The following is a 56,569-nucleotide window of genomic DNA, read 5'->3' on the forward strand; positions in this document are numbered from 1 at the left end:
GGCGGCACGAGCATGAGTCACGGCAAACGCCACCCGACCGTCGGCGACCGTGTGGTCGTGGGTGCAGGGGCAAAGATCCTTGGGCCCGTGTATGTCGGTTGCGATGCGCGGATCGGCGCGAACGCCGTCGTGGTCAAGGACGTGCCGAACGGCGCGACGGCCGTGGGCATCCCCGCCGTGATCCGCGAGCACCCCAACTACTTGGAGGCGCACACGGCGGCCTCGAGCGTCGACGATGGCGATGCTCATGTGCGCGTCGAAGAGGACGAGCAGCGCGAACCGGCGATGTACTACATCTAGTTCGTTGCGGGGAAGCCCTGGAACGGGTCTTCCAGCGGGGTCGATTGGCGTCACATGACACGGGCCCCACCTCTCGACGGGGCCCCTTCCTCATGGGGAACGAAAAACCTCAGGGAAACTAGGAGATCATCGCGCCCGCCTTCATCCTACGAACGTCCGTCACCGCCCGTTCCAAGGGGAACGCCGCGAGGAATGGTCTTCTGCTCGGTGAGGTTAACTACTGGTATGAGCTCTGATGAAGCAATCGGCGGTGGAGGCGAAGCCTGTGCGTTGCCGCGTGTCGACCAGGCCCCCGCCGACGACGTCCTCGCCGCGATCCTGGCGCGCTCGCAAGCTGTCGCGGTCGTGGGAGCATCGCCTGACCCCATGCGCACGTCGCACGCAATCGCCACGTGGCTGATGAACAACACCCCCTACGAGGTGTACCTGGTCAATCCCTTCGGCGGCGATGCGGATATCGAGGGCCATGGCTTCTACTCCGCGCTGTCGGAACTCCCTGTCGCGCCGGACATCGTGGTGGTTTTCCGCCGTTCGGCCGACGTGCCACCTGTCGCCGACGCTGCCGTTGAGGCCGACGCGAGCGTGCTGTGGTTGCAGTTGGGGATCGAGAATGCCGAGGCCGCCGCCAGCGCCGGCGCCGCGGGCCTCGGGGTCGTGCAGAACCGCTGCATCAAGATCGAGTACGCGCGACTGAGGGATCAGATCGAGGCAATCCAGGCCACCTGACGCCACCGCATCGAGGTTAGCTTGCGCGTTTCGAAAGACGTGCGCGTAGCAGAAGTGGGCGCCTGATGGCAGTATCGATCCATGACCCTGCCCTCGGGATACCGCCTCGTAGACCTGCCCTTCTCCCGCCGCGACGAGATGCTCGCGGTCGACCAGTGGGCCTTCGCCATGTCTCACCCAGAAAGCGTCAACACCGGCATTCACTCCCAACTCGAGTGGGACCGTTGCCGAGGCATTGAGAATGACAAGGCGGAAGTGGCAGCGGTCCACTCCTCGTACGGGTACACCATGCGTGTGCCAGGTGGCACCGTCGCGGCATCGGGATTGACGTGGGTGGGGGTACACCCCGGCGAGCGCCGCCGCGGTTTGCTACGCGGAATGATCGATGATCACTTCAAGCGTTCGCTTGGCCGAGGGGAACCTGTCAGCACATTGACTGCCTCTGAGCCGAAGATCTACCAGCGCTTCGGCTATGGGCTCGCCTGCCCTAGCCTCACCATGACGATGCCGCGAGGCGCAACGTTCCGACCCGTACCCGACTCGGAAGATCTCAAGGTCGTCTTCGACGATGCGGACCTGACACGTCACGCCTCTGTGGTGAGGTCGGTGATAGCCAGGGATCAGCGCCCTGGAACGATGCTCGAGGTGAGCGAGGCCCTTATGGCAGCACAGTTCGCCGATCCTGAGGTGATGCGTGAGGGCCAAGAGCGCAAGCGCATCATGATCGTCGAGGATGACCAAGGGCCCGCCGCGTTTGCCATTTTCCAGCGCAAGCTCGCATGGGGCGATACGGGAGCCGACGGCACCGGCTCAACCTCTCAATGGGCTGCCGCGACCCCTGCTGCGGCACGGCGCTTGTGGTCGGTACTCGCTGACCTTGACCTGCTGTCGTCTTTCACGACGAGCAATCTGACGATTGACGAACCTGCAATCCTCCTCGCCGACGACGTGCGCGCCCTCGCGTTGAAGGCAAAGGACCACGTGTGGTTGCGGATTCTCGATGTGCCCGCAGCACTGATGGCACGCACATACCGCTTGGACCTCGACCTTGTGGTCGAGATCGAGGACACCGTCATCCCCGCGAACGCCGGGCGCTGGCGCTTGTCCGTCACCTCGGGGCAGGCGACCGTCACTCAAGCCGAGCCCGGCGCGACGAGCGACGTCGGCATCGGCATCCAGGACCTCTCGGCGGCCTACCTTGGCGGGCCGACGATCGACTCGTTCCACCATGCGGGGCTTGTACGCGAGGTGACCGTTGGAGCGGCTAGCCTCTTGAGCGATGCCATGCGGTCAGTGACGGCGCCGCGCACCTCTTTCTCGTTCTAGTCGGCTGCGCTGACGCGGGTGATCACGCGCTGCGCCTACGACCGGTCGCGGCTCGCCTCGTACGCGGCAAGCTGATCGATGCGTCGCTGGTGGCGCTCGTCACCCGAGAACGGTTCCGCTAGGAAGGCCTCGACGAGTTCCACCGATTCGGCAAGCGAGTGCTGGCGCCAGCCGATGGCGAGCACGTTCGCATTGTTGTGCTGCCTGCCAAGCTTCGCCGTGTCGACGTTCCACGCGAGGGCTGCTCGCACCCCAGGCACCTTGTTCGCGGCAATCTGCTCACCATTGCCTGACCCTCCCAGCACGATGCCAAGGGACCCAGGCTCTGCCACGACGGCCTCGCCCGCCGAGAAGCAAAACGAGGGGTAGTCGTCGAGCGGGTCGTACTCGAAAGCACCGTGGTCGACAACGTCGTGTCCCTGGTCTGCGAGGTGGGTGAGCAAGTGCTCCTTGAACTCGTAGCCCGCGTGGTCAGCGGCAAGGTGGATGCGCATGCCCACATCATGCCAGCCGACGAAGGCGCGCCGCGACCCCATGATCGGTCGGAATCACGCGTGTCCGTCCGCTGGATTCAGCTGCTTGAGCATCTTGATCGCGGTCGTCGCGTAGCCCAGCGATTCGTAGAGCGCCTTGGCGTGCGTATTGAAGCCGAAGACGCTCAAGCCGACGCTGGTGGCGCCGTGCTGAGCGGCGAGTTTCTCGCCCAACAAGAGGGCTGCGCGTGCGTAGCCCTTGCCGCGGTGAGCCTCATCGACGAACACGTCCCACAGCCACCACTGTTCGGCAGCACCAGTGGTCGACGGGCCGATCCACAGATAACCGACCCGCTGGTCCTCCTCATCGTGAATCTCCATGAGGTGGTGCCCCGGCAGCGGTCTGCCACCTGGAAAGTATGTCTCGATGTCGCGTTGGGCCTCAATCTTGGCCTCGGCGGCGTCATGTCCGAGCCTCGCAAGATCAGCTGCGTACTCCTTGGCCGCGTGAAGCAACCACGCGTCGTACCGCTCGGCGGGCATTGCGGCCAGGGTGACTGCCATAGCGCCACGATAGTCCTCGCCATCAGCGAAACCTCAGCGTGGCGAGTGGCGACGACACCTAGGGTGGGCTCATGACTCAGCGCGGCATCGACCCCTCGACCCTTTCCCCCACCGTCCGACCCCAGGACGACTTCTTCCGTTACGTCAACGGGCCGTGGCTTGACAAGCACAAGATTCCCGACGATCGCGCGGCCGATGGCGCGTTCTACGCGTTGCACGACCAGGCGGAAAAGCAAGTGCGCGCGATCATCGAGGAATCGCCGCGCGACCAACTCACTGGTGCGCTGTATGCGAGTTTCATGAACACCGACAAAGTCGATCCCGATGGCGCCCAGCCCATCCAGCCGGATCTGGCCGAGGTGGACGCGGCGACAAGCCACGAGCAACTGGCGGCCACGATGGGCGCGCTCCAGATGTCCGGTGTCGGCGGAGTCGTCGGCTACGAAGTGTTCGCCGACAAATCCGAGCCCGACCGCAACGTCGTCTATCTCTTCCAGTCGGGGATTGGCCTTCCCGATGAGGCCTTCTACCGCGAGGACGCCCACGCAGAGGTGCGCGAGAAGTACGTGGCCCACCTCAAGCGGATGGCGGATCTGACCGCCGTTGACTTCGATGCGGACACCGTCATGGCCGTCGAGACCGCGATCGCCGCCCACCACTGGGATGTGGTGAAGTCGCGAGAGGCCGACCTCACACACAACCCGACGACGCTCGCGTCACTCGAGGAGACCGCCGGAGGCTTTCCGTGGCGCAAGTGGGCAGACGCCATCGGCATGCCTGCCGCCGCTCACGACATCCTGATCGCGTACGAACCCAGCTTCTTCGAGGGCTTGAGCACCGTGTTTCCCGCGACGAGCCTCGAGGACTGGAAGCAGTGGTTGCGCTGGCGCATCGTTGCTTCTCGCGCCGCCTACCTAAGCCAGGAGATCTCGCGAGCGAACTTCGAGTTCTATGGCACCGTCCTGTCAGGCGCGCCCCAGCAGCGCGAACGATGGAAGCGCGGCGTCCAGTTCGTGGAGGGCTGCGTTGGCGAACTGGTTGGCCAGCTGTACGTGGCCAGGCACTTCCCGCCGGAGTACAAGGAAGAGATGGACCTCTTGGTGGCCCACCTCATTGCCGCCTATCGCGAATCCATCACGTCACTCGAGTGGATGACCCCCGAGACGCGCCAACGCGCGCTCGCCAAACTCGACACGTTCACCCCCAAGATCGGCTATCCAGAGAAGTGGCGCGACTACTCGGAGCTCGAAGCGAATGCCGATGACCTCGTCGGCAATGTGAGGGCGTCCTCGCGCTTCGACTCCGCCTGGGAATGGTCGAAGGTCGGCAAGCCAGTGGATCGCACCGAATGGCTCATGACGCCCCAGACCGTCAACGCGTACTACTTGCAGACGGCCAACGAGATCGTCTTCCCTGCCGCCATTTTGCAACCGCCGTTCTTCAACCCCGAGGCCGACGCCGCGGTGAACTTTGGCGGCATCGGCGCCGTCATCGGTCACGAGATCGGTCACGGTTTTGACGATCAGGGTTCCAAGTACGACGGCACCGGCCGCCTGGACAACTGGTGGACAGAGGCCGACCGCGAGGCGTTCACCGCGCGCGCGCAAGTGCTCATCGAGCAGTACAACGGATACTCCCCACTGCAACTAGCCGACGACTACACGGTCAATGGCGCGCTCACGGTTGGCGAGAACATCGGCGACCTCGCAGGCGTCGAAATCGCCCTCAAGGCCCTCAAAATCGCGGTAGGCCAGCCCCTTGACGAGTTGCCGCTCATCGACGGACTGACCGCCGTGCAGCGGTACTTCATCGCGTATGCGCTCACCGAACGCACCAAGCGCAGGGACGAAGCTCTCATGACGCAGATCACGACGGATCCACACTCTCCAGAAGAGTTCAGGATCAACGGCGTCGTGCGCAACATGGACGCCTGGTACGCGGCCTTCGGCGTGAGCGAAGAGGATGCGTTGTGGCTCGACTCAGAGCGTCGGGTGAGGATTTGGTAGTCGCAGCGCTCCGTGAGACGAGCGGCTAACGCAGAGCGCCGAAGTCTGAGGTGAGCGCACGCAATGCGCGCTCTCTGCGGACGAGTTCGCTCGGCCGTCCTCTGCCCTGATCGTTCACGCGGGAGCCTCGGCGCGCACGCGCGCCGTACGAGGCAGTGACCCGCTCGTCCATGGAGACGGAAAGCATCGTCAGCGCGACGAGAGGGTGGTCTCCCGCCTCGACCGCACCATCACCGAGCGCTTCCCCTCGAGCCGCTCCGCCGACCACGCGCAAGGAAGGCTCCTTGGCGTTCGGCACCGCTTGCGACGCGGGGCCAGCCATCAGTCCCGTCTCGGGCCTGCAACCACGCCTGCCGGACTGGCTCTGGCCGACGGCACCTGCGTCTGACGTGACGCACGGCGTAGAGGCGCTGACCGGAGGAGGAGGCATTGCCACCCAAGCGGACGCGACCGAAGTCTCCCCGCTATCTGTGGTCACCCGCACGCTCACCCATCCCGGCTCGACGACGCCTGTGTCGACCGTCAGTCTGGCCTCGGGTGTCTCCACCTCAAAGAACCCATCGCCGTCAAGGTCCCATGCATAGTCGAGGCGTCCGCCGCCGCGCGAGCCCAGAGCGTAAGACCCCTGTGCATTGAGGTGAAGGCGCTCCCCCGCCGCCACGTACACCCCGCCAGCCCATGCGTGCGGCGCCTGCGCCGCGGTGGCGAGAGCTTCTTTCACGCGCGCGCTGACAACGTCCGGCGGTTGGCTCGCATCGACACGCTGAGCGTGGACCGAAGGGACCAGCCCCTGACCTCCGTCCGTCCACCACGCGTCAACCGCCTGCGACTCCATGGCGACGTCGCCCACGTGCACCATCTGCGCCGCGGCGTTCCACCGTGACGGGATCCTGACCGATCCGGCCGCGCGCCACGCCTCAGCCGACGAGTGCTTCATCGCGGCAAGCGCCTCCGCTGGCGCCGATGACTGCGCAAGAACGCGACGCTCGTGCTTGACGCCGTCGTCCGCCACCCGTTCCTCCACCACATGGATGCGAGAACCGAGCCACAACGCCGAATCCCGAAGTGCCGACTCCACGGCCGCGCGGGCGCCTGGTGTCTGGTCGAAGACGATCGCCACGTCCCTTGCGGGCGGGGAGTCGTCGGCGGCGCCAAAATCGCCGTACGTCGCCGCGTAGTCCGCCAGCGCACGATGACCCTCCGGCTTCAGGTGATACCACTCGTCTCGCTCGGTCGTTTCGAGAAACTCGTACATCCACCTGTCGGGGTTGGCGACGCTCGGCCTGGCATCCGGCTCGTGGCCGCTGAAGAGCTCCGGCACGCCTTCCATGAGCGTGACGAAGCCATCACCGAATCTCGCGTTCGCCTGAGCAACGGCCTCCCGTTGAGCCTCAAGGCCCTCTCGGGACAGGGCCGCAAGGTGTTCGGCGACGGGGTAGGAGGCGACTCCGGTGAGACCGACCGATGTGATGCGAAGATCGTCGCTGACCTCGAGGCCTGGATACGCGGCGTAGGCCACCTTTGATTGCCCTTCGGACTTCTCTTCGATGTGCTCAAACACGGAGAGCAGGTCATCAGCGAACTGCTCGCGCACGTAGGAATGTGCCTCGTCAATTGCTGCCTCGCACGTGCCGGGGTTCGCGAGAATGAGGCACTCTCGAGCGATGTTCGGGAAGTGCACGTCGTTTCCCCCTGCGGTCATGAGGACCAGGTCAACATCTCTATTCAGGGCATCGGTTTGGGCAGGCAGCCACCGTTCGCACGCGACCGAGACGCGCATCGAGCCGTCGGGCTGCGGCGCTCTGTTGACCGCGAACGCGAAGTACTCCTCCGTTCCAGGTGAAGGAATGCATCGAGCCTCGGCGGCGGCCCATTCTTGGTAGAACGCGTCGGTCCGCGGGACGTCCGCCAGCTCCGGTTCCGGGTAGCTCACCACCCTGGTGTCGCGCATGGAGCGGTCCGCAATGATCGCGCCCGTTGTCGCCGCAGAGCACGCGCGGTTCAGCAACGTGACTGCGTAACCCTCTTGCGCCATGGTTCGCGCGTACTGCTCGCCCCACGTACCCGTGCTCCGCATGCATCGCTCTGGGCCGTAGTACACCGGCCGACCTGATTCGTCTCGCGCACCGTTTCCCGCCGTGTATGAGTCCCCCAAGAGGAGTACGGTCAATGGTGTAACTTCGGCGGTACGGGCGGCCTCTTCTGGAGCGGAGGCGGCTGCGACCATAGCCGAGACAAGGTTTTCGGGGTCGCTCGAAGACCACGCGGCTGAGCCGCCGAAAATGCCGAGCACCGCCACTACCGCGGCGCCGCCGACAGCGTAGATAGCCCGCAACGCCCAAACCCCCGAGTCAGGGGCCCCGGGGGGCCCACTTTGACGGTAAGAAAATGCCCCCCAAACCGGTAGCCCCATTTATGGGGTATTTCCGAATCGTGTGGCGCATCTCACAACGTGCTGGCAGTCGCCCGTCACCGCAGGTTCGTGGTGCCGGCAAGGTCCATGGGAGGGGTGGGCGCGCCAGGTCATAGGGCGGCGCTGAGCCTGAGTTGCCGAGTCGTGGCACACTGTGGGCCGTGAATCCTGACTCGGCTCTCCCTTCAATCGCGTTCTTCGAGCCTCGCATTCCCGAGAACACCGGGGCGGCCATCCGACTGTCAGCCTGCACAGGAGCGCCCTTGAGGCTCATCGAACCGCTGGGGTTCTCGCTGGAAGAGTCGCGCTTGAGGCGCGCCGGACTCGACTACCACGACCTCGCGACGGTCACCATCCATGCGTCGTTCGCCGCGCTGTGTGAAGAACTGCCAGACGCGAGAGTCTTCGCCTTCACGGGTCAGGCTCAGACCCGCTTCACCGAAGTCGACTACGCACCGGGCGACGTGTTGCTTTTCGGACCGGAACCCACTGGCCTACCTGCAGAGGTGCTGAGCCACCCACGCATCACCCAGTCGGTGCGCATTCCGATGCTCCCGCAGCGCCGTTCGCTCAACCTGTCCAACTCGGCGGCGATCGCGATCTACGAGGCCGCCAGGCAGTTGGGCTTCACCGGCCAGGTGTAGGGGCGCGGCCCGTGGCGAACGGCTCCAGCGTCTGAAGTGCCCTGGTTGAGGTCGTGGACGCTCGGCCCCAGCCCCAGCCGCGGCAACATTGCCCAGCCCCAGCAACGCAGACCCAGCAATGCAGGCCCAGCCCCAGCAACGCAGACCCAGCAACGCAGGCCCACTAGTCGAGTTGTTGCGCCGCCAATCGTGCGTAGAGCCCGCCGGCAGCCACGAGCTCCGAGTGGGTGCCCGTCTCCACGATGCGCCCGCCGTCGACCACGTGGATGACGTCGGCATCGGCGACGGTCGAGAGCCGGTGAGCAACCACCAGCGTGGTGCGCCCCTTGGCGGCCCTGTCGAGCGCGACCTGAACGACCCTCTCACTCACCGTGTCGAGCGCACTCGTCGCCTCGTCAAGGAGCAAGACCGGCGGATCCTTGAGCAGCACCCTCGCGATGGCGATGCGCTGCTTCTCGCCGCCCGACAATCGGTACCCTCGCTCGCCGACCACGGTGTCGTAGCCGTGCTCGAAACCCACGATGGTCTCGTGGATGTTTGCGGCCGCGCAGGCCTGCTCGAGCTCGTCATCCGTGGCATCCGGCTTGGCGTACCGGAGATTCTCGGCGATCGTCGCGTGGAACAGATACGTCTCTTGAGTCACCACGCCCACCTGCTCGACCACAGACTCCGCCACCAAGGCGCGCACGTCCTCGCCCGCGAACCGCACCTCGCCCGACGTCGCTTCGTGCAGTCGCGCCGCGAGGTACACAATCGTGGTCTTGCCAGCGCCAGAGGGCCCCACAAAGGCGTGGGTCTGGCCAGGCTGCGCTGTGAAGGAGACTCCGTCGAGCGTCGGCGTCGAGTCCTCCTTGGCATCGGGGTAGCGAAAGCTGACGTCGCGAAACTCGATCGCACCCAAGGGGCCGGGGGCGTCGGAAACGTCGCGAGCGTCGTCTCTATCCGCGATGGCCGGAGTGAGGTCGAGGTACTCGAAGATGCGCGCAAAGAGTGCCCGCGACGTCTGGATCTCGAGTGCGACCCTCATGAGCGCCATCAGCGGGAAGAGCAGTCTCGCCTGGATCGTCGTGAAGGCGACAACGGTACCTGCGGAGATCGCCTCGCCGCCCGACTGCCCGCTCCTGGCCAACAGCCAGCCTGCGGCCAGGTAGATGACGGCAGGCACCGAAGACATGATGACGGTGACTAAGCCAAAGAACCACTGCCCGCTCATGGCCTGCTGGACTTGGAGCCGGATGAGATTGCGGTTCTCGGCGGCGTAGCGCGCTGACTCGAGGCGCTGGCGGTTGTAGACCTTGCTGAGCAGAATGCCGCTCACGGATAGCGTCTCTTGAGTGATCGAGGTCATCTCCGACAGGGATTCCTGGGTGCGCGCGGCGATCCTTTGCCGCACCAGGCCCACGCGCCTTTGCGCCACCACGAGCGCGGGCATCAGGATCACGGCGAGCAGGGTGAGGCGCCAATCGAGCACGATCATTGCGACGAGCGAGGCCACCACCGTGGCCGTGTTGCCCACGATGCTCGAGACGAAGGTGGTGAGCACGCCCGCGACTCCGCCGACGTCGTTTTGGAGCCGCGACTGGATGACGCCGGTCTTGGTACGGGTGAAGAACGCGAGTTCCATGCGTTGCAGGCGGTCGAAGAGGGTGACGCGCAGGTCCCCGGTCACCTTGTTGCCGACGGTCGACGTCACCCAGGTTTGCCACACCCCCAAACCGGCCGACGCAACAAAGATCGCAATCATCAGGCCAACGAGCTCCGTTAGCAGCCCCAGCCGCGGGCCCGCGATGCCGCCCACACCGTCTGAGGGAAAGAGCGCCTGGTCAAAGATGCGCTGCACGATGAGCGGTGGCACCACCGTGGCCGCAGAGGTCGCCAGCACGAGCACGGCCGTGAGCACGAGTTGTGGCCGGTACGGCACAAACAAGGCGCCGACGCGTCGCCACAAGTGCGGGATTTCTGGTGCGGCGGCGTTCTCGGCGCGCAAAGCGTCGGGGTCGGCCCCAGAGGTCAGCCCTCGACCGCGCATGCCCCCGCCGGTGGCGGCGCGGCGCGAGCCAGCAGGCGGGTGGGACATGAGCACAGCCTAGGCGGGGCGCAATCTGGGGCGCGGCACGATTCGCCGCGGGCGTAGCGGGCACGGCTGGCGTAGCTGACGTCGGGCGCGTTGGCTGAAGTGGGGGGCGGTGGCTGGCGGGGGGGGCGGTGGCTGGCGTGGGGGGGGCGGTGGCTGGCGTGCCTGGCGTAGCTGGCGTTGGGTGCGCGGCAGGCGTAGTGGGCGGTGGCAGGCCGTCGCGCCGTGCTAGGCCTCGAGCGGGTAGTAGCGCCCCTCGCCCCTGGCCGCGGCGTCCCTGGCGGCGGCCGCCGCATCACCGAAGTCGTCCACCCGCCCCGCTAGCGCCACCACAATCGCGAGGTTCAGCGCCACGGCAGCCATCACTGGCAGCGCAATGTCACTGTCCATCGTGTCGTGACGCCAGGGATGAAGCACCCGAAAGTCAGGAGAGCCGCCGGGCACCACGGCAGCGAGCCTGGCATCGATCGCATCGAGGTCAGCGCCGATCTGTACCGGCGCGTACTGGTGCCTGAACAGCCACAGCAAGTCGCCGATGCTGCTGCACGTGCCGCCTTCGATGTAGTAATGCCTGTTGGCGCGCTGCCCTGGGGTGTCGAAGGGTTTGACGATGCGCCCACCGCGTGCGAAGTGCCGGTGGCATGAAGCACGCAGCACCTGCTCGAGGAGCGGAAAGGCGAGGTAGGCCGTGATGGCAGCGTGGTCGTCGGCGAGAGCTCGTGTGTTCCTGTCTACCCCGGCAACCTGACCAGAGACCGGCAACGCGAGCACCGCGTGGGCCGCAGCGGCGAAGAGTCGACCAACAGTCCATTCCTGGTCAGCGGGCACCGTTCCCGATGCCCGCGGGGTGGAGGCTGGCGCGCCGACGCCAGCTCCCACCAAGAGTTCGGCGCACCACGCCCACACGGTGCGATAGTCGCTTCCGTATCCCGTGAACTCGTTGTTGCGCTGAATCAGGCACACCGTGAGCCCCGCTACTACCGCGCCAAGAGTGTCGTGCCCAGCAGTCTCGATGTCGTCGCAAATGCTCGCGAGGGGCGAGGCGTGCTGAGCGCGCGGAGCGGCGCCCTTGACCCGTGCAGTGCGCTGCAGATCCGCCGCCCGCTGGCTCCACGCGCGACAGTGCTCGAGGATCTGTTGCGGGCTGGATTCGGTCACGGGGTCACGCTAGCGCTCGCGGGCCGTCGCGGTCCATGCATGCGGTGGGTGCGAGGCAGGCGAGGCGGTCGGCGCGTCTCGCGCACCCGCGCACCCTCCACACCTGCCGCACCCCACTGTCGCCACTCACTCCACGCGCGCGCTGCCTCCACACCTGGCGCTCCCACTCTCGCCACTCACCCAAGCACACACCCCCCTTCCACACCTGCCGCATCGCGCTCTCCCCACCGCCGCTAGGGTGGGCTGCGGCGAGCGACTCTGTTCGCAGAGCCGGAGGTCCGCGTGAGTGCCAGGTTTGAGGAGCTCGATTGGAGCGCCACTCCCATCGGCGAGGTGAGCCTGCGACGGCGGCGCGACCCCGTCACCGGCGAAGACGTGTACGAGGTCAAGCTCAATGACGAGTGGCTCATGTCGAGTCAGTTCACCGCCGCCGAGATCGCCCTCGCCCGTCTGGGCCTGGCGCGCGTGGCACAGCCGCACCCCACCGTCGTCGTCGGCGGCCTTGGCCTCGGCTATACCGCCGCCGCCGCACTCGAAGACGCCAACGTCGGCGAGCTACTCGTTGTCGAACTCCTGGCACCCGTCATCGACTGGCACGAACGCGGACTCGTGCCCTTGGGGCCTGCACTCACGTCTAGCCAACGATGCCGCTTCGTCCACGGCGACTTCTTCGGGATGTCCTACGGCGACGGCTACGACCCTGCTCACATGGATCGACAAGTCGACGCGATCCTGCTCGACATCGATCACTCCCCCACTCACCTGCTCGACGACGGCAGCGTCGGCTTCTATGGCGTGGAAGGTATGCGCGCAGTCGCGTCGCATCTGCGGCCAGGTGGCGTGTACGCGATGTGGTCAAACGACCCGCCCGACGCCGCCTACCTTGCCGTCCTCCACAAAGTGTTCGCCGACGTCGTGGCCGAGGTCATCACGTTTCCCAATCCGCTGCAGCGGCGCGAAGCCACCGCGACCGTCTACGTGGCGACAAAGCCCTAGCGCGGAACACGACACGACACTGGGCGGTTGCATAGGTCATGAGAGCCATCACTTACTCCGAGTTCGGTACCCCAGACGTCCTCACACTGACCGGCCTTCCCGAGCCGCGGCCGGGACCAGACTCGGTGATAGTCGAGATGCGTGCGGCAGGGATCAACCCCGTTGATTGGAAGGCGCGCCAGGGATACCTCGAAGGCCTGATTGACACCGTGTTTCCCGCGGTTCCCGGCTGGGACATCGCGGGCGTGGTGGTGAGAGTCGGCGCCGATGCCCCTGAGTTTGAGGTGGGAGACGAGGTCTACGGCTACGCGCGCAAGGACGTGCTTGGAGGCGGAACGCTCGCCGAACAGGTCGCGGTGCCTGTACGGGCGCTAGCTCACAAGCCCGCGTCGGTGTCGTTTGAACAGGCGGCCGCAGTGCCCCTCGTGGGCCTCACCGCACTGCGTAGTGTCCGGCGCTCGCACGTCGGCGCTGGCGACAACGTGCTGATCCACAACGGTTCAGGCGGCGTGGGCGGCTTCGCGATCCAACTGGCTCGTCTGGCCGGCGCCACCGTGGTCGCGACCGCCTCTCCCCGCAATCACGAGTACTTGAAGTCGCTGGGCGCCACGCCTATTGAGTACGGCGAGTGCCTCGCTGAACGCGCGCGGGCCGCCTCTCCCGACGGCTTCGATGTGATCCTCGACTTCGCCGGCGACGGCGCGCTCGATTCAACCGCGTCCGTCATGCGTGACGGAGCGAGGGTGGTGTCCGTCGCCGATGGAAAGGCCGCGAGGCGCTTAGGCGGCGTTGTCGTGTGGGTGCGACCCGATGCGGCGGGCCTGACGGAGTTGGCTCGCCTGATCGACGACGGCAGTCTCCGGGTCGAGGTCGCTCGCACCTACCCGCTCGAGGCAGCCGCCGACGCCTATCGCGAACTTGAAGCCGGCCACGTGCGCGGCAAACTGGTGATCACGCCCTAAGGCGGCCGGTTTCACGGCGTCGCCCGAGACTCCCGCCATCGCCCCTGCCCCTGCCCCTGCCCCCGCCAACGGCGTGACACCGGTCCGGTGAAGCCCTCGCGCCGTTCCCATCACCTTTTGGCGTCGCTGCTCACCCACCCCGTGAGTTCCCACCAGCCGGCCGCTTCCTACCTATGCTGGCGCGCCCTTGGCGTGCTTGCGAATCTTCTTCATCGCCCACTCGTCATGACTCGACGTAGCGGAGATGCAATAGGCGCCGAGCGACGTCGTGCCAGTCCACGGGTAGTGCTTCTTGGTGAACAGCTCCTCGTCAGTGCGCTCTCCGATGACGGCCCGCACTGCAGCACGAGAAGTGGCCACCAGTTGGCGCGCCTGGTCAAGAGTCGTCTCTGAATGCCTGTCCCTGAACTCCACGTTGAGCCCCGCATAGTTGCTCCACGTATAGCCGGCTGGGAGGAACGGCGCGGTCTTGCCTGCGAGATTCGAGTGAACCCACGCGAGCAGCAAGAGGTGCCATTCGTGCAGGTGAACCAGCACGTCTCGCACGTTGCGGTCTCGGTCCTCGAAAGCGAACTCGGCGAGCTGCTGCTCGTCGCTGAGCGAGTCAACGAGCGACATCAGTTTTGCAAAGCTCGCCTCACTCGCATCCAGCAACTCGTCTCTTGACTGAGGACGCCCCATGTTCCTCTCCCCTCCCGGCGCCCCTAGGCGTCGTCGTGTTGGCGCCTACTCCTTGGTGGTGCGCGTGAATCGCGCTCGCACTTCAGGCGACTGATCGTTGCGTCCCGATATTGACCGCGAGCGCGACACGATCTTCTTGAGGAACGTGTCATCCTGAGTCATCTTGGTGATGGTGTGCTTGACCACTCGCTCGGGCATGTACCGCGCGCCCTTGTTGCGGTACTTCGCCCTGATCCAGCCCGCAATGAAGACTCCCGTGGCAGGGCCTGCAGCGAACAGAGCGAAGGCGAGCCCTGAGGAGCCTTCCGATGAACTACTCACGAGCGTCTCCTGACTTTCGAGGATGGTGACAAGCTCGCGCACTGCAGTGCTTTGCCCTGCCTCATGGCCCCACGATTGCTCGTCATCATCAGCCCATCACCAAGACTGCCAAGGCAATCGGCCACGTCACGACCGAGATAGCGGCGGCGGTGCCCCATGCCACGAGGGCCGCCTTTTTCCGGTTGATCGGCACGCTTCCCATCGTGGCGCCAGTGCGGCCATTCACGGCGATGTAGTGCGTGATTTGGCGGCTCCCTCGTGTCTCGACGAAGCCATAGAGCCACACCGGCAGCAGCACAGCCGTCCAGCGGCTGCCCTTCACGTTGACCTGCTCCGATGTCCACTCGACGCCGCGGTCGTAGCCGCGCACCGATGGCTGCGCGCCCGCCCTCGCGAGAGTCATGAAGTGGCTCGCCGCGTACGCCTCTGCTGCGTCAACGTCCATGTCGCGCCGCTCCGACGTGTACTCGGCGCCAAGGAAGTTGCTGTTGAAGCGCACCATGTTCTTCACATCAAAAGGCAGCACCGCATTGATGATGTTGTTGGTGCTCACCGTCGAGTGAATATCAGCCCTGTCGGAGGAAGTCTCGACAATGAGGTCGTCGATTTCCATCGACAACTCGCGCATGACGGTGTACCTGTCTGCGTGATACTCGGTCTGCTTGTCGTTGACCCGCACCGTGCGCCTCAAGACTTCGCCCTCGCCGTCCAGGCGCACGTCGACGTTGCCGTCGACGGTCATGTACGGCATGTAGACGCCCATCACGTTCTCGGGCGTGAACGTGCTCGAGAACCCAGGGTGTGCGAACGTCTTGCGTTCGTTGACAAAGGCGCTGATGTTCGCCATCGCCTGCGCCTTCGTGACGGAAAAAGGCAGGATCCCGTCGGGCACCGCGCCGTTGGGGATGCGGTTGTTGAGCGACAATTCGTGCTTGCACCAGTGGCATCGCGCACGCAGATTGTGGTCGGTGTCGATCACCACTTCCGAACCGCAACCCGTGCACTTCATCGTCACTAGGGCGGCGTCGTCGATGATGTCGACTGCGGCGCTCGAGACGGTCGTGCCGCGAAGCTCGCCGATGCCTTCGCTGAGTTTCATCGCCTCGTCGAGGCTCTGCTCTTTCCATGTGAAGCGGCAGTAGGCGCACTGGAACTCGGCGGTATCCGAGCGGAAGTTCACCTCGCTCGCACCACACTGCTGACACCTGACCACGCCATCAGCAGCGCCTCCAGGCGTGGCTAACTCGACGTACTCCGGCTGTTCCGCTTCCGGCATGGGCGGGATCGGCAGGCCCGGTTCTGGCGAAGGCGCTGGCGGCGGTTGCTCAGTCGTCATGGCGTGGCGACCTTAGAGGCCAAGCACCTTCTTCTTGAGCGCCTCAAAGTCGTCCTCGTTGATCAGGCCGTCGTCGAGCATCTTCTTGTACTGCGCGAGCTGGACGGCTGGGTCGGCTGGCGCGGCCGCAGCAGCGGTACCCGTCGTGCCAGGGGCGCCCGTAGGAGCAGCGGGCGTGGGCTGGACGAGGTTTCCGATGGCTCCCATTCCCATGCCCATCATGGCCAGGCCTGTGCCACCACCGCCCGACTCGCCCGCCGCCTCGACGCCACGCGCCACGGATTGCTTCAGGAAGGTGTCTGCGCGCCCACCGCTGAGGGCGTCCGCCTTTCGTACGTCCGAGAGCAACGCCGACGTGTCCTCGTCGTATTCGACGGAGACGATGGTCGCCTTCGTGATGGTGAGGCCCCGCTCGGAGGACCACTGATAGTTGGATTCGACCTCTTCTGCCAGAGAGCGCGCGAATCCCACAGAGTCCGACTGGATGCGCGTGATCCGGTGGTCCTTGTCGTCATCGTTGACGTAGCGCGAGAAGGCGCCTGCGAGTGAGCCGACCACCTCGCTGAACAGCTGCTCCGACACGGCGTTGTCGTTCTCCGTGATGTCGAACACCCTGGCCGCGGCGGTGATGTAGCTCGCAGGAACCAAGGTCTTGACGAACAGGATTGGGTCGACGACCTTGAGCACGTACGTGCCGCGCGTCACCGCACCTGCCTGCGCATTCAGATAGGCGTCGTCCCAGTAGATGGGTCCCTGGGTGCCGAACTTGTTGTTGGGGATCTCTTTGAGGTTCACGTAGAACGCCAACTGCTGGCTTCCAGGGCGTCCGCCAAACTTGAAGCGCTCCCACGACGTCTTCAGGGTCGCGCTGAAGATGTTGTCGCCAGCGAAGACGGACTTGGAGTTCTGGTCCTCGCTGTCCCACTTGTACGCGCCTGCCTCGCCCACCACGGCGGTGATCGCGCCGTCTTGGAACGTGAGCAGCCCGTAGCCCTCAGGCACGATGATGACCGAGCCATTGGTGATGATGTTCTCGCTGGCACGAGTGTTCTCGCCGCGGCCAGCATTGGTGCCTTGGGTGACGGCGGGGAAGACGACGGCGGTGTCACTCAAGCCGCGCGGCGGGACGAGGAAGTCAAGGAACTGGTCTCCGAAGGTCCCCTTGAGGGAATCCCAGCCGGCACCAACGACGATCTGAATGAACCCCACGACATCTCCTGTCTCGCGGCCCCGGTGCTCCCCGGCAGCCGCATCGCTGCACCGCGTGGCTCGTGGCCACTTCATGTCCCGGTGAATCTATCAGGGCAGGTGAGGTGCGGGCCAGGGTCGCCACATCACGCCACACCACTCAAGCCGCCGCCCCGAGGCGCGAGACAAGAGCCCCGAGACCCCCCCTGCCCGGAACCTTTGGAACCTACGCGTCGGCGCCGACGGCGTCGTCCGCGGTGACACCAGCGTCGGCCGTTTGGCGCGTGACGAGCCAACCAGCCAGCGCGAAAGCCACGCCGGGCGCACACAGCGCCAGACCCACCCAGGTGGGCGCGACATATCCCCAGCCGGCAGCGATGACGATTCCGCCGAGGAACGCGCCCAGCGAGTTGCCCATATTGAGCGCAGCGTGGTTGACGGCAGCCGCCATGGTCTGCGCGTCACCGGCGACGTCCATGAGCCTGGTCTGGATGGCGGGCGAGATTGCCGATGCCGCAAGGCCGACCATGAAGAGCCCGAGTAGGAGTCCCGGCACGGTGCGCGCCAGCAACGCGAGGGTGAGCAGCGAGATCGCCAGCGCGCCAAAGAGGACAAACACGGCCCGCAAGGCACCACGATCCGCCATCCTGCCTCCGAGAATGTTGCCCACCGTGGTGCCGATCCCTAGCACGATGAGCGCGGCAGGCACGAACCGTTCAGGGGCGCCCGCGACCTCCGTGGCGAGCGGAGACACGTAGGTGTAGACGGCAAAGAGCCCGCCGAAACCGAGCGCGCCCGTCAGCAGCGCGAACCACACGGCCGGCCGCGTGAACGCGCTCAGTTCGCGCCGGATGGTGGCGTGAGGGTCGCCGTCGTGCGCTGGCACGAAGGCGAGGATGGCGACGGTGCACAGCGCGAAGATCGCCGCGACTGCCAGATAGCCGATCCGCCATGACGTGTGCTGACCCAAGAAGGTGATGGCTGGAACGCCGACGACGTTGGCGATGGTGAGCCCTGTCAAGACGTAGGCGACGGCTCGACCCCGCGCGCCCTTGCCCATGAGGTCTGCCGCCACGAGTGCCGCGACGCCGAAGTACGCGCCGTGCGGCAGGCCCGCGAGGAATCGGAACAAGACAACGGTCTCGAACGTCGGCGCGAGGGCCGACGCAATGGTCCCGACGGTGAAAGCGACGGTCAACCAGGCGAGCAGCCGCTTGCGTGGGAAGCGGGCAGCGAAGGCGGCGATCGTGGGAGCGCCTACCACCACGCCAGCGGCATAAGCAGAGATGACGATCCCCGCCTTGGCGAGCGCCTCCTCTTGATTGGCGGAGTACAGGGCAGGCAAGAGGTCGCGAGCGATGTCAGGTAACAGGCCCATCGCCACGAACTCCGTGGTGCCGATGCCGAAGCCGCCGAGCGCTAGCGAGAGAAGTGCGAGCCTGGCGCGCGCGGGCGTGAGCGTGGGCATGGGAGCCGATCTGTGAGTGGCGTGATGGGTGGGTGCGCTCACCGTCGAGCCGTGTTCCTCTGGTCCCTATGACGTGGAGACGGCGTCCAGTATTCCTCACCATGGGTCACCGCTCGACAGGTGAGGGCATCGTTCTGCGGGTGGCCGGATCATGCCGATGGGCCGGTTGCCCGCCCCCGCAGTTCACCGATCCACGCCGATCATCACCCGGCCGCGGCCCTCACGAGCGCGTCTACCTCGCCCGGCGCCACCTTCAGCGGCGCGCCGTGGCCCGGCAGCACCCAACGTGCCTCAACCCCGGCCAATCGCGCGAGCGAGTCGAGGGCGAGGTCAGGCTCATCGGTGAAGGGTGCGGGCTGCGGGCCCTCCTGACCCGTCAGCACGTGGCGGGTCGTGAGCGCATCGCCCACAAAGACGGCTTCCGCCACCGGGACGTGGACCGCGATGCTGCCGGGAGAATGCCCTGGCATCGAGATCACCTTCGGTGCACCGGGCAGCGGCAGCACATCGCCGTCGGTCACCTCGGTCACCTCGGTGAGATAGCGGGTGCGGGCTCCGCCCTTGCGCAGTGCGTACAGAGCGAACCTGAGCACGGCGCCCCATTTCACGCGGCCGACGCTGGTCTTGGGCTTGTCTCCACCCTTGGCGCGATCGGCATCGGCGGCATGGATATACACGGGAACACCCGTCTCGCGGCGCAGCCGCTCGGCGAAACCGAGATGGTCGCTGTCACCGTGAGTCAGCACGACGCCGCGGATGTCAGCGATGGCGCGGTCAATGCGCACGAGTTCTCTCTTGAGGTCGCGCCAGTGTCCTGGCAGGCCTGCGTCGATCAACGTGATGCCTTCAGGGGTATCGATGAGGTAGGCCGCGACGATGTCGTTGCCGATGCGGTGCAGGTGGGGACCGATCTTCATGGGATTTCCTCTTGGGGATGGTGCCTGGTCGGGTGTGGGTGGGACGTGCGGGACGGGCGTACGGCGGCGGGCTGGTTCGTGCGGGGGCCACGTGCTGGTGCGGAGTGCGGGCAAGGGCTGGTTTCACAAGGCGGGCAACGGCTGGTTCGCAGTGCGACCACTCGCCGCCTCGCATGGCACCGTCCGCGCCCTCGCTGCCCTATGCTTGACCCGGCTAATATACTTAGGCATCATGGCTAGTGTCAATAGCCAAAGTCTCGAACCCGCCACCAAGCCACCCAAGGAGTGCTCGATGCCGACCCCGTCCCGCACGTCCCTCGACGCGATCGTCAACGCGGGGCTCCTGATTCTTGAGAGCAACGGACCGGCTGGCCTCACGATGCACGCAGTGGCGAAGTCCGTTGGGGTCAAGTCCCCGTCCCTGTACAAACATGTCGCGGACCGAGACGCACTCCTCACCTTGGTCGCCGACGCTGCGGCCCGCGACCTTGTTGCTCACTTGCCCCCCGCGCGCCAGGACCACACGGCGGAAGACCTACACAGCAACCTCGCTCAGCTGGCGACGTCGCTCCGCGAGTGGGCCCATCGACGGCCAGAGGCGTTTCGCCTGGCCTTCGCTGGGCGCGGGTCTGAGGAGACCTTGGCTGCCGCCGCGGAGCCCATCCTCGCCACGACGCGGGCTTTGGCGGGCAACGAGCACGCCCTGAACGCCGCGCGTCTCGTGACCGCGTGGGCGATGGGTTTCATCTCGATGGAGCTCGCGGGGGCCTTCCGTCTGGGCGGCAACGTGGAAGAGGCGTTCGAGTTTGGCCTTGAACGCCTCAGCGTCGCCCTCGACGTTCAGTCCCATGACGCAGTCGAGGCGTCGAGCACGCGTGAGGCAGGCATGATGCAGAGATGACGCACAACGTTGAGCAGGAGCAAACATCCCACGACCTCGCAGCAAGTCCCGCATCCCCCGACCTTGTGGTGAGCGCCGTCGTGTTGCGCGACCCACATGGCCGTATCCTCACTGTCCGCAAGCGGGGCACGTCCCGGTTCATGCTGCCTGGCGGTAAGCGCGAGGCGGGAGAGTCTCCCGCCCGGACCGCCATCAGGGAGTGTGCAGAAGAGCTCGGACTATCGCTCCAGCCGGGCGACCTGACGGACCTCGGCACCTATACCGCTGCCGCGGCAAACGAGCCAGGATTCCTTGTCGAGGGCTCCGTGTTCGAGCACCCGCTTCGCGGTGAGCCTCTCGCCAGTGCCGAAATTGCAGAACTTCGGTGGCTCGACCCCCACGGCCCGCTACCCAGCGATCTCGCTCCCCTTCTGGAGCACCACGTGCTGCCAGCGCTCGCGACGGCCCGGTAGCCCTGCAGTTCAACCGCGGTTGGGCCTGGAGCCGCCGACCGTCCGCCCCGATAGGCGCCCAGTGCGGCAGCCTGATACTCGGATAGCGCGATGGCCCGGCAAGTCTGCGGCCCCAGAGTTGCGTAGCCCAATGCCTCTGCTGCCTGGAAGTTCGGCAGCAAGCTCCGCCCAAGACATTGAGCACGAGTGCAACACCGCCGTCACGCTGCAATCTCGTATCGCGCCCGCCCGCCTAGTCTCGGGGTCTGCGCGGGGTCGATCGAGCGCGGCGGAATGAACCACACCACACCGTCGCGAACATCAATCCCCCAACCGTCCCCGTGAATTCGATGGTGACATCGAGCGCACAGCAAGACACCGTTCGCCAAATCTGTTGGACCCCGGTCTCTCTCCCACCATCTGATGTGATGCGCCTCGCACCACGATGGCGGAGCATGGCACCACGAACAGCCGCCGTCTCGCTCGACCAGAGCCAACCGCTGCGCCGGCGTAAATAGCCTGCGAGAGCGCCCCCAGTCGAGCACCTCGCTCTGGCCGCCCAGCACCACGGGGATGACCTCGGCGTCCGCCGCACCCTCGCGGAGTGCAGACACGGAGACTGGCTGCGCCAGACCGTCCACCTCGCCCACGCCGCAATCCGCCTCGAGGTCGGCCTGCGTCATTCTCACCACCACGGTGGTCTTCACGCCGCTGGTCGGCTGATCGCAATCGAGCGCATGCCTGCATAGCCCGACCAAGATGTCGGCGCGCATCTGTCCAGGGCTCCGCACGTCGGAGCCTGGGTCTTCGCGTCGCTGCTGCATGGCCCAGCGCACATTGGCATCGAGCACCGCTCGTACGGGCGCCGCATCAAGCGGGGCAAGTCTGGCGGTCAGGGTCACCATGCCGTCCGCATCGTCCCTCAGGACGGCGAAGCGGTCATCTTGCTGACGCGACTCGCGCGCCTTCCAGGCCTCGGGGTCGGCAGCGGCTTGTGCCCTCCAGAACAGCGCACGCACCTGGTGCAACGCCAAGCCAGGCGCCTTCGCGATCGCCTTGAGAAAGAGCTCGCGGGTCCGGTCCTCGTCAGGAAGCCCCGCCAGAGCGCGTTCGGCGATGCTGACCACTTCCACCGAAATCTCTTGAGCCCGCGCGGCCCGCGCAAGTTCTGCCCTGACCTCTGCGACGGGCGACAGCGGCGTGGCCGCGCGCTCCGACACAACGTCGGCGCACCCATCTACCGCCGTAGAACCGCTGCCCTCCCCGCCCAACCCGGTGTCGGCGTCGGCGTCCGCCAACAACGAACCGGCCGAGATCAACCGCTGAGCCTCCGCAACAGTTCCACCGGTGGCCCGCGCAATCAGTTCACCCGCAGAGCGAAAGCCCTGCCTGGCCGCCAAACCTGCTGAACCGTCTTCCGGTCGGGATAGGCAGTCGACTTCTGCCGCGACCTGGGCAAAAGCGAGATCTGCTGCGCGCCGCAAGCCCGCCAGTTGACCAGACAAAGCCAGCAACTCCTCACGCGACAACTGTTTGAGGTCCACCCCTTCACGCGCACATACAGCGTCGGCCGCTAAGCGAATCGGGGCGGTGGTCAAGGTCATGTAACTAGTCAATCACTACCCACTGACATCTAGTGACATCAAACGACAACACGCCAATTGGCAGCTTGGGAAGGGGCTCCAAGAGTCGGCACGAGAAGCAGCCGACGTCGCGCTCCTCCATACGTCCGGGCACGAGGTCCCCCCAGACGGAAACTACTTCAGCGCTAAAGTACCTCCATGACCGAGGCGAACGAAGCGACGGAGCCCCTCACCGAAGACGAGCAGGCCTTCTTGCGGTCCCTCGCCCGCGCGCTCGTGCTGCTCCCAAGGACGTTCGCCGCCGACATCGGCCGCGCCCATGGCCTGACCATGAGCGAGTACTTCACCATGATGTACCTCTCAGAATCCCCCGGCAGCCGGATGCGCATGGGCGACCTCGCCCAGGCGACCGCCCTCTCGCTACCCGCCGTCACGCGCGTCGTCACGCTCCTCGCCGCAAGAGGCCTCCTCCTGCGCACGCCCAACGCCGACGACGGCCGCGGGCGCGACGTCGTCCTCACCGACGCAGGTCGCGAGCGTCTCGCCGAGGCCCTCCCTGCGCAAGTCGCGAGCGTGCGTCGGCGCATCTTCGATCATCTCGACGGCGTAGACCTGCCCGCGGCGGCCGCAATTCTCGCGCGCGTCGGCGAGGCCAGCACTCAGCCCTCCACCGAAGAACGGAAGCAGCCATGACCCCGGCCACCGCAGGCACCACCGAGTTCGATCGGTTCGGCCCATGGATTGACGAAGTCACCCACCCAGACGACCTCCCCCGCCTGTACCGTGGCCACCCGATCGACTTCGCAGCGGAACGGCTCGTGCTCAAGGTGCCGCGCAACATCTCGCGCCGCAACGCGACGGCCGACATGGACCTCTACGACCACCTCGTCATCCTTGGCCGCGAGCGCCTGACCGTGCTGAGCCGGCGCGCCGGCGACTACGACACCGTCACCATGAACCTCACCGATGTGGTCGCGATGCGCAACACCGTCAACCTCTTGAACGGCCGCCTCGCCGTCGCGAGCTCCACAGGGGAATCCATCACGGTGCCCTACAACGGCTCGGCGGCGCCCATGGTCGACACCCTCGTGAGCGCGCTCAGGGAAGTTCCCTGCTCGCGCCCGGCCAGTAGCATCGGCGCGGCGCTTCGCGAGGCTGGCAAGCGTTTCGCCCGGCCGACGCTGGGGCTGGGGACGACGTGGGAAGCACGGCCGACGCTGGGGCTCGGGACGACGCAGGGGCTGGGGTTGGCGCCGGACAACACCCCCATTGACACCTTCCTCGTGAGCGCGTTCTTGGAAGCCAAGGCCTCCAACCCCGACCTCGCCGCGTGGGCCGCGCACGGGCGCAGACCCCTGTCCCCCGCCACCGCAGGACTACGCGGAGTGCGCGTCCGCCTCCAGCACGCGTTGAAGCCCATGACTCTTCACGGTGCCCTCATCACGGCCGACGACACCACGCTGGAACTGCACGGCCGCCACGACTGGCTGGTACGCGGTCGCGATGCGATCTACTCGACCACGCGACTCGTCATCCCCTTCGCGGCCCCCGACCGCCTGGAACTCGCACCCCACCCGCTGTACCCAGACGCGGTGGTGGCCACCGTCGGCGCTGGTGTGTGGCGCGAAGAAATCCCCGTGCCGCGCGGCTCTGCCGCCGAGACCCTGCTGCGCAAAGCGGCCACTGTGCAGGACTGACGCCACTCCTCCCCCAGCGAGCGCGGCACGCCGAGCGTATGGTGGAAGGCGTGGCCCACGAAGGCGGGTTTCCTGAGCACTTCAGCGACGAAGAGCACGATGTCCTGCGGAGGTTGTTCCGCGCGCTGAGGCGTTCCCCGCGCTGCCCCCAGGCCACTCACTGGCGGGGGACCCGCCGAAACCCGAGCGCATGCCATGTCCCCGCGCCGTCCCACCACCACCACGGGGAGTTGTCATGAAGAGTGCATTCAAGGGAGTCAGCGAATACGACCGCTTTGGCCCATGGATCGACGATGTCACGGAGCCAGAAGAGGTGCCGCGCCTCTATCGCAGCTTCCCGATCGACTTCGAGGTGGAGCGCCAGGTGCTCAAGGTGCCGCGCAACATCACGCGCAGGAACGCGACCCCTGACATGGACCTCTACGACCACCTCATCCTGTTGGGCCCAGAGAGGCTGACGGTGCTGAGCCGGCGCAAGGGCCAGGGCACGGTGGAGGAACACGGCGAGGTGAGGGACGACGGCGGTAAGGGCTTCGACATCGCGGTGGTCCCCTACGTCGACATCGTGGCGATTCGCGACTCGCTCAACCTCTTGGATGGTCGGCTTTACGTGGCCACGGCCGACGGCATTCCGGTCAGGGTGCGGTACAACGGATCAGCGGCCGACGTCGTGGCCGGGTTGGTGGGCACGCTCAAGGATGCTGCTTCTGGCAAGGAGGCGAGCCGCGTGGGCTCGGCGCTCCTGGCGGCTGGCGGTCCGCTCGCGCGGCCAGCCATCACGCGCGGGCCGGGGCGCGTCGACACCTTCCTGGCCAGCGCCTTCCTTGAGGCCCACAGCGACAACCCGCGCCTGTCTGCGTGGGCAGCACACGGGCGTCGGCGTGTGCCGCCCGTCGCTGCTGGCAGCCGAGGCTCGCTCGAGCGCCTCAAGCACGCGTTGTCGCCGATGACCCTTCACGGCGCGCTCTTTGCGGCCGACGAGGAGGCCCTGGAGATCTTTGGGCGACACTCGTGGCTAGTGCGAGGCCGCGGCGCGATCTACTCGACGGCCCACTTGGTGATCCCTTTCGGGGCGCCCGACCGGCTAGAGCTCGCGCGTCACCCGCTGTATCCGGAGGTGACGGTGGCGACCATCGGCGCTGGCGAGTGGAAGACGACGCTGCCAGTGCCGCGTGACTCCGTGGCGGAGCAACTGTTGAGTGAGGCTGCCAGCCGGGTGGGGTGAGGGGGTCGCTCCTACATGTCGGCAAAGTAGAAGGAGTGCGACAGGGGCCGATACGTGAACGCCGGGTGGAGGCCCGTGTCTGCGAGCGCACGCCCGACTTCGTCGAAGAATGCAGGGTCCGGCTCAAAGAAGGTGGTGAAGCGCGTCGAGCGCCCTTCACACGAGATGGTCCATTTGAGCGCGAGCACCACGTAGAACAACGAGTGGCGCAGATTAGGCGCGACGTCGACATTGACCATCGCCCCTGGTACCACCAGCAACTCCTTTGATCGTTTGGGACGGGGCCCTGGCGTCAGCACCACGAAGGAGTCTCTTGCCTCAGCCCACAGGAGTGGTACGCGTCCACGCTCGACGCGATCGAGCATCCTGTAACTGGGAATCCCGGTCGCGAAGCCAATGATCGCCATGGCGGCCATCAAGACGGCGACGAAGACCATCACCGCCCCGACGGCCGATCCGACTGCTACACCTGCGGCCGCGAGGCCCGCCATCATCACCAAGATTGCGGCATCCAGCGCAAAGAGCGCCCGGTAACGCATGCGTGTTGACCGAGGAACGCTGAGGCGTTCGGGCTGGATGACGAGTGGGACGGGTGTTTCAGTGAGCATCACGGGAGTCCTCGGGCAGGATTGGTGCGGATTGGGGCCGCCGTGCCGGGGCCACTCGTGGGGCAGTGCCCGAGCGTCGGCCCGGGAACGAGCCTGGCACCAGCCCCGCCGCGGCGAAACCCACCAGAATCCACAGCGCGATGCTCGCAAGCCCAAGCGTCGCGTACGGCTCGCCAAGAGGTGGGATGTGGCGAACAAAACCCAGCCCCAGCCCGAGCGGCGGGACGGCAACGATCGCGAGCGCGCGCCCTTAGGTGAACGTGTGCGGATCCTGCATGCGTTCCAACTCGGCCGCGGAACCCACAAAGAAGGTCCAGGCCGCCACCGCGATGACGGCCGCGACCGCGGCCAGTCGCAACAGCGTCACCCGCCACCGGCGTTGGAACGCCTCCCCCTCGCTCATGCGACCGATGGTACGGGGCCGGCCTCGTGTCGCGGAAGGGTCGCCGCCCATACCTTCCCTGTGGATAACGCTCAACCATCCCTCCCCGACCGAGATCCTGGACCCCTCATCCCTTGACTCGCATCGGAGGCTGTCACACCATGTCCATACAGGAGGCCTCTGCCATGCCCAAGGATCAGGTGCTCAACACACGCATCTCGACGCGCGATCTCGACGTGCTCAAACGCGCCGCCGAGCTCGAAGGCATGTCCACGTCGGCCTTTGTCACCCGAGCCGCTCTGCGCGACGCCGAGCTGCTACTCGCCCGCTCGGACCGCACGGTCATGCCCGCAGAGACGTTCGCCTCCGTGATGGCGTCACTCGACGTGCCCGACGCGGCGCCCCGCCTGAGCGAGGCCTTCGCGCGCCACGGCTCCTGACCGTGTACCTGCCAGAACGGTTCACCGTTCGCCACGACGTCGCCGAGTTCGACTGTGGCGTGCCATCGCTCAATGACTGGCTGCGACGCACCGCGCTCACGGCGCAGGCCAAGGGTGTGACGGCGACCGGCGTCTGGGCCGACGCTGGGCGCGCCGTCGCCTACTACTCCGTCTCTCCCACTGCCATCGTCTCGAAGGGGTTGCCGCGCGGGGCCTCAACCAGGCTCGACATGATTCCGGGCTACCTGCTGGGCCGCCTCGCACTTGACCGGTCGTTGCAAGGGCAAGGACTGGGCGAGAGGTTGCTCGTACACGCGCTTGAACGGATCGTGCGCGCGGCCGAGGAAGGTGTCGGAAGGCTCGTCCTGGTCGACGCGATCGACGACGCCGCGGTGGCCTTCTACGAGCACTTCGGGTTTCGCGCAGTGCCGGGCTCAATGCGCCTCTTCATCAAGGTGTCGACGATTCGGAGCGCGTGACGGCCGGAGTAGCAGAGTGGGGCGAGGGCGTCGAGTCGATGGCTGCGACATCGCGCGCCACCCGTCGCCCCCTCATGACAGAATCTCTTTCATGCCAGGTACAAACCTCACTCGCGCAGAAGCGGAAGCCCGCGCCGCCATCGTCTCCACAGAGACGTACGCCATCGAACTCGACCTCACCACCTCTGAGGAGACGTTTCGGTCCACGTCCACCGTCACCTTCGCGGCGACAGCAGGCGCCAGCACCTTCATCGACCTGATCGCGCCGACGGTCCACAGCATCACTCTCAACGGGAAGCAGTTGGACCCCGCGGCACATTTCGAGGACAGCCGCATCAGCCTGCCCGACCTTGCCGAGCACAACACGCTCACGGTCGTGGCAGATGGCGCCTACATGAACACGGGCGAGGGCCTGCACCGCTTCATCGACCCCGAGGACGGCGAGGTCTACCTCTACAGCCAGTTCGAGGTAGCCGACACCCGCCGCGTCTACGCCGTGTTCGAGCAGCCTGACCTCAAGGCCGAGTTCACCTTCTCCGTGACCGCACCTGACCACTGGCACGTGCTCTCCAACTCCCCCTCGACCAAGACGGCCGTTGGCGGCACCATCACCATCGGCGGCACCGAGCGCGGAGTCGCACGCTGGGACTTCTCCCCCACGACGCGCATTCCTTGCTACGTCACCGCGATCGTCGCCGGCCCGTACCACGAGGTCGAGGGCAGCGTCGTGAGCCGCAAGGGCACGCTCAGCGCCAACGTGTACTGCCGCAAGGCCCTCGCGCCCTACTTGGACGCTGACGTCATCCTTGACGACACCCAGAAGGGCTTCACGTTCTACGAAGAGAAGTTCGGGATGGACTACCCCTTCGAGAAGTACGACCAGATCTTCGTCCCAGAGTTCAACGCAGGGGCCATGGAGAACGCCGGCTGCGTGACGTTCCTCGAGGACTACGTGTTCCGTTCCAAGCCTGCACAGGCACGCGTGGAGCGCCGCACCGTCACCGTGCTGCACGAACTCGCGCACATGTGGTTTGGCGACCTGGTCACCATGAAGTGGTGGAACGACCTGTGGCTCAACGAGTCCTTCGCCGAGTTCACCTCGACGCTCGCGACCGTGAAGACCACCAAGTGGGTCAACAACTGGGTGACCTTCAACAGCCTGGAGAAGTCCTGGGCCTACCGGCAGGACCAACTGCCGTCCACGCACCCGATCATGGCCGAGATCCGCGATCTCGAAGACGTCGAGGTCAACTTCGACGGCATCACGTATGCCAAGGGCGCCTCCGTGCTCAAGCAGCTCGTGTACTGGGTGGGCGAGGACGAGTTCTTCGCGGGTGTGGCCGAGTACATGCGCAAGCACCACCACGCCAATGCCACCCTCAACGACCTGCTGGTCGAACTCGAGAAGGCCTCCGGCCGCGACCTGGCTGCCTGGTCGGACGTCTGGCTTCAGAAGGCGGGCGTCACGACTCTTCGCCCCATCATCGAGACCGCTGAAGACGGCGTCATCACCCGCTTCGCCGTCGCGCAAGAGGCTCCAGACGAGTGGCCAACGCTGCGCCCGCACCGCCTCGTGATCGGCTGCTACGACGAGGTCAACGCGCTCCTTGCGCGCACCGAGGCGATCGAGCTCGACATCGACGGCGCTGTCACCGAGGTGCCCGCCCTCGTCGGCAAGAAACTCCCGGCGCTGATCCTCGTCAACGACGATGACCTCGCCTACGCCAAGGTGCGCCTGGACCCCCACTCGCTCGCCACGGCCGTCGACCGACTCAGCGAGTTGGACGCCCTGCCGCGCTCGATGGTGCTGAGCGCTGCGTGGGACATGACGCGCGACGCCGAGATGCCCGCACGCCAGTTCATCGACCTGGTGCTCAACAACCTTGGTGCCGAGACAGAGTCCACGACCGTCCTCGTGCTCCTGCGCCAACTCGCCTCCGCGCTCAGCCTGTTCACCACGCCGAGTTCCGCTGACACTGCCCAAGAGAACGCGGCCGACGCCTTGTGGCACCTCGCGCTCGAAGCCGAGCCTGGCAGCGACAACCAGTTGCAGCTGGTGAGGGCCTTCGCTTCCCTCGCCGTCACCGACCCGCAGTTGGACAACGTGCAAGCGCTCGTTGACGACAAGCTCCACTTCGACGGACTGACAGTCGACGCCGACCTCGCTTGGGATCTGCTGATCTCCCTGGTCGCTGGCAACCGCGCGGGAGAGGTCGCGATCGAGTTGCAACTCACCAAGGATGCGACTGCCTCGGGTGCTCGCCGTGCCGCTCACGCACGAGCGGCGCTTCCTGGTGCCGAATTCAAGCGTGCGGCGTGGGACGCGCTCATCAACGCGCCCGCTGGCAAGGACCTGCCCAACGCGATCCAGTCAGAAACCACCGCAGGCTTCAACCACGTGCACGACGTCTCCATCCTGGAGCCCTACGTGGACGAGTACTTCGCCATGCTGCGCCGCATCTACAAAGAGAAGACCAACGAGATGGCGGCCAACCTGATCGAGGGCCTCTACCCCGTGCAGCAGGCTGGTCGCGTGCCCGACCTCCAAGACAAGGCCGACGCCTGGCTCGCCGACAACGCCGACGCTCACGACGCCCTCAAGCGACTCGTGATCGAGGGCAGGGACAGTGTGCGCAGGGCTCTCGAAGCGCAGGCGGCCGACGCAGGCGCAGCCTGGGAGGACGTCGTCGAGTAGGCGACTGGCTCGGGGTAAACGCGGGCGCACTTGCAACTGCACGTGCGCTCGCCGCACCCCCACCCCCACCCCCCCTCGGGAAATGGCTTGATTCGTACCGGATTCGGGGGCACTAGTGCCGAATGTGGCTTGATTCGTACCGGGCCCGGTACGAATCAAGCCACCACGGGCGAAATCCGGCCGCGAAGCGGTACGGATTGAGCCACGTGGCGTCGCGCACCGCGTTGCACACCGCGCATGGCGTCGTGCACGGCGTCGCGCCCCACCACCGGACCGTGGTCTCACGGTCGCGCGCCGTGAAGGTGGCAGACTCTGAACCATGCCAGGTACCAACCTCACCAAGAGCGAAGCCACCGACCGCGCCGCGCTGATCCCATCCGCCGCCTACGACATCACGTGGGACTTCACCGGACCGGGCGACACCTTCCGCACCGCCACCACCATCGCGTTCGAGGCACCCGCTGGCGCGAGCACCTTCCTCGATTGCATGGGTGCGACAGTCGGGAGCATCAGCCTCAACGGCACTGTGCTCGACCCGGCGACGGCCGTCAACGACGGCCGAGTCGAGTTGACCCATCTGGCCGAGCACAACTCAGTCACCATCGAGGCCGACTTCGCGTACCGCACGGATGGCCAGGGCATCCACCGCTTCGTGGACCCAGAGGACGGCGAGGTCTACCTCTACAGCCAGTTCGCGGCGGCCGACGCCCGCGCCGCCTTCCCGTGCTTCGACCAGCCCGACGTCAAGGGCACCTTCGCGATCGAGGTGTTCGCGCCGGCGCATTGGGTGGTCGTCTCGAACTCCCCCACACCCGAACCCGCTCTGGCGGAAGGCGCCACCACGAGCATCGGCGAAGGCGCTGTGAATCGCTGGTCCTTTGCGCCCACCGTTGCCCTTCCCACCTACGTGGCCGCCGTCGTCGCTGGACCCTATGCGTGGGCCGAGGGCGAACTTCGCAGCAGGAAGGGAACGCTCAAGGCACGGGTGTACGGGCGCAAGAACCTCGCGGCACACCTCGACGCCGAGGAGATGATCGGCACGGTCCAGGCCGGCATGACGCTGTACGAGCGCGTCTTCGACACCGAGTACCCGTACGACAAGTACGACCAGGTGTTTGTGCCCGAATACAACCTGGGCGCCATGGAGAACGTCGGCTGCGTGACCTTCTCCGAGGACAGTCTGTTGTTCCGCTCGCGGGCCTCCGACGCCGAGCGCGAGCGACGCCTCAACATCGTGCTGCACGAACTCAGCCACATGTGGTTCGGAAACCTCGTGACGATGAGGTGGTGGGACGATCTGTGGCTCAACGAGTCCTTCGCTGAGTTTGTGGGCACGTGGGCGACGGAGCAGGTCACGCCGTGGAAGGACGCCTGGGTCACGTTCGGCGCGAGCCGCAAGTCCATCGCCTACGTGCAGGACCAATTGCCGACAACTCACGCGATCGTCACCGAGGTCCCCGATATCGAGGCGACCGTCAGCGCCTTCGACATGATCACGTACGCCAAGGGTGCCTCGGCGCTCAAGCAACTCGCCGCACACGTGGGCGAGGACGCCTTCTTCGCCGGAGTGGCGGCCTACTTGAAGCGCTACGCATTCGGCAACGCGACCCTCGCCGAGTTCTTGGCCGAAGTCGAGGCCGCCGCCGGCCGTCCGCTCGACGCCTGGGCCGAGGTGTGGCTCAAGACGCCAGGCGTCACCACATTGCGCCCCGTCGTAGACACAGACGACGCCGGGGTCATCACGTCTCTTCGCGTCGCCGAGGATGTTCCTGCGGCGCATCCCGTTCAGCGTCCTCACCGAGTCACGATCGCCGGCTACCAACACGAGGACGGGCACTTCGAGCGCACCTGGAGCCTCGTGGCGACTCTCGACGGGCCGCTCTCTGACGTGACCGAGGCGGTCGGCAAGCCTCGCCCCGACCTGCTGCTGGTCAACGACGCCGACCGCACCTACGCGAAGGCGCAATTGGATGACGCATCGTTGGCCACGATCGCGGCGCACGTTGGCGATCTGACTCACCCCATGGCTCAAGCCTCCGTTCTCGACGCGTTGTGGCACATGTGCCGCGACGCCGTACTGCCCGCCCAGCACTACATCGATGCCGTGCTCACGGTGCTGCCGGCGATGGCCAACTCCGAAGCCGCGGAGGCTCACGCTCGCACCATGGTCGTCGCCCTGACGCGCTACGTGCCGCCAGCACAGGTACCAGCCGTGGCCGCAGCGTCGGCAGAGAGCCTGTGGACGACGGTGACCGGCGCCGCACCGGGAAGCGACCTTCAACTTCAAGCCCTGAAGGCCTACGCGAGGGTTGCCTCAACCCCTGCGCAGGCCGCACGCCTTGGCGCGCTCCTCGACGGCTCCGACGCCCTCCAAGGCTTGGAGATCGACACGGATCTCTCTTGGGACCTGCTCGCGGGGATGGCCGCCTGCGGCATGGCTGGCGAGCGTGAGATAGCGGCGCGACTCGAAAGCGACCCAGGGGCGATTGGGCGCCGGAGAGCCGCAGGAACCATGGCGGTGATCGCGACGTCTGAGGCGAAGCGTGCCGCATGGGACGCCCTCGCCCACCCGGCTGACGGGCCCGCTCCCAACGCCGTGCAGTACGAGATTGCGTTGGGACTCGTGCGCGCCACCGACCCAGTTCAGTTGACCTTCCTGGTGCCGACGCTTCTGGAGGAACTGCGCGAGTACTACGACGCGAATGAGGGCTGGGTGGGGGCCAGAGTGGCACGCTACGTGTTCCCCACCTGGGCTGCTGGCCGGGTAGACGGGCTGGAGAGCCTCATCGAGGACTGGCTGGCAACCAACGCCGACGCTCCATCCGTGCTGCGCAAGATCGTCACCGAGGGACTCGACGAAGTGCGACGCTCCACCAAGGCGCAAGAGGCTAGCGCGGCACAAGCAGGGTTGTGACCCTTCGCGAGACCTCGGTTGCCTGGGCTCCAGCCGCCGTCTGTGGATAACTCACGCGGCTGCATGCGCTGGTGTTACGTTCGACCTGCATCGCAACGCCAATGAGGGGGGAACCCATGTCCGACCACCACGAGACGCCCACACAGTCCACTGCCGGACCACAAAGTGAGCCCTTGGCCCACCCTGTCCAGTTCACGCGCGGCATGCTCGGCAAGGCAGCACAAGGCACGCTGGCTTTCGACGGCAAGGATCGAGTGACGCTCACAGACGCCGACGGCGTGGTGGTCATGGATAGGAGCCTCGCGGCGCTCGGGAAGGTCAAGCGGGCGGAGTACGGCCTGTACTTCTATCCCGATGGCAAGCTCGTGTTCGTCGCCTTCGGGAACGCCAAGGCCTATGGTGCGGCCTCGCTCGCGAGCAACATCTCCGCGCCGGCGCTCGCGGCGGGCAGCGTCGTCCAACACGCGCAGAACAAGGAGTCAGGGCTTGAGGCCTGGGTCACGATGCTGAAGGAGCGCGAGGTCCTGACCACGAACGTGGGGCCAGCGTCTCGCCAGACCTACGTCATCGCCGGTGCGGTCGCGGCCGTGCTGATCATCGGCGCCGCGGCTGTCGCGTTGCTCGCCGGCTGACCCTCCCGGCCGTCGTTCACGTGGCGGCCCCTCCAAGGGTCGTCCTCAGACGGCGAGCCGCGACGCCAGGCGGATCAACTCGGCCAACGGTGCGGCAGAAGTGCGATGGCCGTCCTCGATGACCGTCACTTCACCAGCCGTCCAGACGGCGCCAGACACGGAGGCGTACGAGGCCGCGAGCGCCTCGATCCTCTGAGAAGTCACGATGGCTTCGGCGGTGGCCGCATCGGTCGCCGCGACGCGCCATGCCGCGCCTAGCCCGGCGGGAGTTGCCGCGCCGTCGACCACCCCCTCCGCGAGGCGCTGCCACGGCCTGCTTGGCTGTCGCATCATCACCACGGTGCCCTCGTTGACCACAGCAACGCGAGAAGCCACGGACGCGAGCGTCGCGAGATGGGTGCTTCCGCTGTCGTCCACCAGCCTCTCGTACGAAACGTGGGCGGGCCTCCCGTCACTGGAGCCTACGAGCGGTGGGTCCGCAGCGAGCCTGCCGCAAGCGAACGCCGAGAGTGCCGCCGGGGGGCCACTCTCCTCACCCCTGCGCCAGTCGCTACCGAGTTCCGGGTGGGCCCTGCCTGACAGGGCAGCAGCGATACGCTCCAGCGCCGGCTTCGCCTGCATGGCGCCCAAGGCAAACCGAGCGATCATCGACACCGTGAGGAGGCCGAAGAGCAGCGGAAAGAGCACGCTCAGACTCGCGACGTCAAGGAAGACGGCAAGGAACCCGGCACCGAACAACAGCAGCGTTGCGAGCCCTAAGAGCTTGGACAATCGCTGCGTCGTCACGGCTACCTAGGAGCGGGCCGCGCGAATGGCGGCGATCAGGCGCCGCATGCGGGGGTGGTCGAAGAGATCGTCAAGCAGCACCGGCACGCCGTTACGATCGGTGAGCGGCAAACTCCAGTTGGGGTACTCCTCGAACGTGCCTGGCACGTTCTGGGCCCTCATGTCGCCGACGGCGTCCGTGATGGCAACGCCGGTGAGCACGGCGGGAGACGCCATGACCATGCGGTGCACACCGGCTATGAGGTCCTCTTCTTCGTAGTCCTCGATCACCCAGTCACGTTCGCGCAGCAGCGCGACGAGCCGCCGGAGCTCGTCGGCGGCCTGCTCGACAGCCGCGGTCGGGTCGGACACCAGTCCGAGTTCTGTGCGCAAGTCGACGTGTGCCCCCGCAACCATCATCGCGGTGGTGGGTAGGTCGTGGGTGGTGACGGTGGCGAGCGCGTCCGCCCGATAGTCCTCGGGCGGAGTGAAGCCGCCGTCATGCGTGCGCTCGAACCACAGCACCGACGTGCCCAGCACTCCCCGAGAGCTCAAGTAGTCGCGCACCCATGGTTCGACAGTGCCCAAGTCTTCGCCAATCACGATGGCCCCTGCACGGTGCGCTTCAAGAATCAGGATGCCCACCAGAGCCTCGTGATCAAACTGGACATACGAGCCGTCGTTTGAACCATGGCCCACAGGAATCCACCACTGCCTGAAGAGCCCAAGAATGTGATCGACCCTCACGGCGCCGGAGTGCCTCACGGCGGCTCGCACGACGTCCCTAAACGGCACGTACGCCGCGGCTTCGAGCGCACGCGGTTGCCATGGCGGTTGCGACCAGTCCTGTCCTTGAGGATTGAAGCCGTCCGGCGGGGCGCCCACGCTGATTCCGCTGGCCAGCACCTTGTGAAGGCTCCATGCATCGGCACCGGATGGGTGGACGCCAACGGCCAAATCCGTGACAACGCCGATGCTCATACCGGCCCCGCGCGCGGTCGACTGGGAGTGACGGGCCTGTTCGTCGGCGATCCACTGCAGCCACGCGTGGAACAGCACCCGCTCAGGATGCTCATCTCGCCAGGCGGAGACAGCCGCGGCCGACGCGGTGGCCAGCTCGTCTGGCCACGACGTCACGCCGTTGTACTCCTCCGACAGGGCGGCCCACGTAGCGAAGTCCTCGAGCGCCTTGCCTTCGCGCATGCAAAACGCCTCGAACTGCGCCTCGCGCCCGGGAGACCGCGGAGCCGCGAAGACCTGTTCGAGCGCTGCACGCTTGGCGCGCCACACCTCGTCCCGATCCAGCAATTCGTCGGTGTTGTTGTTGCGACTCGGGCGTTCCGACTCCCACTCGATCACTGCCCGCTGTTGGGACGGCACGTACGCGACTTCTGGGATGTCTTCGACCCGGATGTACATCGGCGCGAGAAAGCGCCGCGACGACGGCAGGTAAGGCGAAGGGCTCAGCGGAGGCACAGCCTCGTTGGCGTGCAGAGGATTAATGAGGACGAAGTCAGCGCCGGCCCTGATCTTGGCGAGCGAGCACAGGTCCGCCAGGTCTCCGAGGTCGCCGATCCCCCACGATCGGCTGGAGCGCAGCGAGTACAACTGAGTCATGAAGCCCCAGGGTCGCCGCGCCGTGATTGCCTCTGGCACCTCCAGACGCTCGGGGGTCACCACGACGTAGCCGCGACCGCGCCTGCCAGGGAAGGTCGCCTCCACGATGTGCCAGCCGAGCGGCAGGTCCCCAGGAATCCTGAACGTCGCCCTGCCCACGGCAATCGAGCCGACACCGTGCGGCTCGACCACCCTGTCGACTTGTTCGAGCGGGTGCTCAACGCCTGCCTCCGTCCGGAGCGTCACGCTCACGGACGATCCGTGCGGCAAGTGCACGGGAATCTCGCGCGACTGGCCCTCACGCAACACGGTCACTGGCGGCACGATCCGGGTCCAGATGTAGTCCTTGAGCGCTTCGAACGATGCGCGACATGCGTCATCGTCGTGGGCGTCGATGCCCATAGCGCCCAAGATGGCCACGAGCGCACCGCGCGAACACCGCTTGTGGGTGCCGTCGATCAGGTGGACGTCGGTCGCCACTCCGCAGGCGCGCGCAAGCGTCGCCAGTGCTTCTGACGGCTGTTGCTCGTGCCCCTCATCGCTCACGGTCTTCATCCTGCCAGGTTTGGTGCCCATTGCGGGAGGCCTCGCCGCGGCCATTACTCTGGAAAGATGCATGCCTCCTTCCACACCCTCGTTCTGACCGCCGCCGACGCTGCCGCCGATACCGACGAAGCTTCCGTCGGTTGGCTCAGCGATTTCGGCGGAAAGGCGCTCGGCATCGGCATCCTCATCGTCGGCGCGCTGCTCGTATGGGTCATCGGTCGCATCGCCATTCGCGCGGTGACGCGCAGCATCGAGACAGGGCTTCCGTTTAGGCGAAAGGCGCGCCAGGCTCTCGAGCGAGCCAAGCTGAACCTTCCCCCGGTCGACCCTCAAGAGGTCAGGCTCGAAGCGGAACGGCGCCGTCAGCGCGCGGGAACGATTCGCGCCGTCCTGAACTCGGGCCTCATCGTGGTCATCATCGCGGTCGTGGCCGTCATGCTCCTCGACCTCGTCGGGCTTCCCGTGGGGCCCCTCATTGCCTCGGCGGGAATCGTGGGCGTCGCGCTGGGCTTTGGCGCCCAGTCACTCGTGAAGGACTTGCTTTCCGGGCTGTTCATGTTGATCGAAGACCAGTACGGCGTCGGCGACGTTGTCGACCTTGGCGAGGCTTCCGGACTGGTGGAAGAGGTCGGCCTGCGTTCCACCCGGTTGCGTTCGCTGGACGGCACCGTCTGGTACGTCCCGAACGGCGAAATCCACCGCGTGGGGAACATGACTCGCCTGTGGTCGAGGGTGTTCATCGAGGTGCGACTCAGCTATGACACCGATCTGGATGTGGCGCGTCAGGCTTTGCTGGACGCAGTGACCGCCGCCCGCGAGGCGGATGAAGACGTCGACAAGGCCATCTTGTCGGAGCCAGAGGTCCCTGGTATCGAGTCGTTTGACTACTACAGCGTCGCGATCCGCCTCATGATTCAAGTGGCCCCGATTAAGCAGTGGGACATCATGCGCAAGGTCAGGCTCGAGATGCGACGTATCTTCGATGAGCGCGGGATCCGCATGGCGGTTCCCGATCAGACGCTCCTGGTCGGCAACGACGCGCCCACCCCGCCCGCGACCAAGCCAAGGGCGAAACGCTCCACCAAGGGCGCGGCCGGCCAGGGCACGTCCGAATGAGCTCAAGCGTGCCCGAACGCGAGGCGACTCCCGGCATGAACGTCGGCACGGCCGCCCCTCAAGCAGAGGGCCAGAGCTTCTACGAGGCTGCTGGCGGCCACGAAGCGTTCGCCGCGATTGTTCGGCGGTTCTACGACGGTGTGCGTGAGGATCCCATCCTCGCGCCGATGTACCCGGCTCACGACATGGACGGGGCGGTGGAACGACTCACGATGTTCCTCGAGCAGTACTGGGGCGGCCCTACGACCTATTCGGACCAGCGCGGCCACCCGCGACTGCGCATGCGCCACCAGCCCTTCCACGTGAACCCTGAGGCTCGCGACCACTGGGTCTCGCACATGCGCGCGGCCGTCGAGGCGTCCGACATGTCTCCCCTGCACCAGGCCACGTTGCTCGACTACCTCGAGCGCGCGGCGCATTCCATGATCAACACCTTCGACCCCACTCCGGAAGCGTGACAACAGAAGCGCGGTGCGTTCGCGACCGCACAGCGGCCAGGTAGCCTCGAACCATGGATCATGTGGAAGACACCTGGGGTGATGCCGCCGTTGCCGCCGGACTCGGCGCGCTCGACCTTCGCAAGCTGGGCGATTCCAGCTTCGAGGGCGACTCGTTGCCGATGCCGGGCGGGCGCGTCTTTGGCGGTCAAGTGATCGCCCAGGCCATCGTCGCGGCAGGGCACACGGTGGACGCCTCGCGTGCGGTCCACTCGATGCACGGCTACTTCTTGCGTCCGGGAGACGCCAGCCGACCAATCCGGTTTGACGTCGAGGACCTTCGCGACGGCAGATCGTTCTCCGCGCGCCGCACTCACGCCTTCCAGGACGACAAGCCGATCCTGTCCATGATTGCCTCATTCCAAGAGGCTCAAGAGGGTCCCGAGCACTCGGTGCGCATGCCAGAGGTGCCGCCCCCGGACGCGCTGCCGTCAGGGATGGATGTCCTTGGCCCCTTCGCGGGACACGCCACCGCCGACTTCTGGCTCAACTCTGCACCCTTCGACGTGAGGCACGTGGAAGGCTCGATCTTTGTCCACGCCGACAAGGCCCCCAAGCAGTACCAAACGGCGTGGATGCGGGTGCGGCGCACTCTCGACGTGAGCGACCTGATGCACCGTGCGCTTATCGCCTTCGGCTCAGACCAGGTCATCCTGGAGCCTGCACTACGGCGACATGATGCCTCGTGGTCGACGCCTGGCATGGCCTTCGCCAGTTTGGACCACGCGCTGTGGTGGCATCGTCCCGCTCGGGCCGACGAATGGCTGCTGTTCGTTCAAGACGCACCGACCGCCCAGGGCGGTAGAGGCTTGTGCGGTTCGTGGGTCTTCAGCGAGGACGGCCGACTTGTGGCCTCCGTCGCGCAAGAGGGAATGCTACGAATGCCCGGCGGGCACTAGTAGCCCAATTACCAGGCATATTTGCCTCATGGGCGGTACCTTGCTACCGTCGATAGGTCGTCGTGTTGATGCGCTAAGCGTTTCCGTGACGACTACGACAAAGCCCAGGTCGCCGTCCATCGCTTCGTAGCGAAGGTGCACAAACCTGGCTACGCAGGCCCCGCCATCGGGGCTGCGGGTCCGTGATTGCCGTCCGACGGCTGCGAGTCCCTCGTGGTCAGGAGCGACCGCGACATGAGTGTGCCCACGGGCCGCTCGCCTGAGGATCACGTGACTGACACCATCGCGCTCAAAGCCACCGGCCTGTACAAAGTCTTTGGCAAACACGCGGACGCTGCTGTGCGCAAACTCCAGCAAGGCGCCACCCGCGACCGACTCGGCGGAGGCACCACCGCCGCCGTGATCGACGCCTCCTTCGAGGTCAAGCGCGGCGAGATCTTCGTGGTCATGGGCCTGTCTGGCTCAGGAAAGTCCACGCTCATTCGCACGCTCAATGGCCTCCAACCGGCCACGTCAGGGACGGTGGAGATCGGCGCTGACAGCATCACTGGAGCAGCCCCCAAGCGGTTGCGCGAGATCCGCCGCAAGCGCATGTCCATGGTCTTCCAGCACTTTGCCTTGTTGCCCCACCGCACCGTGCTGGACAATGTCGCCTACGGACTCGAGATTCAAGGGGTCCCTCGCCCCGAGCGCGAGGAAAAAGCCCGTCAGGTCACCCAAGTAGTCGGCCTGGGCGGCTGGGAAGACAAGCACCCCAACGAACTGTCCGGCGGCATGCAGCAGCGCGTGGGCCTCGCCCGCGCGCTCGCCGCGGACACCGAGATCCTGCTCATGGACGAGGCGTTTTCCGCGCTCGATCCCTTGATCCGCCGCGAGATGCAAGAGCAGTTGCTCGAGCTTCAGTCTTCGCTCGGCAAGACCATCATCTTCATCACTCACGACCTCAACGAGGCCATGTTCTTGGGCGACCGCATCGCCGTCATGCGCGACGGCCGTATCGTCCAGATCGGCACGCCAGAGGAGATCCTGACCGACCCCGCCAACGAGTACGTCGAGCAGTTCGTTCAAGACGTCGACCGCACCCGCGTGCTCACGGCCGAGTCGGTCATGCGCAAACCGCGGGCAGTCATTCACTCGTCGGTTGGGCCACACGGTGCACTCAAGGCCATGCGCGACGAACAGCTGAGCGGCGTGTACGTGCTGAAGCGCGACCGCACGCTCGTCGGCTGGGTATCGGACCGCGACGCCCTCGACCTGGTCCGCAAGGGCGAGAAGGACCTCTCCAGCATTGTGCGGGAGGATCACGGCGCCGTGCCTTCCGACACCGCACTGTCCGACCTCTTCATCCCCGCGCTTGAGTCGGCGCTTCCGCTCGGCGTGATGGACGACAAGGGCAGGCTCGTAGGGGTCATCCCACGCGTCACCCTGCTGGCCACCCTCGGCGGCGAGCCTGAAGCGGCCGCGCTCGCGAGCCCGCGTCCCGATCCGTTGCCGACGCACGTGGTTGACGAGGCCCTGGAGGCCGCCGTCGACTCGGGCACCCTCACGGTCGAGGAGGCCAACTCATGATCGACTTCCGCATTCCCTTCGGCAAGTGGGTCGAGTCAAGCACCAAATGGATCGAGGACAATCTCGATTGGCTCCTGACCTTCCTCGGCGACCTCTGGAATTTGCTGTACGACTCCGTCAACTGGTTGTTCACCACGCCCTCAGCCATCGTCGTCATCATCGTGATGGGCCTACTCGCGCTGATCGCCCGCGGGTGGAAGTTTGGGCTTGGCACCGTCTTGGGCCTGCTGTTCATCATTGGCGTCGATCAGTGGGACAACGCCATGGACACCATCTCCCTGGTGATCGTGTCTGCATTCCTCGCGCTCGTCGTGGCCATCCCGCTCGGCATCTTGGCCGCGCGCAACAAGACGGTTTCCGCGGTGGTGAAGCCCATCATGGACTTCCTGCAGACGATGCCAGCGTTCGTCTACCTGATCCCCGCCATTGCCTTCTTCGGCATCGGCGTCGCGCCCGGCATCTTTGCGACCGTCCTGTTCTCTCTCGCACCCGGCGTGCGGCTCACGGAGTTGGGCATTCGCACGGTCGACAGCGAAGTCGTCGAGGCTGGACAGGCCTTTGGCGCATCACCTCGACGCATCTTGCGCCAGATCCAGCTGCCCCTCGCGATGCCCTCCATCATGGCTGGGGTCAACCAGGTCATCATGCTGTCCCTGTCGATGGTCGTCATCGCCGGGATGGTCGGTGCCGGCGGTCTCGGAGGCGACGTGGCGCGGGCCGTCAGTGCACTAGACATCGCAATCGGTGCCGAGGCAGGCATGTCCGTGGTCATCCTCGCGATCGTGCTCGATCGCTTCACCGGCGCGTTCGGTAACAGGCGCGGCCGTGCGCTCATGGCTCGTTGGTTTAGCCAGCTCTCGGGTGGTGGGGAGAGCCCCACCGAATCCACCGCGGGCAAGGACACCGAGCGGATCCTGGCGGAGCACTCGGGCAACCGCCGTCAACCAGGGCGCTAGCCGCGTCCGCCACCAGACCTCGCGGCAGCCCCACCAGGCAGCCGCGCGCATCCGCCAGACCGTATCTGGCAACTGATGCTCAAGACGTGGGGAAACTCTCCTCGTCAAGAAAGGAAACACACATATGAAGATGCGCTCTACCGCGCTCCTCGCCACGGCAGCCGCCGCGAGCCTCGTGCTCGCCGGTTGCTCGTCGGAAGAGGCAGACCCGACCACGCCAGCCACTGGCGGCGAGGACGCTCCCGCTGCGGGCGGCGACATCACCATGGCCGTGTTCAACGGCTGGGACGAGTCGCTTGCCTCGTCACTCCTGTGGCAGCAGATTCTCGAGGACAAGGGCTACAACGTCACTCTTGAGTATGCAGACCCCGCTCCCGTGTTCCAGGCAGTTGCCGACGGCGACTACGACCTGGTGACCGACGTGTGGCTGCCCGCCACTCACGCCGACTACCTCGACGAGTTCGGTGACGACATCGAAGAGGTCGGCGCCTGGTTCGACAGCGCCGCACTGACGGTCGCCGTGAACGCCGACGCTCCCATCGACTCGCTCGCCGAGCTGTCAGACCCCGCCGTCGCGGCGGAGTTCGACAACCGCATCGTGGGCATCGAGCCAGGTGCCGGTCTGACCGGCGCCGTTCAGGACAACGTCATCCCGACGTACGGCCTGGAAGACATGGAGTTCCTCACCTCGTCGACGCCCGCCATGCTGGCCGAACTCGACTCGGCCATGGCCGACGGCGAGAACATCATCGTGACGCTGTGGGAGCCCCACTGGGCCTACGGCGCCTACGACCTGAAGAACCTCGAAGACCCCGAGGGCACGCTGGGTGACGCCGAGTCGATCTACACCTACTCGCGCACCGGCTTCGCCACGGACTTCCCCGAGGTCGCCGAGTGGATGGGTAACTTCACCATGTCCTCTGACCTGCTCTATGACTTGGAGAACCAGCTCCAGGCCGCAGAGGGCGAGAGCGACTATGACCGGATCGTGAGCGACTGGATCGCCGCGAACCAGGAGTGGGTTGACTCGCTCACTGCGTGAGTTGTCCCCCGCTTCACACGGCAAAGCGCCGGTCACCTTGCGGTGGCCGGCGCTTCGTCGTTGATGGGGGTAGGAGCGCTAGCGCTTCCGCAACAGTCTGCTTCCCAAGTTCAGGCCCTTCACGGCCTTCGAGTCACCGCCGCGGCGTTCCGCGACTTTGTCTGCTGCCGCCCCGAGCCCCCAGGCAACCGCAGGGACAACAATTGCTGCAACAGTCCAGCGCTTGATCAGTCTCTTCATGGTGTTACCTCCCGCAGGGTGAACGCGACGTCACCGTGGTTCCTTCCCACAAGACCGACTCCGGCCGCGCTCCCTGCCTCCCTCCCTGGCCCTCGCAAGGCAGCTCCGAGGCACGACGGCCTAGAGGGAGCGGGGCCCGCGCTGCTAGGGTGACGGCCACATCACGAGGGAGCGACATGTCGGCATCTACCGAGCAGGCCACGAACCCGCCGCGCGAGCAGTTCACGGGACAGACGGGGTTCATCCTGTCCGCGATCGGCTCGGCCGTCGGCCTCGGCAACATCTGGCGCTTCCCTGGCGTCGCGTACGAGAACGGCGGCGGCGCGTTTCTGATCCCCTACCTCGTCGCGCTCATCACTGCGGGCATCCCGATCCTGTTTCTCGACTACGCGATCGGTCACCGCTTCCGCGGCTCGGCGCCCTTGGCGCTGCGTCGGCTGGGTGGACGCTGGGGCCGGTGGACGGAGTCCCTCGGCTGGTTCCAGGTCGCCATGTCCTTCGTGATTGGCCTGTACTACACGGCGATCATCGGTTGGGCGCTCAGTTACTTCGTCTTCTCCTTCGACCTGAAGTGGGGGGACGACCCTGAGGGCTTCCTCTTTGGTGACTACCTTGAGGCGTCATCTGAGGTGTCCATCACCGGCGATATCGTCGCCTCGGTGGCCATCCCCCTTGCCATCGTGTGGATCGCCGCCATCGTGGTGCTGGCGCTCGGAGTGAGCCGCGGCCTCGAGCGTGCCAACGTGGTCATCATGCCGCTGCTCGCACTCACGTTCGGCGCGGTCGTCGTGCGCGCGCTGTTCCTTGACGGCGCAGTCGACGGCCTCAACGCGTTCTTCACACCCGATTGGGGCGCGCTGTCCGACCCCAACGTGTGGATCGCCGCGTACGGTCAGATCTTCTTCTCACTCTCGATCGCTTTCGGCATCATGATCACGTACGCGTCCTACCGACGCCGCAAGGCCAACCTCACCGGGCCCGGCCTGGTGGTCGCCTTCGCCAACTCGTCCTTCGAACTCCTCGCAGGCATCGGCGTGTTCGCGACTCTCGGCTTCTTTGCCTTCCAGCAAGGCATCCCTGTCGCCGAACTGGAGACCATCTCCGGCATCGGGCTGTCGTTCGTCACGTTCCCGGCCATCTTGTCTCAAATGCCTGGCGGCGCCGTCGTCGGCGCTCTCTTCTTCGGCACGCTCGCCCTGGCTGGCTTCACCTCGCTGCTGTCGATTCTGCAGGTCACCTCGGCGGCGGTGCAGGAGAAGTTCGGTCTTACTCCGCGTTCAGGCGCGCTCGCACTAGGCACCGTCTCCGCGGCGCTCTCCTTCGCGCTGTTCTCGACCACGTCCGGTCTATGGGCTCTCGACACGGCCGATCACTGGACCAACAACATCGGCGTGGTCGGCTCAGCCGTCATCATGTCGGTGCTCACCGTGTGGGTCCTGAGGCGCGGGCCTGAGTTGCTCGCGCACCTGAACGCCGTCTCGACCGTGCGCCTTGGCAGAATCTGGCTTGGGCTCGTGGGGGTTGTGGTGCCCGCCGTGTTGGGGTTCATGCTGGTGCGCGCCATCGTGGAGGTCGCAACGGAAGGGTACGAGGGGTACCCCGCCGGATTCCTGCTCGTGATGGGCTGGGGCGTGCTCATCGCGCTAGGCGTCATCACGGTCGTGGCCACCGCCCTGCCCTGGCACCGCAACAAAGACGAGATCGAGCCGTGGCCGCCCTACCCCGCGGTCGCCGCCAAGGAGGAGAACTGACATGACCCCATCCGCGATCATCCTCTTTGTGCTCGCCGCCGTCTTGGTGTGGGGCGGGCTCATCGCCAGCACCATCCACTTGATCAGGCGCCCAGAGGCGTCACACTACCCAGCAGGTGGCGACGATGACGAGCGCGACGAGCACGCCGTCATCGTCCACGACACCTGAACGACGCTTGCGTTTAGTCCCGCGTGAGCTTGCGGTACGTGACGCGGTGAGGTCGGGCGGCCTCTTCGCCGAGCCGCTCGATCTTGTTGGCCTCGTACGAGGCAAAGTTGCCCTCGAACCAGTACCAGTTCGCCGGGTTCTCTTCGGTGCCCTCGTACGCCAAGATGTGCGTCACCACGCGGTCGAGGAACCAGCGATCGTGAGAGACCACCACGGCGCAGCCAGGGAACTCCAGGAGCGCGTTCTCGAGCGAGCCGAGGGTCTCGACGTCAAGGTCGTTCGTCGGCTCGTCGAGCAGCAACAGGTTGCCGCCTTCCTTGAGCGTGAGCGCCAGGTTGAGGCGGTTACGCTCACCACCGGACAACACGCCGGCAGCCTTCTGCTGATCGGGACCCTTGAAACCGAAGGCTCCTACGTAGGCGCGTGAAGGCATCTCGACCCTGCCGACGTTGATGTAGTCGAGGCCGTCGGACACGACCTCCCACAGCGACTTCTTGGGATCGATCCCGCCGCGCGACTGGTCCACGTACGAGACCTGAACGGTCTCGCCGATCTTCAGTTCTCCGCCATCAAGCGGCTCCAAGCCCACAATCGTCTTGAACAGCGTGGTCTTACCGACGCCGTTGGGCCCGATGACGCCGACGATGCCGTTGCGGGGCAGCGAGAAGCTCAGTCCGTCGATCAGCGTGCGGTCGCCAAAACCCTTCTTGAGGTTCTTGGCTTCAAGCACGACGTTGCCGAGGCGAGGGCCTGGCGGGATCTGAATCTCTTCGAAATCGAGCTTCTTCATCCGGTCGGCCTCTGCCGCCATCTCTTCGTAGCGGTTGAGTCGCGCCTTCGACTTGGTCTGGCGACCCTTGGCGTTTTGGCGCACCCACTCCAGTTCGTCCTTCAGGCGTCGCTGGAGCTTCTGGTCCTTCTTGCCCTGGACCTCGAGGCGTGCCGCCTTCTTCTCGAGGTAGGTCGAGTAGTTGCCCTCGTAGGGATACAGGTGTCCGCGGTCGACTTCACAGATCCACTCGGCGACGTGGTCGAGGAAGTACCGGTCGTGCGTGACCGCCATGACGGCGCCCTTGTACTTGGACAGGTGCTGTTCAAGCCAGAGCACCGACTCGGCGTCGAGGTGGTTGGTGGGCTCGTCGAGCAGCAGCAGGTCCGGCTTCTCGAGCAGCAGTTTGCACAGCGCGACGCGGCGGCGCTCGCCGCCTGACAGCGTCGTCACGTTTGCGTCGGGCGGCGGGCACTGGAGCGCGTCCATGGCCTGCTCGAGCTGCGAGTCGAGGTCCCACGCGTCCGCGTGATCGAGTTCCTCTTGCAGAGTCCCCATCTCGGCAAGGAGCGTGTCGTAGTCGGCGTCTGGGTTGGCCATCTCTTCGGAAATCTCGTTGAAGCGATCGAGCTTGCCCTTGATCTCGGCGACACCCTCCTCGACGTTGCCCAGAACCGTCTTCTCTTCGTTCAGCGGCGGTTCCTGCAAGAGGATGCCGACGGAGTAACCGGGGCTGAGGCGGGCCTCTCCGTTAGAAGGCTGCTCGATGCCGGCCATGATCTTGAGGATGGTCGACTTACCCGCTCCGTTTGGCCCCACCACGCCGATCTTTGCGCCGGGGTAGAAGGCCATCGTCACGTCATCGAGAATGACCTTGTCGCCGTGCGCCTTGCGCGTCTTGTGCATGGTGTAGATGAACTCAGCCACTACCGCTCCGAATGTTGTAGACGAGGCGACGTGCGGTCGCCGGAACCGGGTCCAAGCCTACGCTGTGGCGGCGCCGCCGCGGCCCGATGTCAACGGGTTCGGGGCGCCGGCCCTCTTGCAGGCGCCCCGCCGCGTTGCGAGGCTCAGGCGAGCGCGCCGACAGGTTCGTCCTGCACCGCCTCGTCCCCCTCCGCCTCGTCCCCCATCGCTGCGTCGGGCCCGAAGGGATCTTCTGCGCTCTCCCCCGTCGCCACCGCGTCTGCGTCCGAGGCGGGCGGCTCCGGCGTCTTCGCCCGCGGATCTTCCAAGGCAGGGTCACCCGTCGCGCGCGTGAACTTGGCGATGCCGCGCGTCAGGTCATGCCCCACGCTCACCGCATCAATGATGAGGTCCGTGCGCGGACCGGAGTCTGCCTCCCACTCGTTGGTACGGAAACGACCCTGGACCACCACCGGCTGGCCCTTCTCGATCGAGTCCTTCACGGTGATCGATGCTCCCCTGAAGGTCCGCACAGTGAACCACTCGGTTTGCCCGTCGACCCACTCGTTCTTGTCGCGGTCAAAGTAGCGGCTGGTGGATGCCAGCCGAAAGCTCGTCAGGTGGGTACCCGTCGGCCCCACCACGTGGCGGGGGTCCGTAGCGACCCAGCCAGCCACCGTCATCGTCAAATCGTTCATCGCGTCCTCCTCAGATGCTGCGCCACGTGTGCGGCGTCGGTATCCAGGGTGGATCGCGCATGACGAAAGCGCCGGGGAAAGTCGCTCAATGTGTGGACGGCGCCGTGGCGAGCCGCCTGGGCACGACGCCAGGAGACGAGGCCTGGGCGAGACCCTAAGACAACTCGGTGAGCTCGTCGAGGTTCCGGTAGGCCTGATGAATGAGGTCGGTCGGCTCGACCACGTGCGGTACCACGGCTGACATGATCGCCTCGCGCCCCAACGTCCGCACCACCTTTCCTGCCGCGCGTCCCTTCGACGCACGCGAGACGAGCCCTCGCATGCCCTTGGGCGGGTCAACGGGCGGCCAGGTGACGGCAGCGAGCGAGGCCTCGATCTCGTCCGCGAGAGCCGCGGCAGGCATCACCGCATCGTCCACGACGATGCGCCACGCGACGGGCAATCCAGCCGTCGCAGCGTCCACCCACTCGAGCCGCACCTGCTCAACGGCGGCCAAGGACGCGCCTAGAGCGTCAGGAACAGCGACAGCCCTGCCGGCAGCGACCGCGGCCGCAGCGTCGGCCCTTGCCTCAATACCTGCGGCGCGCGCGCACGCCGCGACCAGTCCGTCGACGTCGGGAAGCTCGGGGTCCGCGTCTCTCGACAGCGCACCCTCGAGCGCTCGACCAGCGGCGATCAAGTCGGCGCGGACCGCTTCTGCCGCCACTGACCGCGTCGCGGCAGCCCCAGAGATCTCGGCCCGCAAAGCCTTGACACCCTTTCCCGTGCGGGCGCTCACCCGCATCACAGGCGCGTCCTCGATGCCCTCTTCCCTCACCAGTCGCGACAAGTCGTTTGCCACGGCGGCGGCATCGGCCTCTGTCAGCCTGTCAACGTGGTTCAGCACGATCAGCGACGGCTGGCCATGGTCGGACGCGACCTTGAGGTAGGCGGAGTGCAAAGCGTGATCGGCGTATTTCTGCGGGTCAACAACCCACACGATCAGGTCCGCGAGTGGCACGACCCTGTCGACCGTGTCGCGGTTGGCCAAATTCACGGAGTCATGGTCGGGAAGGTCGAGGAGCACTACCCCGTCCATCTCGCCGTCGCGGTAGCCGTCGAACGTCAGCCTGCGCTCGGAATCGACTCCGAGCCACGACAGCAGCCTGTCCGCACGGCCCCATACTGCTGCCGACACCTCGGCCGTCGTCGGCCGCGCGACGCCGACCACAGCGAACTCTTTGCCCACCACGGCGTTGAAGAGGCTCGACTTGCCAGAGCCGGTGCCACCAGCGAGTGCAACGACGGTGTGATCGACGCCCAACTCGAGGCGCTCGTCGCAACGCTTGATGGTGCGCCATACTTCGTCGCGCACGTCTGCGTCGACCGCTTCAGCGGCCCACTCCATGGAAGCCTTGAGGCGATCGACCCTGGCCTGCAACTGCGTCGTCTCAGTGCGGGGCGGCAGTTGTTGGAACGTGGGGCTCACAGCAGCGCCCTCAGCTCGGCGCGGCGCAACCGCACCTTGGATGAGGCGTCGGAACTGAGAGACACCAGGTCGGTCGGCTTCATCATGTCAAGGGCTTCTTTGTTGATGACAAACCGGCGGGCCGCTGCGAGCGCCTCGCGCGCGGCGCCGATCGCGCCAGCAGCGGTGTCGCGCGCCAAGACCGTCAGCACTGCGTTCGCGGAGTCGACTCCGACTGCCGCGGAGGCGAGAGTGATCGCGAATCCTTCTTGCCCCACCACGGCAAGACCGCCACCAGACTGAGGTAGCTCTGCCACGAGCGTGGCGCAGGCATCGAGCCAATGGCGTGCAGCGTCGGCCGCGCGCCGCTCGCGCACCACTCGGGCGTCGCGCGGGTCTCGCTGCTCTGCGAGCCACGGCCCTACTCCGCCGTCAGCCGAGTTCAGCGACACCATCATCCGGTCGGTTGCCGACGCCGCCGCGTGCGACAGCGCCGCCTCCACGGCGGCAAGCAGGTCGGCCTTGATCTCCACGAAGGTGGCGTCGCGGGCTTCCCGTGCACTGCGGCGCTTCACCCAGATCGAGTTGCTCACGCGGAAGAGGGAGCCGCGTTCGGCCGTTGCCTGACGCCACCGGGACTCGACGGGTCCTTTGCCGATGGTGAGGTGCCAGTCGTCGCCGTCCCCCACCTCGGCCTTCGCGGCACACCGGCGCACCTCCGCCCGGACATCCTTTGCGGCCGACGCTTGATCGTCCATGTATTCCGCCAACTGCTCGAGCCACTCCTTGAGTGACTCGATGCCTCCATGCAAGGTGCGCTCCACGATGGTGTCGACCGACGCCGCGGCCACCGTGTCGAGCCAGCGGCCAAGACCACCCACGACGTCACGGGGGATGTCGGCCTCCGCGTCCTCTGGGATGACGAAGAGGGGCAGGCTCTCGAGCCTTTCCTGCGCCAAGCGCGCCACGAGCTCCCGCCTGATCTGAGCCGCAACGTCGGGCGTGACGCGGTTGAGCACGATGGCTACTGATGCCCCTCGATCGCTCGCCTTGCGTAGCGCGTTCCACGGCACCGCGTCGCCGTACCGCGCAGGCGTCGTGACGAACAGCCACAAGTCAGAGGCCTCGAGCAGATCGGCGGCCACCTCGCGGTTTTCGCCACGCACCGAGTCGAGGTCAGGGCTGTCAACGATCGCGAGACCGCGCGGTACGGCTTCAGAGGCGTGAACAGCCGCCTTGCGCGCGACCTCGTCGAGCACGGCGCCGTCAAGGGGATGGTGAAAGAGGTGCGGCATCTTGGTCGTGGGGCGAAGCACCCCTGAGGCGGTCAGGGTCTCGCCCAGCAAGGCGTTGACGACGGTGGACTTGCCCGCACCCGTCGGCCCGCCCACCACGACGATCGCAGGCGAGGCCTCCTCGCGCACGCGCGGGATCAGGTGGTGGTCGAGTTGGTCGACCATCTGCTCGACGAGCGCGTTGGCCTCCTGCTCCTTGCCAGTGGGCAACGGAAGTTGCACGTCGACAACGACCCGACGCGTGTCCACCAGCGCGTCAAGGAGCGCGCCAGGGTACGACCACGTCTTGATCGGTCTAAAGTCCATGGTGCTAGCCTGCCTCCTCACGTGCCAGGCAAGAGGCTACCGCGCCGTCGACGCACCACTTCCGCGCGCCGCTACCCTATAGAGGGCCCCTCAAGGGCCCCTAGCCCTCGTAGCTCAGCTGGATAGAGCACCGGACTTCTAATCCGATGGTCGCAGGTTCGAATCCTGCCGGGGGCACTCCACCACCAACGGTGCCGTCTCGCCGCTCCGCTTCGCCTTCAGCATGGCATCGTCGGCGCGCCTCATCATCGAGTCAGCCGTGTCGCCGACGCAACTGAGCGTGACGCCGACTGACGCGCTGACCCGCAGCGGCGACTGGCGGCCCTCGATCCACGAGGCATTGACTCCGCTCTTGACGTCGCGAGCCAGGTTGCTCACGCGCTCGGCAGACATCGTCCCGGTGACGATGACAAATTCATCTCCGCCAAACCTGGTGACGTCGCCGTCGTCTCCGACCACCGCGCGTAACGTGCGGGCGACGACGGAAAGGGCTCGGTCTCCCCATGAGTGTCCATACGCGTCGTTAATCGCCTTGAAACGGTCGAGGTCTATCACCATCAGGGCGAATCGTTCGTGCTCCGTGGCAGCGGAGAGCCTCTCGCTCAGCCTGCGGTCCATCATGCGGCGGTTACCCACGCCGGTGAGCGCATCGGTCAGCGCCAAGCGCTCCGTGATGCGGAGCCGGCTTTCCGCCTCGCGGCTCTGACGATCGTCTCTGAACGTCTCGACAGCGCCGACGATGCGGCCCGCCTCGTCGCGTAGCGCTCCGGAGGTCACCAGGATGGGCACGACGTGCCCGTCGCGATGGTGCGAGAAGACTCGGGCCGACCGCGAGACACCGTCGTTCATGGTGTCGATCAGCGGGCACAGGTGTCCGCACATCGACTCGCCGGACTCATTTACATGGTTGAGCAGGCCGTCCCCACACATGCGGCCAACGGCGGTCGTAGCGTCGTAGCCGGTGATGCGCTCGGCGGCGCCGTTCCAGAAGGTGATGGTCCTGTTGAGGTCAACGACATACATGCCGTCCGGCATCGCCTCGAGAAGCTGCGCGTGGTTCGGCACCGCTGTCATGGTTCCGCTCTTCCCCGCGTCGACGTGCTGCGACGAGCCTCCGTCGGACTCGGTCAACGTGATACGCGCATTTCTCCCTATCCCTCTTCGACCGCGCGCCGCAGCATGTCGCGGGCCCTAGGTCCCGAAATCTGGCGGCGGAGGCGCTCTGCAGCCGCCAAACGGGACGTTGGCCCCCTTGACTTCTGTCACGGAGCCTCTCCTTGTCGATGGATCACATGAGTGCGGTGCGCAAGCGCCGCATGCGTACCGACGCGGACACCACGCGCTTCGCGATCTGCGACTGCGCGAGTGGTTCCCTCACCAGACTGGACAAGACCGTGGCTACATCACGCATACCTCGCTGGACACTGACGGCCAAGATCCTCAGCGCCGTGGGAGTGGCCGTCGTGCTGGGCGCTGCCGTCAACACTCTCGCGGTGCAGCAGATCACTCGCGGCCAGAGCCAGACAGAGCGCATTGTGGCGCAGCAAGAGGCTGTCAGCTCGGCGCTCGTCAACCTCCAGAACACCCTATGGGCCGCCCGCAACAACGTGTCGGTGGTGGGGGCATACCCCGAAGACATGCGCGCGGCGCGAATGGTCGCTGTCGAAGACGCCTTCGCCGCCTTCGAGGCCTCCTTCCTCGCGTTCCAGGAGACCTACCGCGAGCAGTTCGATGCTGAACCCGTGGGGGTTGAGGACCTGAACTCGGCGTGGGCGGCTTACACGGACAACCTTGCCAACGAACTCCTTCCCTCTGCCATCGAGGGAGACCTCGACACCTTTGCGCAGGTGCGCGACTCGTCGTCGGCAGCCGCTGGCGCCACGCTCGTGGAGAGCATCACTGTCTTCACCGATGGCGTCAACGCGGAGTTGAAGGCAAGTTCGGACGAGGCATCTGCAGCGGCTGGTAGGGCTGCGATCCTGGTAGGCGTCCTCATGGCCGTCGGCGCCGTTGCAGCAGCCGCGACAGGGGTGTTCGTTGCTCGCCGGATCCGCCGCTCCGTCCGCACGGTGCAGGCGGCGCTCACGGCGCTCGCCGACAACGACCTGACGGTCGAGGCTCGTGTCAAGGATCGCGATGAGATGGGCGAGATGGCGACTGCCCTTACGTCCGCTCAGAAATCGCTGCGCTCGACGATGGCCTCCGTCGTCGCTTCCGCCCAAACGGTCGCCACCGCCGCCGACGAACTCTCCGCAGCAAACGCACAGGTCTCCGCTGGCGCACAGTCAACCTCTGTCCAGGCGGCCGCAGCATCGCAGGCCGCGAATGAGGTCAGCATCACGGTCCAGTCGATCGCCTCCGGCGCGGAAGAGATGGGCGCATCCATCGGAGAGATCGCCCAAAACGCGGCAGCCGCATCGAAGGTAGCCACCGAAGCCACCGTCGTCGCCGCCGACACCAACTCCCAAGTGGAGAAGCTCGGTGTGTCGAGCGTCGAGATCGGCAACGTGGTCAAGGTCATCACGTCGATTGCCGAGCAGACGAACCTGCTCGCCCTCAACGCGACCATCGAGGCTGCACGTGCAGGAGAGGCCGGCAAGGGCTTCGCCGTCGTCGCCGGCGAAGTGAAAGAACTCGCCCAAGAGACCGCTCGCGCGACAGAAGACATCGCCCACCGGGTTGATGCCATTCAGCAAGACACCGCTGGTGCCGTCGAAGCCATCTCGCGAATCGCCGGCATCGTCCAGCAGATCAACGACTACCAGATCACGATCAGCTCCGCCGTCGAACAGCAAGCCGCCACCACTCAAGAAATGAGTCGGGGAGTCAACGAGGCCGCAACTGGCTCGGGGACGATCGCCGTCAACATCTCGCACGTGGCGGAGTCCACCACCGACGCGTCGAACGTACTGGTCCAGATTGGAGCTTCGGTGTCAGAACTTGCGCAGTTGTCAACGGACCTGCGCACCCAAGTCGAGGCGTTCCGCTTCTAGCCTTCGGTGGGTACCACTAAGTAACTCATTTGCGACTCTGCTCCGTCCTCGATGAAGCCGATCGTCACGCTGTACGTGGGTCCGGTGAACACCCAGGTCTGGATGCCGCCAGTGGCAGACGACAGGACCTGCTCGTACGCGCCGTCGTCCGTGAAGTGGGCCGCGAGCGCCTCAGCTTCGGAAATGCCCTGGACCTGGTAACTCAGCTGCCAGCCCTCATCCATGGCGACGGAGGCGACGAGGGTTCCATCAGGAAGGGGAAGTTCAGAGGGGAAGCTGTCCGGCACTGCAGCATCGCCACCAATGTCAAGGTCGAGATTCTGGCCGCCATCGGCCGTGGCGGAGTCCTCAATCGCTTTCTCTACGGAATCCTCCACCTGGTCGTTGACCACCTCTTCGACGGAGCCCGAGTCGCAGGCAACAAGCAAGGGTACGAGCGCCACCAACGCCCATCCCGTCAGGTTCGCCTTCATCGCGCGTTGCTTGCCCATGCCCCTTCTCCTCACCTCGGCGTCGCGCCCGCCTTCCATGGCGAGCACTTCCAGGCTCTCAGCGGCCCCGGCTCACGTCAAAGACCCTGCTAGAGACGCCTACGCCGCCTGCCGTCAGGCGAGTTTGACTGCGCGAGGCTCCAGGGCTTTGGTGGAAGCGCGCTCGATCAACTCTGTGGGCAGCGGGGTATCCGAGCCGTCGGCGTCGGACTCCTCGAGGCCCACCAGCACCTTCTGCATCATCATCTTGCCAAGCGCCTCGAAGTCTTGACGGATGGTGGTCAGCGGCGGGTCGAGATAGCCCGCTTCGGGGATGTCATCGAAGCCGACGACGCTCACGTCGTCTGGCACCCGCAGCTTCCGCTGTCGCAACGCAGACATCAAGCCAATGGCCATCTGATCGTTGCCCACGAAGATCGCGGTGCCAGACTCAACGGCCAGCTCAAGGCCAACGCGGTAACCGCTTGCCGCTGACCAGTCTCCGTGCAAGGGGTCCACGGCCTCCAGCCGGTGCTCCGCGAGCTCGTCTCGCCATCCGCGGACTCGCTCGGCTGCGTCCCCTGCACTGGCGGGACCGGCGACGTGCAGGATGCGCCGATGGCCGAGTTCCGCTAGGTGTCTGACCGCCTGCCGCGCGCCCCTGTACTGGTCGATCGAGACGAGCCGCGGTCCCCTGCGCGGCGACGAACCAGCTGCCACGAGCGGAATCGCCACCTCAAGTCCGCTCACGAGTTCGAGCACCGCCGTGTCTGCCACGTTGACAACGATCGCGTCGACCCGCTGACGCAAGAGCGTCTCCAGCGCCGCACGCCATGCGGCGGGGTCGCCGTCTGGCGTGCTGATCGTGTCCACGCTGTAGCGTGCCGCGCGTGCGGCCATCGTGAAGTGCAAGGCAATGGAGCTGGGGCCAAAATCGACGGCCGCGGGCGTGATGAGGCCGATCGTGCGCGTGCGTTTTGTGACGAGAGCCCGTGCCGCGGGAGACGGGCTGTAGCGCAACTGCGCCATCGCCTTCTCGACACGCTCTTTCGTCGCCGGACGCACGTTGGGCAGGCCATTGATGACGCGGGAGACCGTCTGGTGGGAGACGCCAGCGAGGCGCGCCACATCAAAGATGTTGGCTGCCCGTCCTGCCTCCGGCGTCGCCACAGCTACTCTCCCTCTTCCATCGACTCTGGACGAGCCACCAGCGCGAGCACGGCATCGACCGTCAGCGTGGCGGATTCCATCGTGTCAACGATGCGCGCGTCCCGTAGCACGGCGACGCGGTCGCTCACCCGCAGCACTTCTTCGAGCTCTGCTGAGATGAAGACTACCGATAGGCCGTTCGTAGCGAGGTCGGCCACCAGGTTCTGTACCTCCACCTTGGCGCCGACATCGATGCCTCGTGTCGGCTCGTCAAGCACCAGCACACGGGGAGAAAGTGCCAACAGCCTGGCGAGCATCACCTTTTGCTGGTTGCCTCCCGACAGCGTGCGCACAGGCCGGTCGAGATCCCCAGGACGGATGCGCAGCGCCTCGGCCCAACTTGCAGCCAGTTCGCGTTGGCGTGCAGGGGGGATCTTGCGCAGCACCCCTCGCTGAGCCTGCAGCGCCAGCGTGATGTTGTCGAGCACGCTGAGGTCGCCGACGATTCCCTCCGTGCGTCTGTTCTCCGAGGAGTAGGCCACGTGGTGCTTCATCGCCTTGCGCGGCGAATCGAAGTGAAGAACCTTGCCGTCGACGCTCAAGGCCCCTCGGTCAAGCCTGTCGACGCCGGTGAGCGCGCGAGCAAGCGCGGTACGTCCGGAGCCGAGCAGCCCCGCGACTCCCAGCACTTCGCCTTCGGCGAGGTCGACGTCCGCGTCAACGATGCCGAGGGAAGACGTCACACCTCTCGCACTCAAGTACGGTTCGGCGGGCGCCTCTGCCGACGCGGGCCGCGGCCTCGCCGTGAGCGCCGGGGCGTCGTGCCCCAGCATTTTCTGCATCAGGTCGATGCGCAGCAGGTCGGTGGGTAGATACTCACCGACGAGCGCCCCGTCTCGCAGCACCGTGATGCGGTCAGAGATCTCGTAGACCTGGTCGAGAAAGTGGCTGATGAACAAAATGGCGACGCCGCGCTGCTTCAGATCGCGAATCACGCGGAAGAGCTCCGCGACCTCGTCACTGTCAAGGCTCGAGGTCGGTTCGTCGAGCACCAGCACGCGCACGTCGGTGGAGATGGCACGAGCGATGGCGACCAACTGCTGTACTGCCACGGGATGCGAACCCAGCGGAGAATGCGGGTCAATCGACAGGCCAAGGTCAGCGAGCACCTCCGCTGCTTCCCTTTCCATGCGACGAGGGGAGATCAGCCCAAAGCGCCGGCCCTCGCGACCGAGCCTGATGTTCTCGGCGACGGACAGATTCGGTAGCAGGTTGATCTCTTGATAGACGGCGGAGATGCCATGCTCATGAGCGTCATGAGGCGTCGCAAAGTGCATCGATTCGCCCGCAAGAGTGACCGTGCCTGAGTCCAAGCGCAAGGCACCGGTCAGCGCCTTGATGAGCGTCGACTTACCGGCACCGTTCTCACCCATGAGCGAGTGCACCTCGCCCGGGTAAAGGCGCAAGGCAACGTCGTCAAGGGCAAGCGTCGTGCCGAAGCGCACGGTCGCGTGCTCGATCTCGACAAGCGGCGTCGGCTGTCCCATGGGCTGATTATTGCGTGTCGTGGGCATGGCCCGTGTTCGCGCGCAGTGCGTCTGCCGCTACCCGGTTCTCGATGTCCTGGCAACGATCGCCCGCTGCACCACGATGAAGAGCAAGAGCAGACCGCCGACGATGATGTGCGTCCAGGACTGTTCTGCGCCCATAAACGAGATGATCGTCGTGATCGTGGCGAACACAAAGACGCCGATCATCGAGCCAAGGACGTAGCCTCGCCCGCCTGCGAGCAGCGTGCCGCCGATCACCACGGTGGCGATGACGTCCAG

Annotated in this window: 52 protein-coding genes and 1 tRNA gene (2 of these 53 cut by a window edge); 27 read left to right on the plus strand and 26 right to left on the minus strand. The window is 66.0% G+C overall.

Annotated elements, in window-relative coordinates:
• The 3 genes from cysE to eis all read left to right on the plus strand — a co-directional run.
• Window positions 1-300: the 3' end of a serine O-acetyltransferase gene (cysE, locus tag LGT36_RS07440; RefSeq protein ID WP_226096860.1), read on the plus strand. 336 nt of this gene lie to the left of the window's left edge; the window shows 300 of its 636 coding nt (coding positions 337-636); its start codon lies off the left edge, out of view; it ends in the stop codon at window positions 298-300.
• Window positions 301-525: 225 nt separating this feature from the next.
• Window positions 526-1,026 (plus strand): CoA-binding protein, encoded by a 501-nt coding sequence (locus LGT36_RS07445; protein ID WP_226096859.1) that lies wholly within the window; start codon window positions 526-528, stop codon window positions 1,024-1,026.
• A gap of 81 nt (window positions 1,027-1,107) precedes the next feature.
• The gene (gene eis / locus LGT36_RS07450; RefSeq protein ID WP_226096858.1) at window positions 1,108-2,352 is read left to right on the plus strand and encodes an enhanced intracellular survival protein Eis; all 1,245 of its coding nucleotides are present in this window, start codon (window positions 1,108-1,110) and stop codon (window positions 2,350-2,352) included.
• Window positions 2,353-2,387: 35 nt separating this feature from the next.
• Here eis and LGT36_RS07455 read toward each other — a convergent pair whose 3' ends face one another.
• A complete protein-coding gene (locus LGT36_RS07455) occupies window positions 2,388-2,846 on the minus strand; it encodes a ribose-5-phosphate isomerase (RefSeq protein WP_226096857.1) in 459 nt (152 codons plus the stop codon).
• 54 nt (window positions 2,847-2,900) lie between these two features.
• A complete protein-coding gene (locus LGT36_RS07460; protein WP_226096856.1) occupies window positions 2,901-3,389 on the minus strand; it encodes an N-acetyltransferase in 489 nt (162 codons plus the stop codon).
• Window positions 3,390-3,460: 71 nt separating this feature from the next.
• On the opposite strand from LGT36_RS07460, the gene LGT36_RS07465 reads away from it, so the two are divergent.
• A complete protein-coding gene (locus LGT36_RS07465; protein WP_226096855.1) occupies window positions 3,461-5,395 on the plus strand; it encodes a M13 family metallopeptidase in 1,935 nt (644 codons plus the stop codon).
• A gap of 25 nt (window positions 5,396-5,420) precedes the next feature.
• On the opposite strand, the gene LGT36_RS07470 is transcribed toward LGT36_RS07465, so the two are convergent.
• Window positions 5,421-7,808, minus strand: coding sequence for an SGNH/GDSL hydrolase family protein (locus LGT36_RS07470; protein WP_371922739.1), 2,388 nt, complete (start codon window positions 7,806-7,808; stop codon window positions 5,421-5,423).
• A 161-nt stretch (window positions 7,809-7,969) separates the two neighbouring features.
• Here LGT36_RS07470 and LGT36_RS07475 point away from each other — a divergent pair, with 161 nt between their 5' ends.
• Window positions 7,970-8,452 (plus strand): tRNA (cytidine(34)-2'-O)-methyltransferase, encoded by a 483-nt coding sequence (locus LGT36_RS07475; RefSeq protein ID WP_226096853.1) that lies wholly within the window; start codon window positions 7,970-7,972, stop codon window positions 8,450-8,452.
• Between the two features lie 163 nt (window positions 8,453-8,615).
• On the opposite strand, the gene LGT36_RS07480 is transcribed toward LGT36_RS07475, so the two are convergent.
• Together LGT36_RS07480 and LGT36_RS07485 are read right to left on the minus strand one after the other, a co-directional pair.
• Complete coding sequence (locus LGT36_RS07480; protein ID WP_370634299.1) at window positions 8,616-10,529, minus strand: ABC transporter ATP-binding protein; 1,914 nt, start codon at window positions 10,527-10,529, stop codon at window positions 8,616-8,618.
• Window positions 10,530-10,754: 225 nt separating this feature from the next.
• Window positions 10,755-11,684, minus strand: coding sequence for a hypothetical protein (locus LGT36_RS07485; protein WP_226096852.1), 930 nt, complete (start codon window positions 11,682-11,684; stop codon window positions 10,755-10,757).
• Between the two features lie 282 nt (window positions 11,685-11,966).
• Here LGT36_RS07485 and LGT36_RS07490 point away from each other — a divergent pair, with 282 nt between their 5' ends.
• Together LGT36_RS07490 and LGT36_RS07495 are read left to right on the plus strand one after the other, a co-directional pair.
• Window positions 11,967-12,680: a spermidine synthase gene (locus tag LGT36_RS07490; protein WP_226264584.1), complete on the plus strand. Its 714-nt coding sequence runs from the start codon at window positions 11,967-11,969 to the stop codon at window positions 12,678-12,680.
• A gap of 38 nt (window positions 12,681-12,718) precedes the next feature.
• Window positions 12,719-13,642: an NADP-dependent oxidoreductase gene (locus LGT36_RS07495; protein ID WP_226095594.1), complete on the plus strand. Its 924-nt coding sequence runs from the start codon at window positions 12,719-12,721 to the stop codon at window positions 13,640-13,642.
• A gap of 171 nt (window positions 13,643-13,813) precedes the next feature.
• On the opposite strand, the gene LGT36_RS07500 is transcribed toward LGT36_RS07495, so the two are convergent.
• The 6 genes from LGT36_RS07500 to LGT36_RS07525 form a co-directional block, all read right to left on the minus strand.
• The gene (locus LGT36_RS07500) at window positions 13,814-14,323 is read right to left on the minus strand and encodes a ClbS/DfsB family four-helix bundle protein (RefSeq protein ID WP_226095595.1); all 510 of its coding nucleotides are present in this window, start codon (window positions 14,321-14,323) and stop codon (window positions 13,814-13,816) included.
• 45 nt (window positions 14,324-14,368) lie between these two features.
• Window positions 14,369-14,644: a hypothetical protein gene (locus tag LGT36_RS07505; RefSeq protein ID WP_226095596.1), complete on the minus strand. Its 276-nt coding sequence runs from the start codon at window positions 14,642-14,644 to the stop codon at window positions 14,369-14,371.
• A gap of 88 nt (window positions 14,645-14,732) precedes the next feature.
• Window positions 14,733-15,980 (minus strand): TFIIB-type zinc ribbon-containing protein, encoded by a 1,248-nt coding sequence (locus LGT36_RS07510; RefSeq protein ID WP_226095597.1) that lies wholly within the window; start codon window positions 15,978-15,980, stop codon window positions 14,733-14,735.
• Window positions 15,981-15,992: 12 nt separating this feature from the next.
• On the minus strand, window positions 15,993-17,189 hold the full coding sequence (locus LGT36_RS07515; RefSeq protein WP_226095598.1) for an SHOCT domain-containing protein: 1,197 nt from the start codon (window positions 17,187-17,189) through the stop codon (window positions 15,993-15,995).
• Between the two features lie 205 nt (window positions 17,190-17,394).
• Entirely contained in the window at window positions 17,395-18,636 is a 1,242-nt protein-coding gene (locus LGT36_RS07520) for an MFS transporter (protein WP_226095599.1), read from the minus strand.
• A 203-nt stretch (window positions 18,637-18,839) separates the two neighbouring features.
• Window positions 18,840-19,553, minus strand: a complete 714-nt coding sequence (locus LGT36_RS07525; RefSeq protein ID WP_226095600.1) for an MBL fold metallo-hydrolase — start codon at window positions 19,551-19,553, stop codon at window positions 18,840-18,842.
• A 292-nt stretch (window positions 19,554-19,845) separates the two neighbouring features.
• Here LGT36_RS07525 and LGT36_RS07530 point away from each other — a divergent pair, with 292 nt between their 5' ends.
• Together LGT36_RS07530 and LGT36_RS07535 are read left to right on the plus strand one after the other, a co-directional pair.
• On the plus strand, window positions 19,846-20,454 hold the full coding sequence (locus LGT36_RS07530; protein ID WP_226095601.1) for a TetR/AcrR family transcriptional regulator: 609 nt from the start codon (window positions 19,846-19,848) through the stop codon (window positions 20,452-20,454).
• Window positions 20,451-20,906 carry an NUDIX domain-containing protein gene (locus LGT36_RS07535; RefSeq protein ID WP_226095602.1) on the plus strand — a complete coding sequence of 152 codons (456 nt, stop codon included), beginning with the start codon at window positions 20,451-20,453 and terminating at the stop codon, window positions 20,904-20,906. Before LGT36_RS07530 ends, LGT36_RS07535 begins: the two co-directional genes overlap by 4 nt.
• Before the next feature lie 200 nt (window positions 20,907-21,106).
• On the opposite strand, the gene LGT36_RS07540 is transcribed toward LGT36_RS07535, so the two are convergent.
• Window positions 21,107-22,489 (minus strand): HNH endonuclease signature motif containing protein, encoded by a 1,383-nt coding sequence (locus tag LGT36_RS07540; RefSeq protein WP_226095603.1) that lies wholly within the window; start codon window positions 22,487-22,489, stop codon window positions 21,107-21,109.
• Between the two features lie 177 nt (window positions 22,490-22,666).
• Here LGT36_RS07540 and LGT36_RS07545 point away from each other — a divergent pair, with 177 nt between their 5' ends.
• The 3 genes from LGT36_RS07545 to LGT36_RS07555 all read left to right on the plus strand — a co-directional run bounded on the left by LGT36_RS07545 (window position 22,667) and on the right by LGT36_RS07555 (window position 25,390).
• On the plus strand, window positions 22,667-23,161 hold the full coding sequence (locus LGT36_RS07545) for a MarR family winged helix-turn-helix transcriptional regulator (RefSeq protein WP_226264585.1): 495 nt from the start codon (window positions 22,667-22,669) through the stop codon (window positions 23,159-23,161).
• Window positions 23,158-24,165 (plus strand): hypothetical protein, encoded by a 1,008-nt coding sequence (locus tag LGT36_RS07550; protein ID WP_226094946.1) that lies wholly within the window; start codon window positions 23,158-23,160, stop codon window positions 24,163-24,165. The genes LGT36_RS07545 and LGT36_RS07550 overlap by 4 nt, the downstream gene beginning before the upstream one ends.
• 235 nt (window positions 24,166-24,400) lie before the next feature.
• On the plus strand, window positions 24,401-25,390 hold the full coding sequence (locus LGT36_RS07555) for a hypothetical protein (RefSeq protein ID WP_226094944.1): 990 nt from the start codon (window positions 24,401-24,403) through the stop codon (window positions 25,388-25,390).
• An 11-nt stretch (window positions 25,391-25,401) separates the two neighbouring features.
• On the opposite strand, the gene LGT36_RS07560 is transcribed toward LGT36_RS07555, so the two are convergent.
• Together LGT36_RS07560 and LGT36_RS07565 are read right to left on the minus strand one after the other, a co-directional pair.
• Complete coding sequence (locus tag LGT36_RS07560) at window positions 25,402-25,998, minus strand: hypothetical protein (RefSeq protein ID WP_226264586.1); 597 nt, start codon at window positions 25,996-25,998, stop codon at window positions 25,402-25,404.
• 250 nt (window positions 25,999-26,248) lie between these two features.
• Window positions 26,249-26,401, minus strand: coding sequence for a hypothetical protein (locus tag LGT36_RS07565; RefSeq protein WP_226094940.1), 153 nt, complete (start codon window positions 26,399-26,401; stop codon window positions 26,249-26,251).
• Window positions 26,402-26,565: 164 nt separating this feature from the next.
• Here LGT36_RS07565 and LGT36_RS07570 point away from each other — a divergent pair, with 164 nt between their 5' ends.
• The 5 genes from LGT36_RS07570 (at window position 26,566) to LGT36_RS07590 (ending at window position 33,540) form a co-directional block, all read left to right on the plus strand.
• On the plus strand, window positions 26,566-26,820 hold the full coding sequence (locus tag LGT36_RS07570; protein ID WP_226094937.1) for a DUF1778 domain-containing protein: 255 nt from the start codon (window positions 26,566-26,568) through the stop codon (window positions 26,818-26,820).
• Window positions 26,821-26,822: 2 nt separating this feature from the next.
• Window positions 26,823-27,299: a GNAT family N-acetyltransferase gene (locus LGT36_RS07575; protein ID WP_226094936.1), complete on the plus strand. Its 477-nt coding sequence runs from the start codon at window positions 26,823-26,825 to the stop codon at window positions 27,297-27,299.
• A gap of 91 nt (window positions 27,300-27,390) precedes the next feature.
• The gene (gene pepN, locus LGT36_RS07580; protein ID WP_226264587.1) at window positions 27,391-29,994 is read left to right on the plus strand and encodes an aminopeptidase N; all 2,604 of its coding nucleotides are present in this window, start codon (window positions 27,391-27,393) and stop codon (window positions 29,992-29,994) included.
• Between the two features lie 319 nt (window positions 29,995-30,313).
• The gene (pepN, locus tag LGT36_RS07585; RefSeq protein WP_226095534.1) at window positions 30,314-32,908 is read left to right on the plus strand and encodes an aminopeptidase N; all 2,595 of its coding nucleotides are present in this window, start codon (window positions 30,314-30,316) and stop codon (window positions 32,906-32,908) included.
• 116 nt (window positions 32,909-33,024) lie between these two features.
• Complete coding sequence (locus tag LGT36_RS07590) at window positions 33,025-33,540, plus strand: hypothetical protein (protein WP_226095533.1); 516 nt, start codon at window positions 33,025-33,027, stop codon at window positions 33,538-33,540.
• Between the two features lie 45 nt (window positions 33,541-33,585).
• Here LGT36_RS07590 and LGT36_RS07595 read toward each other — a convergent pair whose 3' ends face one another.
• Together LGT36_RS07595 and malQ are read right to left on the minus strand one after the other, a co-directional pair.
• Window positions 33,586-34,326: a hypothetical protein gene (locus LGT36_RS07595; protein ID WP_226095532.1), complete on the minus strand. Its 741-nt coding sequence runs from the start codon at window positions 34,324-34,326 to the stop codon at window positions 33,586-33,588.
• A gap of 6 nt (window positions 34,327-34,332) precedes the next feature.
• The gene (malQ, locus tag LGT36_RS07600; protein ID WP_226095531.1) at window positions 34,333-36,477 is read right to left on the minus strand and encodes a 4-alpha-glucanotransferase; all 2,145 of its coding nucleotides are present in this window, start codon (window positions 36,475-36,477) and stop codon (window positions 34,333-34,335) included.
• Window positions 36,478-36,534: 57 nt separating this feature from the next.
• Here malQ and LGT36_RS07605 point away from each other — a divergent pair, with 57 nt between their 5' ends.
• The 6 genes from LGT36_RS07605 to LGT36_RS07630 all read left to right on the plus strand — a co-directional run bounded on the left by LGT36_RS07605 (window position 36,535) and on the right by LGT36_RS07630 (window position 42,547).
• On the plus strand, window positions 36,535-37,584 hold the full coding sequence (locus LGT36_RS07605; protein ID WP_226095530.1) for a mechanosensitive ion channel family protein: 1,050 nt from the start codon (window positions 36,535-36,537) through the stop codon (window positions 37,582-37,584).
• A gap of 35 nt (window positions 37,585-37,619) precedes the next feature.
• On the plus strand, window positions 37,620-38,042 hold the full coding sequence (locus tag LGT36_RS07610) for a globin (protein WP_226095535.1): 423 nt from the start codon (window positions 37,620-37,622) through the stop codon (window positions 38,040-38,042).
• Between the two features lie 53 nt (window positions 38,043-38,095).
• Window positions 38,096-38,980: an acyl-CoA thioesterase II gene (locus LGT36_RS07615; RefSeq protein ID WP_226095529.1), complete on the plus strand. Its 885-nt coding sequence runs from the start codon at window positions 38,096-38,098 to the stop codon at window positions 38,978-38,980.
• Between the two features lie 234 nt (window positions 38,981-39,214).
• Window positions 39,215-40,549, plus strand: a complete 1,335-nt coding sequence (locus tag LGT36_RS07620) for a glycine betaine/L-proline ABC transporter ATP-binding protein (RefSeq protein WP_226095528.1) — start codon at window positions 39,215-39,217, stop codon at window positions 40,547-40,549.
• Window positions 40,546-41,505, plus strand: a complete 960-nt coding sequence (locus LGT36_RS07625) for a proline/glycine betaine ABC transporter permease (RefSeq protein ID WP_226264488.1) — start codon at window positions 40,546-40,548, stop codon at window positions 41,503-41,505. Before LGT36_RS07620 ends, LGT36_RS07625 begins: the two co-directional genes overlap by 4 nt.
• Window positions 41,506-41,629: 124 nt before the next feature.
• Window positions 41,630-42,547 (plus strand): glycine betaine ABC transporter substrate-binding protein, encoded by a 918-nt coding sequence (locus tag LGT36_RS07630; protein WP_226097245.1) that lies wholly within the window; start codon window positions 41,630-41,632, stop codon window positions 42,545-42,547.
• 78 nt (window positions 42,548-42,625) lie between these two features.
• Here LGT36_RS07630 and LGT36_RS07635 read toward each other — a convergent pair whose 3' ends face one another.
• On the minus strand, window positions 42,626-42,787 hold the full coding sequence (locus LGT36_RS07635; RefSeq protein ID WP_226097244.1) for a hypothetical protein: 162 nt from the start codon (window positions 42,785-42,787) through the stop codon (window positions 42,626-42,628).
• Window positions 42,788-42,963: 176 nt separating this feature from the next.
• Between LGT36_RS07635 and LGT36_RS07640 the strand changes: the two genes are divergently transcribed.
• Both LGT36_RS07640 and LGT36_RS07645 read left to right on the plus strand, forming a co-directional pair.
• Complete coding sequence (locus LGT36_RS07640; protein WP_226097243.1) at window positions 42,964-44,538, plus strand: sodium-dependent transporter; 1,575 nt, start codon at window positions 42,964-42,966, stop codon at window positions 44,536-44,538.
• Between the two features lies 1 nt (window position 44,539).
• The gene (locus LGT36_RS07645) at window positions 44,540-44,707 is read left to right on the plus strand and encodes a methionine/alanine import family NSS transporter small subunit (protein ID WP_226097242.1); all 168 of its coding nucleotides are present in this window, start codon (window positions 44,540-44,542) and stop codon (window positions 44,705-44,707) included.
• 13 nt (window positions 44,708-44,720) lie between these two features.
• Here LGT36_RS07645 and ettA read toward each other — a convergent pair whose 3' ends face one another.
• From ettA to LGT36_RS07665, 4 genes are all read right to left on the minus strand, one after another.
• Window positions 44,721-46,403 carry an energy-dependent translational throttle protein EttA gene (ettA, locus tag LGT36_RS07650; RefSeq protein ID WP_226097241.1) on the minus strand — a complete coding sequence of 561 codons (1,683 nt, stop codon included), beginning with the start codon at window positions 46,401-46,403 and terminating at the stop codon, window positions 44,721-44,723.
• A gap of 143 nt (window positions 46,404-46,546) precedes the next feature.
• Window positions 46,547-47,080, minus strand: coding sequence for a single-stranded DNA-binding protein (locus tag LGT36_RS07655; protein ID WP_226097240.1), 534 nt, complete (start codon window positions 47,078-47,080; stop codon window positions 46,547-46,549).
• 154 nt (window positions 47,081-47,234) lie between these two features.
• Window positions 47,235-48,548 (minus strand): GTPase, encoded by a 1,314-nt coding sequence (locus LGT36_RS07660; RefSeq protein WP_226097239.1) that lies wholly within the window; start codon window positions 48,546-48,548, stop codon window positions 47,235-47,237.
• A complete protein-coding gene (locus LGT36_RS07665; protein WP_226097238.1) occupies window positions 48,545-50,128 on the minus strand; it encodes a GTPase domain-containing protein in 1,584 nt (527 codons plus the stop codon). Before LGT36_RS07665 ends, LGT36_RS07660 begins: the two co-directional genes overlap by 4 nt.
• A 103-nt stretch (window positions 50,129-50,231) precedes the next feature.
• On the opposite strand from LGT36_RS07665, the gene LGT36_RS07670 reads away from it, so the two are divergent.
• Window positions 50,232-50,305, plus strand: a tRNA-Arg gene (locus LGT36_RS07670).
• Here the strand turns inward: LGT36_RS07670 and LGT36_RS14225 are convergent.
• Complete coding sequence (locus tag LGT36_RS14225) at window positions 50,267-51,202, minus strand: GGDEF domain-containing protein (RefSeq protein ID WP_226097246.1); 936 nt, start codon at window positions 51,200-51,202, stop codon at window positions 50,267-50,269. The two genes, LGT36_RS07670 and LGT36_RS14225, sit on opposite strands and share 39 nt — an antisense overlap.
• A 218-nt stretch (window positions 51,203-51,420) precedes the next feature.
• On the opposite strand from LGT36_RS14225, the gene LGT36_RS07675 reads away from it, so the two are divergent.
• On the plus strand, window positions 51,421-53,121 hold the full coding sequence (locus tag LGT36_RS07675; RefSeq protein ID WP_226097237.1) for a methyl-accepting chemotaxis protein: 1,701 nt from the start codon (window positions 51,421-51,423) through the stop codon (window positions 53,119-53,121).
• Here LGT36_RS07675 and LGT36_RS07680 read toward each other — a convergent pair.
• From LGT36_RS07680 to LGT36_RS07695, 4 genes are all read right to left on the minus strand, one after another.
• Window positions 53,118-53,612 (minus strand): hypothetical protein, encoded by a 495-nt coding sequence (locus LGT36_RS07680; RefSeq protein WP_226097236.1) that lies wholly within the window; start codon window positions 53,610-53,612, stop codon window positions 53,118-53,120. The two genes, LGT36_RS07675 and LGT36_RS07680, sit on opposite strands and share 4 nt — an antisense overlap.
• A 114-nt stretch (window positions 53,613-53,726) precedes the next feature.
• Window positions 53,727-54,761: a LacI family DNA-binding transcriptional regulator gene (locus LGT36_RS07685; protein WP_226097235.1), complete on the minus strand. Its 1,035-nt coding sequence runs from the start codon at window positions 54,759-54,761 to the stop codon at window positions 53,727-53,729.
• 2 nt (window positions 54,762-54,763) lie between these two features.
• The gene (locus LGT36_RS07690; RefSeq protein WP_226097234.1) at window positions 54,764-56,287 is read right to left on the minus strand and encodes a sugar ABC transporter ATP-binding protein; all 1,524 of its coding nucleotides are present in this window, start codon (window positions 56,285-56,287) and stop codon (window positions 54,764-54,766) included.
• Window positions 56,288-56,344: 57 nt separating this feature from the next.
• Window positions 56,345-56,569, minus strand: partial view of a sugar ABC transporter permease YjfF gene (locus tag LGT36_RS07695; protein WP_226097233.1) — the 3' end only. Its footprint extends 798 nt past the window's final position; the window shows 225 of its 1,023 coding nt (coding positions 799-1,023); its start codon lies off the right edge, out of view — the gene reads right to left on this strand; it ends in the stop codon at window positions 56,345-56,347.

The sequence above is a fragment of the Demequina sp. TMPB413 genome, assembly GCF_020447105.2.
Classification (GTDB): Bacteria; Actinomycetota; Actinomycetes; order Actinomycetales; family Demequinaceae; genus Demequina.

Bases quoted from the DNA above. Each gene is read 5' to 3' on its own strand.
- LGT36_RS07590 (WP_226095533.1), top strand. From the start codon at position 33,025: ATGTCCGACCACCACGAGACGCCCACACAGTCCACTGCCGGACCACAA.
- LGT36_RS07615 (WP_226095529.1), top strand. From the start codon at position 38,096: ATGGATCATGTGGAAGACACCTGGGGTGATGCCGCCGTTGCCGCCGGA.
- LGT36_RS07525 (WP_226095600.1), bottom strand. From the start codon at position 19,553: ATGAAGATCGGTCCCCACCTGCACCGCATCGGCAACGACATCGTCGCG.
- LGT36_RS07455 (WP_226096857.1), bottom strand. From the start codon at position 2,846: ATGCGCATCCACCTTGCCGCTGACCACGCGGGCTACGAGTTCAAGGAG.
- LGT36_RS07635 (WP_226097244.1), bottom strand. From the start codon at position 42,787: ATGAAGAGACTGATCAAGCGCTGGACTGTTGCAGCAATTGTTGTCCCT.
- LGT36_RS07645 (WP_226097242.1), top strand. From the start codon at position 44,540: ATGACCCCATCCGCGATCATCCTCTTTGTGCTCGCCGCCGTCTTGGTG.
- LGT36_RS07560 (WP_226264586.1), bottom strand. From the start codon at position 25,998: ATGCTCACTGAAACACCCGTCCCACTCGTCATCCAGCCCGAACGCCTC.
- LGT36_RS14225 (WP_226097246.1), bottom strand. From the start codon at position 51,202: ATGACAGCGGTGCCGAACCACGCGCAGCTTCTCGAGGCGATGCCGGAC.
- pepN (WP_226095534.1), top strand. From the start codon at position 30,314: ATGCCAGGTACCAACCTCACCAAGAGCGAAGCCACCGACCGCGCCGCG.
- LGT36_RS07535 (WP_226095602.1), top strand. From the start codon at position 20,451: ATGACGCACAACGTTGAGCAGGAGCAAACATCCCACGACCTCGCAGCA.
- LGT36_RS07655 (WP_226097240.1), bottom strand. From the start codon at position 47,080: ATGAACGATTTGACGATGACGGTGGCTGGCTGGGTCGCTACGGACCCC.
- LGT36_RS07620 (WP_226095528.1), top strand. From the start codon at position 39,215: ATGAGTGTGCCCACGGGCCGCTCGCCTGAGGATCACGTGACTGACACC.
- LGT36_RS07495 (WP_226095594.1), top strand. From the start codon at position 12,719: ATGAGAGCCATCACTTACTCCGAGTTCGGTACCCCAGACGTCCTCACA.
- malQ (WP_226095531.1), bottom strand. From the start codon at position 36,477: ATGAAGACCGTGAGCGATGAGGGGCACGAGCAACAGCCGTCAGAAGCA.
- LGT36_RS07470 (WP_371922739.1), bottom strand. From the start codon at position 7,808: ATGGGGCTACCGGTTTGGGGGGCATTTTCTTACCGTCAAAGTGGGCCC.
- LGT36_RS07680 (WP_226097236.1), bottom strand. From the start codon at position 53,612: ATGGGCAAGCAACGCGCGATGAAGGCGAACCTGACGGGATGGGCGTTG.
- LGT36_RS07465 (WP_226096855.1), top strand. From the start codon at position 3,461: ATGACTCAGCGCGGCATCGACCCCTCGACCCTTTCCCCCACCGTCCGA.
- LGT36_RS07565 (WP_226094940.1), bottom strand. From the start codon at position 26,401: ATGAGCGAGGGGGAGGCGTTCCAACGCCGGTGGCGGGTGACGCTGTTG.
- LGT36_RS07570 (WP_226094937.1), top strand. From the start codon at position 26,566: ATGCCCAAGGATCAGGTGCTCAACACACGCATCTCGACGCGCGATCTC.
- eis (WP_226096858.1), top strand. From the start codon at position 1,108: ATGACCCTGCCCTCGGGATACCGCCTCGTAGACCTGCCCTTCTCCCGC.
- LGT36_RS07610 (WP_226095535.1), top strand. From the start codon at position 37,620: ATGAACGTCGGCACGGCCGCCCCTCAAGCAGAGGGCCAGAGCTTCTAC.
- LGT36_RS07690 (WP_226097234.1), bottom strand. From the start codon at position 56,287: ATGGGACAGCCGACGCCGCTTGTCGAGATCGAGCACGCGACCGTGCGC.
- LGT36_RS07545 (WP_226264585.1), top strand. From the start codon at position 22,667: ATGACCGAGGCGAACGAAGCGACGGAGCCCCTCACCGAAGACGAGCAG.
- LGT36_RS07555 (WP_226094944.1), top strand. From the start codon at position 24,401: ATGAAGAGTGCATTCAAGGGAGTCAGCGAATACGACCGCTTTGGCCCA.
- LGT36_RS07605 (WP_226095530.1), top strand. From the start codon at position 36,535: ATGCATGCCTCCTTCCACACCCTCGTTCTGACCGCCGCCGACGCTGCC.
- LGT36_RS07445 (WP_226096859.1), top strand. From the start codon at position 526: ATGAGCTCTGATGAAGCAATCGGCGGTGGAGGCGAAGCCTGTGCGTTG.
- LGT36_RS07480 (WP_370634299.1), bottom strand. From the start codon at position 10,529: ATGTCCCACCCGCCTGCTGGCTCGCGCCGCGCCGCCACCGGCGGGGGC.
- LGT36_RS07675 (WP_226097237.1), top strand. From the start codon at position 51,421: ATGAGTGCGGTGCGCAAGCGCCGCATGCGTACCGACGCGGACACCACG.
- LGT36_RS07550 (WP_226094946.1), top strand. From the start codon at position 23,158: ATGACCCCGGCCACCGCAGGCACCACCGAGTTCGATCGGTTCGGCCCA.
- LGT36_RS07625 (WP_226264488.1), top strand. From the start codon at position 40,546: ATGATCGACTTCCGCATTCCCTTCGGCAAGTGGGTCGAGTCAAGCACC.
- LGT36_RS07500 (WP_226095595.1), bottom strand. From the start codon at position 14,323: ATGGGGCGTCCTCAGTCAAGAGACGAGTTGCTGGATGCGAGTGAGGCG.
- pepN (WP_226264587.1), top strand. From the start codon at position 27,391: ATGCCAGGTACAAACCTCACTCGCGCAGAAGCGGAAGCCCGCGCCGCC.
- LGT36_RS07630 (WP_226097245.1), top strand. From the start codon at position 41,630: ATGAAGATGCGCTCTACCGCGCTCCTCGCCACGGCAGCCGCCGCGAGC.
- LGT36_RS07665 (WP_226097238.1), bottom strand. From the start codon at position 50,128: ATGGACTTTAGACCGATCAAGACGTGGTCGTACCCTGGCGCGCTCCTT.
- LGT36_RS07540 (WP_226095603.1), bottom strand. From the start codon at position 22,489: ATGACCTTGACCACCGCCCCGATTCGCTTAGCGGCCGACGCTGTATGT.
- LGT36_RS07530 (WP_226095601.1), top strand. From the start codon at position 19,846: ATGCCGACCCCGTCCCGCACGTCCCTCGACGCGATCGTCAACGCGGGG.
- LGT36_RS07460 (WP_226096856.1), bottom strand. From the start codon at position 3,389: ATGGCAGTCACCCTGGCCGCAATGCCCGCCGAGCGGTACGACGCGTGG.
- LGT36_RS07640 (WP_226097243.1), top strand. From the start codon at position 42,964: ATGTCGGCATCTACCGAGCAGGCCACGAACCCGCCGCGCGAGCAGTTC.
- LGT36_RS07510 (WP_226095597.1), bottom strand. From the start codon at position 15,980: ATGACGACTGAGCAACCGCCGCCAGCGCCTTCGCCAGAACCGGGCCTG.
- LGT36_RS07520 (WP_226095599.1), bottom strand. From the start codon at position 18,636: ATGCCCACGCTCACGCCCGCGCGCGCCAGGCTCGCACTTCTCTCGCTA.